This is a genomic window from Streptomyces sp. NPDC058086 (assembly GCF_042885015.1).
Lineage (GTDB): Bacteria > Actinomycetota > Actinomycetes > Streptomycetales > Streptomycetaceae > Streptomyces.
Genome location: NZ_JBHVST010000055.1, coordinates 1 through 57,028, shown reverse-complemented (window position 1 = coordinate 57,028; position 57,028 = coordinate 1). Strand labels below are relative to the sequence as shown.

The window sequence follows — 57,028 nt, the reverse complement described above, 5'->3', positions numbered from 1 at the left end:
CGGGTGAGCGCGTACTCGCCGTCGTACGTCGTGAGCAGGAAGCGCTCCAACTCCCGGAAGAACGCCTCCGCGTCGGGCGTCCCGGGCAGTGTCAGCACGTCCAGCCAGACGGCCGTGTCCCATTCGGGGTGGTCGGCGCGGGGTCGCAGCGCGGACAGCAGTGGCGCGCGGGCGCCCGCCGAGTCGGCGTCGGACGGGTGGTCGAGGCCGGTCACCCGGATTTCCACCTGACCGTTGACGGGGTAGCGGCCCCGGGCGGCGTAGGCGGCGAGCCGCTCGCGGAAGAAGGCCGTGAACTCGGCGACGACGCGCTGCACCTCGGCACGCGAGGTGAGCACCGCGTACCCGTTGGCGGTCACCCGCAGTGTGGTGGGCCTGATGTAGAGCAGCGTGTTCTTCGACGGTCCCCAGATGTCCGCCGACAGGGTGGCGGTCAGTCCCACGGCCGCCGCGGTGAACTGCGCGCTGCCCAGGAGCGGGGCCAGATACCAGGCCGCGTCGGCCATCATGCGCCCGGCGAGATCGGCGACGACGGTGGGGATGTTGTCCGAGAAGGGGTAGTTGTACGGCGACCCCACGCGGCGCGAGGCCGGCGGCCGGGTGGGGGCGACACTCCAGACCTTCAGCCAGGGGTGCTCGGTGAACGCGAACCAGATCGCCTCCGCACGCCCCGACTCGTCCAGGAAGCTCGCGAAGGTGCGTCCGCCCTTGGGGCCGCCCGGCGCCGCGAAGAGTTCGGCGGCGGGGATGTCGGTACGGCTGACGCAGCGCAGATGGGTGTTCGCGCCCACGCGCAACGTCACCTCGGTGACCAGGGCGCGGCCGAGATGCGCGAGGAGCGCCGCACCGTCGGGGTCGTCCCTCCCGTACGTCCGCAGAACGTAGGCGTCACTGCCCGCGTCCCACACCACCGCCGTGAGGGACAGGACGAGATTGCTGAGCGAGCCGTAGGTGTGCCCGGGCAGTCTGCTCTCGCCGTGGGCCGCAACGGCCGTGCCGTGGGCGTCGATGGCCAGGGCGCCGCCGAGCGTCAGGTCGCCGGGCGCGGGCGTCGCCGTGAGGCCGAGGCCATGGTCCTCCAGATGCCCGAGCAGAGCTTCCAGCGTGACGCCGGCACCGGCTCGTACGACGGCGGGGGCGGTGGACTCCAGGGACAGACCGGTGAGATGCCGGGCGGTGTCGACGAGCAGCACGGGAGCGCCCGCCTCGGTCCCCGAGGCGATCGTCAGCGGCGACCAGCCGTGGGAACTGCCCCGGGCGCGCACCGACCAGCCCTGCTTCCAGGCCCAGTTGACCACGGCGACCACCTGGTCCTGGTCGGTCGGAGCGCAGGCCCACAGCCCCGTGGCGGTGATCTCGCCGACCCAGTTGCGGTACGCCGAGCGGTAGACGTCGACGCCCTCGGGGAAACCGGGAAGCTCCTCCGCCGCGGCGGCACGGTCCGGCAGCGCGAGTGGCAGCAGCGCGGTGAGCGAGGCCGCGCTCAGCAGGAACCCCCGACGGGTCCAGGGGGTGCGTCCTTCACTTTCTAAATGGTCGGTCACCTGGTTCACGGTAGGTGACGGTTGACACGCATCACCTGTCCGTCAAAAGGCTTCACCCGTGCGAGTGAATGACGCGCTGTTGCATCCGCCTGGGGGGCGCGGGCGGGCGTGAGCGGGGCGGGCGTCCTGCGCGAGCGGGTGGAGATGTCAGACTGACGGCATGGACGAGCGTGAATTCGGCAGGTCAGGCCAGAAGGCATCGGTCATCGGTCTCGGTACGTGGCAGCTCGGCGCCGACTGGGGCGACGTGAGCGCTGCGGACGCCGAGGCGGTGCTGGAGACGGCGGCGGAGTCGGGGGTGACGTTCTTCGACACCGCGGACGTGTACGGCGACGGGCGCAGTGAGCAGGCGATCGCGTCCTTCCTCAGTGCCCGCCCCGACCTGCACGTGATGGTGGCGACCAAGATGGGCCGCCGGGTCGAGCAGATTCCGCAGAACTACGTCCTCGACAACTTCCGCGCGTGGAACGACCGTTCCCGGCGCAACCTCGGCGTCGACCGCATCGACCTGGTGCAGCTGCACTGCCCGCCGACCCCCGTCTACTCGTCGGACGAGGTGTTCGACGCGCTGGACACGCTGGTCGAGGAGGAGCGGATCGCCGCGTACGGGGTGAGTGTCGAGACCTGTGACGAGGCGCTGACCGCGATCGCCCGGCCGAACGTGGCGAGCGTGCAGATCATCCTGAACCCGTTCCGCATGAAGCCCCTGCGGCAGGTCCTGCCGGCGGCGCGGGAGGCGGGCGTCGCGATCATCGCCCGCGTTCCGCTGGCCTCCGGACTGCTCTCGGGCAAGTACACGAAGGACACGGTGTTCGCGGCGGACGACCACCGGACGTACAACCGTCACGGGGAGTCCTTCGACCAGGGCGAGACCTTCTCCGGCGTCGACTTCGTGACCGGCGTGGAGGCTGCGGCCGAGTTCTCCGCGCTCGCCCCTGAGGGCGTCACCCCGGCGCAGCTGGCGCTGCGCTGGATCATCCAGCAGCCCGGAGTGACCACGGTGATCCCGGGCGCCCGCTCGCCCGAACAGGCCCACGCCAACGCGACCGCCGCGAAGCTGTCGGCGCTGTCGGCGGAGACGCTGGACGCGATCGAGGAACTCTACGACCGACGGATCAAGGAGCAGGTGGAGGGCCGCTGGTAGCACCCCTCCGGGGGCCGGCAGCGCGACGGGTGCCGTCGGTGGCCCCGGCTCGTCGGGTCGGTGGCCCGGCTCGTCGGGCCGGCCTCGGGGGAGTACCGTCCTCGGCCTCGGCTTTCCGGGAGGCCGGAGGGGCGTCGGGCGGTCGCGCTCTCTCCCTGGGTCCTGTTGGCCTCTGCGTGGGCGGAGTCCGGGGCGCGGCTCCCACCGGATCGGGCCCGCGTGAGCCTGGTCCGTAGCCCTCGGCCGCCCGCGCCCACCTCGGTGGCGTGCGGGCGGCAACAGTGAGCAGTGACCGCCTTTCCCCCGGACACCGCGGGACTGCGGTCGGCTGCGAAGGCCGCCGCGCGACGCCGCCGGCCACAAAGCCTCAGGCCCGGCTGCCCGAATCTGATCCCCGGCGGGGCGCCCGCCGCCTGGCCTCCCATGCGGCTGCCTGTCGCCGGTTCTCCAGCGGGCCGGTCTGCCCTCCCGGTCTGCCCTCCGGGCGACAGCCGCGCCTACCCGCTCAGCCCTCCCGCACGCAGAACACCCAGGCCCTAACGGAACGAACATGCTCGCAAAGTACTTGTTCGCAACGAACATGTTCGCTACCTTCGAGGGGTGACAGCGGCCCGCGTCACCCCTTCCGAAGGAGCGACTACCTTGTCCACTCACCACCCCATCGCCGTCGTCGGCGCCGGTCTCGGCGGCCTCACCCTCGCCCGCGTACTGCACCTGAACGGCATCGAGTCCGCCGTCTTCGATCTCGACGCCTCACCCACCGCCCGCACGCAGGGCGGCATGCTGGACATACACGAGGACTCCGGTCAGGCCGCCCTGCGGGCCGCCGGTCTCCACGACGAGTTCCGGGCGGTCATCCACCGCGGCGGTGAGGCCATGCGCATCCTCGACCAGACGACCACCGTCCGGATGGCAGAAGACGGCGAGGGCGGCACACGGCCCGAGGTGGACCGGGGAGTACTGCGGGACCTCCTCCTCGGCTCCCTGCCCGACGGCACCGTCCGCTGGGGCGCCAAAGTCATCGGCGTACGAACGCTCGAGGACAGCCGCCACGAGGTGACGTTCGGCGACGGGCGGACGATCACCGCCGATCTGCTGATCGGTGCCGACGGCGCGTGGTCGAAGGTGCGGCCGCTCGTCTCGGACGCCACCCCTGCCTACCTCGACCTCTCCTTCGTCGAGGCGCACCTCCTCGACGCCGACATCCGGCACCCGGAGAGCGCCGCCGTCGTGGGCAACGGCATGATGTTCGCGCTCGCCGAGGGTCACGGATTTCTCGCCCACCGCACCCCCGACGGCTCGCTGCACGTCTACGCCGCGCTGCGCACGCCCGCCGACTGGGCCACGTCCGGCCCCATCGACTTCACAGACGCCGAAGCGGCCAAGGCGAGTCTCCTGGAGCACTTCGACGGTTGGGACGAGCGGCTGCGGGCGCTGATCGCCGACGCGGACGGGGCGCTCGTCGCCCGCCCGGTCCACGCCCTGCCGGTCGGGCACCGCTGGGACCGTGTTTTGGGCGTCACCCTGCTCGGAGACGCCGCGCACCTGATGTCTCCGTTCGCCGGCGAGGGCGCCAACCTCGCCATGCTCGACGGTGCCGAACTCGCGACGGCCATCGCCGCCCACCCGGACGACATCGAGAAGGCCCTGACCACGTACGAGCAGTCACTCTTCCCGCGCAGCGAGGCCGCGGCGGCCGCATCGGCGCAGAACCTCGACCTCTGCTTCGCCCCGCACGCACCCCAGCCGCTCGTCGACCAGATGGCCTTCTACCGTGCGGCGGCCGAGACGGCGATGGCGAACGCGAACGACTGAGACCCCCCTGCGGGCCCCACACGCCCGAGCTCCGCATCCCCGTCCCGCCCACACCCTTCACCACCCCGTAACCAGCAGTCCGCACACGCCACTTCCGGCTCTCCCGGCCGCCTTCTATCCTCGCGCCCGGACCGGTGCCCGAGGCGGCCAGTCGTCGGGGACAGCCCGGTCCGACCCGTCATCGCACCTCCTCGTCCCACGGAAGGTGACACCACGTATGCGCCCCCAATGGCTGCGCACAGCAAGACGGTTCGGCAGTCGCACCGCGAGCAGGTCCGCCGCCGCGGTCGTGACCACCGCGGTCGTCCTCGCCCTTCCCGCCCCGGTGGACGCGGCCGGCCTCCCGCCCCAGCGGCCGGTCTCCGCCGTGGACCCGCTGATCGGATCGGCGAACGGCGGCAACACCTACCCCGGCGCCACCCTCCCGTACGGGATGATCGCCTGGTCCCCGACCAGCACCACAGGCGATCAGACCAGCACGGGGGCCGCCAACGGCTACCAGTACGACACCACCCGCATCCGGGGTCTGAGCCTCACCCACGTCAACGGCGCCGGCTGCAACCCGGGCGCCGCCGGGGACGTACCGATCATGCCGTTCGTCGGTGACGTGACGTCGTCGCCCTCGGCGGACACCAAGGACGCGGTCTACGCCGCCGACTTCACGCACGCCGAGGAGAAGGCCGTACCCGGGCGATACACCCTCGGTCTCAAGACGGGTGCCACCGCCGACCTGGCCGTCAGTGAGCGTGCCGGAGTCGCCGACTTCGGTTTCCCGAGCGACCGTCCCGCCAACCTGCTCTTCCGCGTCTCCAACTCCCTCAACGGCAGTGAGGACGCGCACGTCGACATCGACGCCGCGCACCGCAAGGTGACCGGCTGGGTCCTCACCGGTGCTTTCTGCGGACGCCGCGCCAACGGCGGCACGAACAACCGCAAGAGCTACTACAAGCTGTACTTCAGCGCCTCCTTCGACCGTGCCTTCTCCGACTTCGGCACGTGGAAGGACGGCGCGCTGTCGCCGGGTTCGACCGCCGCTTCGGGAGGCGAGGGGTACGCCACCGGGGCAGCCCGCGCGGGCCGCGGTTCCGGCGGATACGTCGGATTCGACACCAGCTCTGACAACGATGTCCACATGCGCATCGGGATCTCGTACGTCAGTCTCGGCGGCGCCGAGGCCAACCTCCGCGGAGAGATCCCGTCGCACGCGAGCGTCGCCCAGGTGGCCGACGCGGGTGCCCGCGCCTGGGACCGCGAACTGAGCACCGTACGCGTCGGGGGCGGCACCTCCGCCCAGCGCACCACCTTCTACACCGCGCTCTACCACGCGCTGATGCAACCCGACCTGATCAGCGACGCCGACGGCCGGTACTACGGCATGGACGGCGCGGTGCACCGCCTCGCCCGCGGCCAGCGCGCGCAGTACAGCAACTTCTCGGGCTGGGACCAGTACCGCGCCCAGATACAACTGCTCGCCCTGCTGAAACCGAGGATCGCGGGCGACTTCGCCCAGTCCCTCTACAACTTCGCGCAGCAGAACAACGGCGTCTGGGACCGCTGGGTGCACATCAGCGGCGCCACCCACGTCATGACCGGCGATCCCTCGGCGGCCACCCTGGCCACCTTCTACGCCATGGGCGTCCGCAACTTCGACTACGAAGGCGCCTTCGACTCGCTCGTCCGGCAGGCCACCGTGCCGAACGCCGACGGCCTCTCGGACGCGGGCTGCCCCGGACAGTGCGTGGGCCAACGCCCCAATCTCGCACAGTACTTGAACTCGCACTACGCCGCGCAGGACGTCTGCCACTGCTGGGGTGGTGCCGCCGAGACCCTGGAGGACGCCGTCGCCGACTCCGCGCTCGCGCGGTGGGCGAAGCTGCTCGGCCGTGACCAGGAGGCCGCCGTGTTCGCCGAGCGCGGCGCCTACTGGCGCAATGTCTTCAACCCCGCCGCCACCGCCGACGCAGGCTACATCCAGGCCCGCAGGCTCGACGGCTCCTGGGTGGGCCCGTTCAACCCGGGCAGCGACCTCGGCTTCGCTCAGGGCACCAGCGCCACGTACACCTGGATGGTGCCGCAGGACGTCCAGGGTCTGGCGGCCGCGATGGGCGGCGGGGAGCAGGCCGTCGCCCGCCTCGACGGGTTCTTCCACACGGCGGACGGCTCCTGGTCGGTGCGCGGCGGCGACCCGCTGCGCTACGACCCGACCAACGAACCCGGCATCCACGCACCCTGGCTGTACAACGCCCTCGGACAGCCCTGGAAGACGCAGGCGACGGTACGGCAGATCCTCAACACCGTGTACGGCACCGGTCCTTCGGGGCTGCCCGGGAACGACGACCTGGGCACCATGTCCGCCTGGTACGTCTTCTCCGCCCTCGGTCTGTATCCCCAGACCCCGGGCAGCGCCTCGATGCTGCTGGGCGCCCCGCTCTTCCCGAGCGCGGTCGTGGACCGTCCGGGCAACACCGATCTCACCATCGGCGCGCCCGGCGCGGACGCCGCACACCCCTACATCGACGCCGTACGCGTCAACGGGCGCCCCACGCAACGCTCCTGGACGGATGCCGGCCTGACGACGAAGGGCGGCAGGATCGCCTTCCGGCTCGCCGAACAGCCCAACACCCAGTGGGCGACCGACCCGGCAGGTCTTCCCCGGTGAAACCGGTGGTCTCCCGGGAACGGCCTGTTCCCGGGAGACCACCGGCACGGCTCACTGGCGGGGAGCAGCGCTCCGAAGTGCCGTGATGCAAGAGCCGATCGCCTGCTGGAGCTCCTCCAGGCGCTGCACCATGTCGTCCTCGTAGATGTCGTCGGCGTCGTCGAAGGTCAGTTCCTCGAAGACCTTCGTGGCCTTCTGCAGGCTGCTGTAGAACTTCGTGCGGCGCTCCTGGACGCGCAGTTCGGGGTCCGCCTCGACGGTCTCGACGACGAGGTTCTTCATGGTGTCGTACGCCTCGGTCGCCCACTCGCCGGTGTCTTCGCCCTCGTCCAGCTCGTCGAGGAGGGAGAGGTGGCGCTCGGCCTCGGAGCGCAGTTCGGCCGGGGCGTCGAGGGTCTGTCCGGCCGGTGTCCTGATCTGGCCCTTCTCCGCGATCTGGCGGACATAACCGATCCGGTCGGCCGCCCTGGTCTCGGTGGCGACCGCCTTTTTGAGCTCGTCGGTGCGGGCGATGTCACGGGCCAGCTCGGCCTGCAACGCCGGGTCCTCCTTCACCCGGTCGAGGAGCGCGGCCCGGGCCGCCTGAGCCGTGGAGGGGTCGGCGAGGATCGCCGCCCGCAGCGCGGTGGGGTTCTCGGCGACCTCCAGGGCCTTGGTGGGGCGGATGCCCTCGGCCGCGGCGGCCTCGGTGATGGCGCTGCCGCGCTCGGAGGAGGCGCTGGAGCGGGACACGTAGTACGTCTGCCACGCCTCGGCGTCCGGCAGCTCGATGTCCTGGCCCGGGACGAGGACTTCGAAGTGCGGGACGAGACCGTCGTCGGCGGCCCTGTCCCAGGCCTTGTAATAGCGCATCACCCGTTCGGGGGAACATCCGGCCAGCTCGGCGAACTCCTTCGCGGACACCTTCGGCGTCTCGTCGGCGGACTGCCCACCGGGGCGCACGCTGCGCGCCACCTTCAGGGCGAAGGTCCAGCCGCCGGTTCGCGCATATGCCCCGAAGTCGCGTGCGTCACACGAGATGGGGTCCAACACGCCCTGGATCGGGGCGGATTGGGCACTCGGATCGAGAACTACGGTCACCGGGAACTCTCCTGGGTGAGACGGCGTCTAGATTACAGAGAATGAAGCCTTGGCCGAAGCTTTCGGCCTGGGTCAAGCAGACAACCAAGCACACACACGTGCAATACGGAAACTAGTAAGCCTGAATCGACGCGATGTGATGCCCTTCACCCCGATGTGGCGGAAAGTGATGAATTCCTTACGGGCGTGACACGTAGGGAAGGGTGCAGAACATTGTGAGATGGCGGGAGGATCCTTCGTGCGACCGTTCACCCTCAACTACGCCTTGCCCACAGGGCATTCGGCCGCAATACCCCCGTACCACTTCGACGTGTCCCTGCAACTGAACGTGCTGCCGGACGGCCGTCCGGCCGTCAGTGACCACGCTCTCCTCATGGCCACCGGCACGACCACCTCGACCGCCGGTTCCCAGACGCACTTCGACGACTGACGGCCCCTCACTCACATGACGGTACTCATTCTCACGGCGGAGCAGGACGTCACTGCCGACATGGTCGTGGCCAGGCTGCACGAACAGGGCGTGCCCATGGTGCGCCTGGACCCGGCCGACCTGCCGGGCAAGGCGGTGCTGTCCGCGGACTACGCGCATGGCGACTTCGACGGCTACCTCTCGGTCAACGGCCATGTACTCAGCATGGCCGGTCTGCGTTCCGTGTGGGTACGCCGTCCGGGTGAACCCGCGGCGCACGCGGCGGAGCCCTCGCCGTGGCTCACCGCCGAGACCAAGCAGGCCCTGTTCGGCATGCTCTACTCCGCCTCCACCCGCTGGATGAACCACCCGCGCCGGGCCGAGCAGGCCCGGCACAAACCCTGGCAGCTGCGGGTCGCCCACAGCAGTGGTTTCGCGGTCCCACCGACCGTGATCACCACCGCTCCCCGGGTGGCCCAGCAGTTCGTGGAGGAGTACCGGCAAGTGGTGGTGAAGTCCGCCTCGGGGCCGCCGCCCGGCGAACCCCCGGTGGCCCTGCCGACCACGCTGATCGGCCCCGACGCGGACTTCTCCGGCGTCGCGGCCGGTCCCGCGCTGCTTCAGCAGTACATCCCCAAGCGGGCCGACATCCGGCTCACCTGCATCGGCAACCAACTGTTCGCCGCACGGAAGGTCGCCGAGGCCGGGCAGGTCGACGGGCGCTTCGGCGACACCGGACACGGCTGGGAGCCCACACCGGTGCCCGGCCGCATCTCCCGCTCGGTCCAGGAGTACACCGCGTTCACCGGACTCGCGTACGCCGCCTTCGACTTCGCCGAGGACGAGGACGGCGTCTGGTGGTTCCTGGAAGGCAACCAGGGCGGGCAGTTCGGCTTCATCGAACTCGAAACCGGGCAGCCCATCTCGGAGGCGGTCGCCCTGTGGCTCTCCCAGCGAAGACCGGCCGCCAAGGGCCATTGACGCGCGTCGACCTGGCTTGATTCTTCAGCCTGTGCGGCGGGGCCCGGCCTCGGCCACGGGGCGGGCACCGCTTCGAGGTGGCGCCCCCGCCCCCCGTACGGGACTCAGTCGCGCGCCGGAGGTGTGTAGAAGTCGCCGCTGGAGACCCAGACCCCCTTCTTCACGACCACGCGCTGCACGCTCCGGGTTCCGAGGTGATCGTTCGCGCTGAACCGCATCACGGGCGAGACGCCGGGATCCACCGCGGTGGCCTTCTCGTACGCCTCGGTGATCGCGGCTGAGGTGACGGGTCCCTTGATGGTCTTCACGATCTGCGCGAACACCTTGGCGTTGCTCCACCCCCACAGCGCGAGGAATCCGGCGTCCTGGCCGGGCTCGTACTTGGCCATCGGGGTCCTGAACTCCTGCACGGCGGGTTCGGCGTCGGAGGGACCTTGACCAGCTGTACGGCCTTGAGCCCCTCGGCGGCGTCCTTGGCCAGGGCGATCGTCGACTCCGCCGCCACGGGCGCATAGCCGTACGTGGCCTGTGTCAGCCCCTGGAGCCTGGCCTCCTTGAGGTAGGCCGCCGCCTCGGGCGAGGTGAGGATCAGGATCACCGCGTCCGGCTTCTCGGCCTTCACCTTGCTGACCACCGGCGTGTAGTCCGTGGTCTGGAACTTGACCGCCAGCCGGTCGACCTCCACCGACGGGTCCACCTTCTTCGCGACGGGCTCCACCTGCTTGGCCACGTTGACGAACGCGGCCGGATCACTGTGGACGACGAGGATCTTCTTCGCGCCGTCCTGGACCGCCCAGGCGGCAACCGCAGCCGCCTGGTCCTCGTACAGGGTCTGCGTACCGAAGAGCCCGGGGCGCGGCGGCTCGTACCAGGACTCGGAGCCGCCCTGCTCGTCGACGATCGGCACCTTCGACTGCGTCAGTACGAACGGGAAGGCCGCCTCGGCCTGAGCCGTCCCGTTGGCGTTGACGATGGCCACGACCTTGTCCTGGCCGATCAACTGGCGCGCGATCTGCACGGTCTGCTGCGGGTCGAAGGCGTTGTCCTTGACGGTCCAGTCGATCTTGCGGCCGTTGATCCCGCCCTGGGCGTTGAGCATCTTGAAGTAGGCGTCGGCGCCCGCCTTCGGCGGCACGCCGTAGGCGGCGACGGCCCCCGTGAGCGGTATCCACGCGCCGATCCTGATGGCCGACTGCTTGCCGCTGCCGGCCTCGGCGGAGTCCTGCCCCGCACACGCGCCCGCGGTGAGCGCCACGGCGGCCAGGACGGCGACGGCCCCGGCGGTGCGGCGGAATCTACTGGTTCTCCGGAGCACGGCTCCACCTCATTCTCGACCTGAGTTCGGTTTGGTCACAGCGAACGGAAGCTCCGGCAGCCGTAGCGCAGGCTCCGACAGTTGCGGCGGAAGTTCCGGCAGTTGCTACGTGGCGGTCGCGGCGGTCTCCCGGTCCCCGCTGAAATACGCCGCCTCGGCCAGGAGGGCGAACGACGGGTCGCCGGGCCTTCCCTGGGCGGCTACGACGCCCTCGTGCAGCACGACGACCTCGTGGCACACGGACATCGCCCGGCTGAGCAGTTGTTCCAGCAGCACGACCGTCAGTCCGTCGTGGGCCAGCCGGACCAGCCGGTCGTAGACCTCGTCGACCAGCGCGGGAGCCAGACCGAGCGCCGGTTCGTCCACGATCAGGACGTCCGGCCGGACGATCAGCGCGCGGGCGATGGCGAGCATCTGCTGCTCGCCTCCCGACAGCGCGGCGGCGGAGGTGGACATCCGGTCGCGCAGCCGGGGCGGCAGCCACTCGGTCGTCTGGCGTGAATGGCGCTGTTGCTCCCGGGCTTTGAGATGAGTAAGCGTTCTCTGTCATGGAACGCGACCGGAGTCCAGAAGCCCTCCCCACCTCCCGTCCCTCCCCGCTTTCCCCGCCTTCTTCGCTCCCCCCTCTCTCTCGTCTCTCCCGTCGTCAACTCCTCGCCGCGGCAGGCGTCGCGGGTGTCGTGGGCGTCTCCTCCACCGCCCTGGTCCCCGCTCCGGCCGCGGCGAGCAGCCGCGCCACGCTCTCCCTGTCGTTATCGGCGGCCACCAACGGCGCGGCCACGCTCTCGCCGGCCGGTGACCGGCTGATCGTCGAGATCCAGCATGTGCTGTGGTCGCTCCCGCGCACCGGCGGCCGTGCCGTGCCCCTCACCCCGGCCGGCCTCGAACCCAACCGGCCCACGCACTCCCCGGACGGCAAGCTCATCGCGTTCTGCGCGTACCAGGGCGGCGGCTACCACCTGTGGACCATGCGCCCCGACGGCTCGGACGTACGGCAGCGCACCGACGGCCCCTGGGACGACCGCGCCCCGGCCTGGTCCCCGGACGGCACCCGGATCGCCTTCGCCTCCGAGCGCCGTGGCGACCCGGTCGAGGGCAGCCCGTACCGCATCCACGTCCTGGACGTGGCAAGCGGCGAACTGACCCGCGTCACCGGGCTCACCGGTCAGGACGGCCCACTTCAGGACGGCCCCTGGGAGGACTTCGACCCCACCTGGTCTCCGGACGGCAAGCGCGTCCTCTTCGTCCGCGCGAAGGCCGTCACTCTGCCCACGGGGCCCGGCCTCGAAGCCCGCACCATCGCCGCGGTACCGGCCGGCGCGGTGGGCCCGGTCGTCGTCGAGCACACGGAGACCACGGCCGCGCAGGTCATGACCCCGGCCCTGGCTCCCGACGGCTGCCGCCTCGCGTACCTGCGCGTCACCGCTGCCCCGAACGCCTCCTGCACCCTCGTCGTCGACGGCACGCCCGTCGCGCTCGCCGGAGATCTCGCACCCGTGCCGCCACGCTGGACCGCGGCGGGGGAACTGCTCCTCACCGTGGACGGCCGCTTCACCCTCGTACGACCGGAGAAGCCGTCGCGGACCGAGCCGATCCCCTTCCAGGGCGAACTGCCGGTGGACCGGCCGCGGTACCGGTTCAAGGAGTACGACCTCGGCGAGGCTCGGGTGCGCCCGGTGCGGGGCATCCACCTGCCCGCGCTGTCTCCCGACGGACGGCGGATCGCCTTCGCCGCCCTCAACTCGCTCTGGCTGGCCGGAACGTCGGGCGGGCGCCCGCCCGAGCGACTGCGGAAGTCCGGGCCCACCCGCTATCTGCTCGCACCGGTGTGGGCGCGCGACGGACGATCCCTCCTGTACGCCGACGACCGCGACGGACTGCTCGGCGTGTACCGGCGCGATCTCGCCACCGGCGAGGAGACCGCGCTCGCCACGGGCGGGCGGGTCCATCCCGCGCTCTCGCCCGACGGGAAGCGGCTCGCCTGTCTCGACATGACCGGAAGGCTCGTCCTGCGCGATCTGGGCAGCGGTGAGGAACGCGTCCTGGTGACGCCGCTCGGCGGTGGCGGGCTGCCCGGCCGCCCCAGTTGGTCACCCGACGGCAGATACGTCGCGCTGTGCGACCGTAACCGCCTGAACCTCCGCTTCCGCGAGGGCTACAACGTCATCCGGATCGTCGACACCACCACACGCACCGACCACCTCCACGCCGTCGCGCCCCACGTCTGCATCGCCGACCGCTACGACTCCGGACCCGTCTGGTCGCCCGACGGACGCTGGATGGCGGTCGTCGTCGAGTCCGCGCTGTGCCTGCTGCCCGTCGCCCCCGACGGCGCCCCGACCGGTGCCCCGCGCACCCTCGCCACCGAACCCGCCGACCACCCCTCCTGGTCCGGCGACTCGAAGACCCTCCTGTACCTCTCTTCGGGCCGTCTGCGGCTCATCGGCATCGACGGGGGCGAGAGCCACACCGTCCGGGTCCCGCTCGACCAGCACAGGACCGCCCCCGCCGACACGGTGGTGCACGCCGGGCGCCTGTGGGACGGTACCGGCGAGTCGGTCAGGGACGACGTGGACATCGTCGTACGCGGCGGACGCGTCGCCGAAGTCGCGCCGCACCGGGCCCGCGGCCGTGGCGCCCTCAACAGGATCGACGCCTCGAACCGGACCGTGATCCCCGGGCTGTGGGACACCCACACCCACCCCTGGCAGAGCACCTACGGAGGTCGCCAGACCGTCGGACAACTGACGTACGGGATCACCACGGCCGTCTCCCTGGGCGGATTCTCCTACGAGCAGGCCCGCATCCGCGAGGCGGTGGCCGTCGGCCAGCTCGCCGGACCCCGGCTGCTGACGACCGGCGAACTGCTCGACGGCTCGCGGGTCGCCTACAGCATGGGGCGCGCCCACCGCACGAAGGACGGTCTGCGCAGGTCGCTGGAGCGGGGTGCCGCCCTCGACTGGGACTTCGTCAAGACCTATGTAAGAGCGCCCAGTTGGGTGATGGAAGAGGCCGCGCGGTTCGCGCACGAACGGCTCGGGGTGCGCTCGGGGAGCCATCTCCTGTCACCCGGCGTCCAGAGCGGACAGGATCTGACGACCCATCTGCTGGCCACTCAGCGCGGTGAGTTCGGACACGCCCTGACCGCGACCGGGCGGGCGTACGAGGACGTCGTGGAGATCTACACCGGGCAGGGCGTCAACTTCGCCCTCGTCGCCACGCCGTTCACCTCCGCCCCGCTGCTCGGCGCCGATCCGGGGCTCGCCGACGACCCACGCGTCACCGTCGTCATGCCCCCGTGGGACTCCGCCGCCGTGCGGCAATCCGCGGGTGTGCCGCCCACCGCGGCCCAACTGGTCACCCTGCGCACCGAGACGGACGTCTACCGGCGGGTGCTGGCCGCGGGAGGTCTCGTCGCGCTCGGCACGGACCAGCCCCTCGTACCGGTCGGGCTCTCCCTCCACCTGGGCCTGCGCGCCCTGCACCGCGGCGGACTGTCCCCGGCCGGGGCGCTGCGCACCGCGACCGTCCTGCCGGCCCGCCTCTTCGGTCTCGACGGCGACCTCGGCACCGTACAGCCGGGGAAACTCGCCGATCTCACGGTGGTGGACGGCGATCCCTTCGAGGACTTCGACACCCTCGTCCGCACCGTGTCGGTGCTGAGGGGCGGAACGCCGTACGTGACGGAGGACCTGGTGGCCGCCGTCGAGCCGCCATCGCAGGTCTCGGCATCGGCATCGGAGCGCTGGCGCGCCGTGACCGAGGACGACTGGCTCGAAGCGGGGCGGCTGATGCGTGAGGACGGCTGCTGCGGCACGGGTTCACTGTGATCCGCCCCTGAAGGTCCGCAGGAAGGTGGCCAGGGCCGCCTGGTTGGCGGCGGTGTTCCAGTCGGCGGCCGGGGTCGTCCACCTGAGCGAGAAGCCCTCGTGGTCACCGATGAGGTAGCCGCGCCCGAACGTGCGCTCACGGACTCCGCCGTTCGTCGAAAGCCACTCCATGTCCGCACCCTTGTAGCCCTGGTAGGTGACGGCGCGGATGTCACCCAGTCGTTCGTACGCGATGGAGTCGCCGCGCAGCGAGGTGTCCACCTCGCGCCAGACCGCGACGGGGTCCGAGGTGAGCTGGGTGCTGTAGGTGACGACCAGCGTGCGCGGGTCCCCGCCCGCGCCGAGCGTGACCCGGTAGGAGCCGTCGGCGGAGTTCTCGGTCCGCACCGGCGTCCAGCCCTTGGGCAGCTCGACGGAGAAGCCCTGGGGCGCGGTGTAGCGGAAGAAGTCGGCCGGCGGATCCTCGGCGACGGTGTGGGACGGCGAAGGTGAGGCGGAAGCGGACGAGGAGGAAGGAGGGGAGGGGGACGTCGACGGGGCCTGCTGGGGAACAGAGCTGCTGAGAGAGGCGCTCGGCGTGGGGGACGGTTTGGCGGAAACCGTGGGTGACGGCGCCGGGCCGGACGCGGAGGTGCCGCGCTCGGACAGCCCGCCGGCCGCGGTGAGCCCGGCGAAGCAGACGACCGTCACGGCCAGCGCCCCGCCCAGCAGCACCGGGCGGCTGAGGGGCACCTTGCCCCACACCCGCCCCGTCGGCGGGGCGTCGAGGTCCCGGAATACCGGCAGGGTCTCGGTGGGCATCGAGTCCTCGTCGAGTTCCGCCTTGAGAATGCGCGCGAGCGCCTCCCGCACGACCGACTCGGGCACCCGCTCCACGGGATCCCTGCGCAGGAGCCCCTGAATGGCCGGACTGAGCGGCCCGGCGCTCAACGGGGCCCGGATGGGCAGCCGTTGCACGGCGCGGAACGTCGCTTCGAGCCCTCCCCGGTCCCGGATGGCCGGCCGGCCCTCGACCATCTCGTACATGATCGCGCCCAGCGCCCACAGGTCCGTAGCCGGTCCACCGCCCTCGCCACGGGCCTGTTCGGGGGAGGCGTACGACGGTGCCGTGACGCGCGGGGACGCGCTGGCCCCCATCAGCCCGAAGCCGGCCACCGTGACCCCGCCCCGCTCCGACACCCACACCTGGCCCGGGCTGAGGTCGCCGTGTGTGATCCCTTCCTGATGGGCCGCGCCCAGGATGTCGAGGACGCCGAGCCCGATTTGGGCCGCGCGGACATAGTCCACCGGGCCGTGTCCGAGGAGCGCGCTCAGCGGAACGCCCTCCGGCCGTGCGGTGACCGTCCACAGGAAATCGTGGTCCTCGACGACGTCGACGACGACGGACACCCGCCCGGGGCAGACCAGCCCGAGAGCCTCGGACTCCCGGGTGATCCGGACCGCGGTGCGCAGCTCCGCCTCCTCACGGAGATGGGCCGGGAGCCGGGAGCGGGTCACCGTGACCGGCCGCTCGGACTCGACGTCCTGACCGTGCCAGCCGTCACGCCCTTCCTCGTGGTGGACGACCTCCAGCAGTCGGTATCTTCCGGCGACCAACTCATCCGTGGAGACTTGCACCTTGACCATGGTCATCCCTCGCTGCGCACCGGACTCTCACCTTTCCCGGTTGTACGGCGGGTGTGACGTTGTGTGTTCAAAGGCGGGCGATTCCGGGGCCCCGTTTTCCGGAATTCTTTGCGCGTAGCGCACCCGTGCGAAGAATTCAGGCCTCGCCCCCACCGCGGTTCATGTCACGGTGTCGTCGTGGACACCGGGCCGGTGTGCTTGCCGATGTACGACTCGGCGAACGTCGCCGCCGCGGGTGAGCCGAGGATCCGTCGGAGGCGGGCTCGCGCGGCACCCGCCCGGAACGGATCGCCCGAGGACGGTCCGTGCAGCAACTCCGAGAACCACTGGGAGAATTCCTGGTACTCCCACACCCGCCGCAGACAGGCCGCCGAGTAGCCGCGCAGTCCGTCGGAGTCCCCCCGCAGGTAGTAGGCGACGAGCGCGTCGGCCAGCAACAGGGCGTCGTGCAGCGCGAGGTTCATGCCCTTCGCGGCGATCGGAGCGACGAGGTGCGCGGAGTCGCCGGCCAGGAACAGCCGCCCGTACGTCATCGGCTCCACGACGTAGCTGTGCATGTCGAGGACGCGTTTCTCGATCAGCGGTCCCTCGGTGAGCGGTGGGGCTCCGGCGACCGACAGCCGGGCGCGGAGCTCCGACCAGACGCGGTCGTGCGACCAGTTCTCCGGGTCCTCGCCGGGCGCCACCTCCAGGTAGTAGCGGGTGACTTCGGGGCTGCGAGCCATGTGGGCGCCGAATCCGCGCGGGTGGACACCGAAGACGACGCAGTCGCTGGACGGCGGTGCCTCGGCGAGCAGCGCCAGCCAGCCGACCCCGTAGTCGTACCGGGCCACCGTGTGCCGGTCCGGGGCCACATGGGTGCGGGTCACTCCGCGCGCGCCGTCGCAGCCGGCGACGATGTCGCAGTCGATCCGCCGGCGCTCACCGGTCTCCGGATCGGTGTAGAGCACCGCCGGCCGGTCGCCGTCGATGCCGTGGAGGGCCACGTCACGCACGCCGAAAAGGATCTCGCCGCCCTTCACGTCGGCGTACTCGTGCAGCAGGTCCGTCACCAGCAGCGGCTGGGGATAGACGAAGTGCCGGTCCCCGGTCAGCGCGGCGTACCGGAAGCGGTGGCGCTCGCCGTCGATCCGGAACTCGCACTCGCTGTGCGCCTGCGCCCGCTCCACCAGCCGGTCGGCCAGCCCCCGTTGACGCAGCGCCCGTACCGCCCACTCCTCGATGAAGCCGGCGCGGGGCCGCTGTTCGACGAACTCCCGGCTCTCGGTCTCGAGGACCACGCAGTCGACGGACGCGGCCCGCAGGATGTTGGCGACGGTGAGCCCGGCCGGTCCCGCACCGATGATGACGACGGGGACGCGCGGCGCCGGCGCAGATGTGGGGGAGGGGTTGATCATTCCGGCATTATGGCGGCGATCCGACAAGCCCTCACACCGCCTGCGCAACCCTCTGACACGGCTCGCACAACCCCTCCGCCCCTGCCCGCGCCGATGTGCCGTGGCGTCCCCGGGCGTGACTCAGACGCGCGCCACGAACTCCCAACTCCCGTGCGGTACCGCGTACACGACGAATCCCGGCTCCGAGCGCAGCCACCTCGCACCGTCCGTCGACGCGACGGCCGAGCGGTCGGCTGCCGGCACGTGCACCTCCGCCGTCGCGCCGACCGGCACTTCCACCGACAGCCGGGTCGTCCCGTCCACGACGGACCACGCGGCCGCCGCCCGGCCGCGCACGGTCCGCACCGAGGTACGGGCCCAGTCCACGCCCGTACGGCCGTCCGGGCGGACCGTGAAGGTGCGGTAGCCCGCGTCGCCGGGGCGCAGGCCCGCCACGTTCTCGTAGAGCCACTGCACCACGGTGCCCAGGAAGTAGTGGTCCCGGGAGCGGGAGTCGAGCGGCCACATCTCCCACATGGTGTCGGCACCGTTGTCGAACCAGTACCCCCAACCGGGGTAGGTGCGCTGGGTGGCGAGGGCGTGGGCCACGTCGGGATGCCCCTGGGCCGAGAGCTCGCGCAGCAGCACGCTGGTGCCCAGCGCCCCCGTGTTGAGGTGGTTGCCACGCCGTGCGATGTCGGCCAGGAGCGAGTCGACCACGCTCGCCCGGGCGCCCGGCGGGACGAGCCCGAAGGCCAGCGGGACGCAGTTGCTGGTCTGGCGGTAGTCGGGGTCCTTCGCCGTGCGGTAGTGGCCGTCCGCTCCGAGGAACGCCGTGTTGAACGCCTCCTTGAGCGCGTCGGCCGTCTTGCGGTAGCGGGCCGCCACCTCGGTGTCGCGCAGCAGGTCCCCCAGTTCCGCGGTTCCGGTGAGCGCACGGTGCAGATAGGCGGTGGCGGTCAGCCTGGTGTCCTCGGGCGGGTTGCCGCCGTAGCCCGGCGGCAGCCAGTCGCCGAGGGCGGTCACCGCCAGCCCGTCCTGGAGACGCCCGATCTCCCAGTCCAGGTAGCGGATGAGCGGCGCCCAGTGGTCACGGGCGAGCCGCTCGTCCCCGTACACGCGGTACATCTCCCGCAGCAGGAAGGGGTACACCGTCGTCCACTCCGGAGCGGGGGCCAGATCGTGGTAGCCCCAGCCTCCGCTCGGCACGATCACCGGCAGCTGTCCTTCGGCATTCTGACTGTCCCTCAGGTCACCCAGCCACTTCGTCAGAAAGCGGTGCACACCGAAGGCGTACGCCATCACTGGCGCCCCGAGCTGCGCGTCGCCGGTCCAGCCGTTCTTCTCGTACACGGGTGTGTCCGTCGGAATGCCGTGGAGGTTGTTGAGGACGGTGCGGCGCATCGCCCCGTCCAACTTCTCGTAGAACGGCTCGGAGCAGGAGAACGTGCTCGTCGACGCCACCCGCGTGTGCACGACCCGGCCGAGCACCTGCTCGGGCCCCGGCTTCGCGGGCAGCCCGCTGACCTGGACGTAACGGAAGCCCTTGTACGAGAACCTGGGCTCCCACACCTCGTCTGCGCCGCCGCCCGCACACACGTACTCGTCCGTCTGGCAGCGGCCCGGCACCAGGTCGTTGCGGGCGATCACACTGCCGTCGGAGTTCAGCCGCTCCCCGTGGGCCAGCCGGACGGTCGTCCCCGCCTCGGCGCGCACGGTCAGCCGGGTCCAGCCCGCGAGCGTCCGCCCCATGTCGACGACGTACACGCCCTGGCTCAACTCGCTGATGTCCACCGGGCGTACGGTCTCAGCCACCTCGATCGGGTCGTGCCCTTGAGCGCGCAGGGTGCCCTTGGGCGCGGTCTGCCGCTGGGCCTCCTGCCAGGAGCGGTCGTCGAAGCCGGGGCGTGACCAGCCCCGGGGTGCCTTGCGGGCGTCGTAGGTCTCGCCCGCGTAGAGGGAGTTGGAGAGGGTCGGTCCGTCGGTGATCCGCCAGGTGCCGTCCGTGGCGACGGTGGTGCGCGAGCCGTCCGGATGGTCGATCTCCAGCTGCGCCAGCAGCCGGGGTTCACCGTGCCAGGGCGCTCGGTTCCAGTTCCACGCGGTGGGGGTGGTCAGGCCGAAGAAGCCGCGCCCGAGCGTCACCCCGATCGCGTTGGCACCGCGCCGGACGCGGTCCGTGACGTCGTGCACCGCGTAGAGCGCCGTCTCCTCGTAGTCCGTGAAGCCGGGGTCGAGGACCTGACGGCCGACGCGGACGCCGTTGATCTCGGCCTCGTAGTAGGCGAGTCCGCTGATGTGGAGGCGGGCGCGCACGACGTCCTTCGGGACGGTGAACGTCCGCCGCAGCAGGGGAGCGGGCTGTTCCGGGACGCCGACGGAGACCCCGGTGCCCCAAGGGCCCTGTCCCCAGGGCGCGAGCACGGCGGCCCCGGACCAGCCCGTGTCGTCGAAGTCGGGCCGCTGCCAGCCCTGTTGCTCACTTTCGGCGCAGCGCCAGCCGTCGCCGGTGACGAGTTCGACCGTGTCGCCGGACGTGGTCTCCACGATGAGGCGGAGCAGGAGCCCGCCCGGATTGGCGGACCCGTTGTCACGGTTGGTCGCGACGGCGGCGACCACGATCCGCCCGCCGCTCGCCCCGCGCACCTGATCGGTGACCTCGGCGAGATGCCCGGTGCGCCAGGCGTCCGTCTGCTGGGGCTGATACAGGACCTGCTGTCCGTCGACGTAGAGCGTGAAGTCGTCGTCGGCCGTGGCCACCAGTCTCGCCCTGCGCACCTCACTGCCGGTGGGGAGGGTGGTCGCGGTACGGAACCAACGGGGCCCGACGGGGGCGGAACCGGTGGTCGAGCCGGGCGACCAGATCCAGGACGCCCCGTCGAAGCCGGGCGGTTCGGGAAGGGCCGCCGCCCCGATCCAGAACCCCTGCCAGCCGTCCTTCGGCAACGTTGTCTCCCACCAGCGCGGGGTACTCCACGCCGATGGGCGGCCGTCGCCGTCCCAGACCCTGACCTGCCAGTGGTAGCGGGTACGGGGCCGCAGTGCGGGCCCCGCGTAGGCGATGCCGACGGTACGGTCCGACTCGACGCGCCCCGAGTCCCAGACCAGGGGCCGCCCCTCGCGCAGGTCCTTCTCGGTGAGCGCCACCCGTACCCGGTACGCGGACTGCCGCGCGCCCCGGCCCGGGGCGGTCAACTCCCAGGTGAGTCTGGGGTGTTCGACCTCGGTGCCGAGCAGTGTCTCGGCGTACTCGACGGTGGTGCGGTCGATGCGCAGCCCGCCCTCCCGCGGCGCGTCGGTGCTCGCTCCGGGGGTCGCGGAGGCGGTGTGGGCGCCCCCGGACCCGAGTGCGACGGTGGCGCCCGGTCCGACGACGGAGCTGCGCAGGAAGACGCGGCGGTTCCAATTCTTGGCCATGTGTCGCCCCTCGATGGTGAAGTCGATGGTGAAGCGATGAATTGAAACGTTTCATTCCACTGGTAACGATCCTACGCATCACGTCACTTCAGCCTCAAGGGTCCTGCACGCACCTCGTGGACAGACGGTGTCCGCCGACGGAAAGATGTCAAATGCCCACAGTGCCCCGCTCCATCACCGCCCGAGCCGCCCGGAGGCAGCCTTCATGAGCTCCCGTTCCCTGCCCGCCAGCACCCCCGCCGCCGAGGGGGTGGACGCCGCGGGCATTCATGCCTTCCTCGACGCCGTCGAGGCGGCGCCGGACATCGAACCGCACAGCCTGATGATCCTGCGCCACGGGCACCTCGTGGCCTCCGGCTGGTGGGCGCCGTACACACCTGAGCGTCGCCACCTGCTGTACTCGCTCAGCAAGAGCTTCACGTCCACGGCCGCCGGATTCGCCGTCGCCGAAGGCCTGTTGCGCCTGGACGACCCCGTGATCTCGTACTTCCCCGAGTTCGAGGCCGACATCACGGATCCGCGCAGCCGCGCCATGCTCGTACGCCATGTGGCCGCCATGGCCAGCGGCCACCTCGAAGAGACCTACGCGACCTCGATCCGACGCGACCGCGACGAGATCGTACGGGGGTTCCTGCTCTTTCCGCCGGACCGGGACCCCGGGAGCGTCTTCGCCTACAACCAGCCCTGCACATACACACTCGCCGCGATCATCCAGCGCCTGACCGGCCAGTCGTTGACGGAGTATCTGCGGCCACGGCTGTTCGACCCGCTGGGCATCGGCGAGACGGCCTGGCTCCAGCGGCCGCCCGGGCGTGACATCGGCTTCAGCGGTCTGCACGCCACGACGGACGCGATCGCCCGGCTCGGCCAGTTCTATTTGCAGGACGGTGTCTGGGAGGGGCGGCGGCTGCTTCCGTCCTCATGGATCGAGGAAGCGACCCGCGCGCACATCTCCACCGCGGACGGTACGCAGGAGGGCGCGCTGTCGGACTGGCAGCAGGGGTACGGCTACCAGTTCTGGAGGAGCAGGCACGGGTACCGCGGCGACGGCGCGTACGGGCAGTTCTGTCTCGTCCTGCCCGAGCACGACGCCGTGATCGCGACGACCGCGGCGGCCGAGGACACGCAGGGTCTGCTGAACCTGGTGTGGCGCCACCTCCTCCCGGCGTTCGGTGCCGAACCGCTCCCGGGCACGGCGGACGAGGGCGTGCGCCGCCGCCTCGCGGAGCTGGCTCTGCCCCCGGTCGAGGCGAGCCCCGAGCCTCCCGCGCGGGGCGATGACTGGAGGAGCGCGGTGTTCGCGCCGGAGGACGGTGAGTGCCCGCAGCAGCGGACCTTGACGGGCGTCACGGTCACGGCCGACGCGGACGGGAAGGGCTGGGGCGTGTCGCTCGCGGAGGACGACGAGCTCATCGAGTTGCGGCTCGACGCGACCGGTTGGACCCCCGACGCGGGCGACCCGCCCACGGCGGTCAGCGGAGGCTGGACGGACCAGGACACCCTGCGCCTCGACGTGCTGTTCCTGGAGACCCCGCACCGACTGACCGTGACCTGTTCGCTGCCGGAGGGGACCTTTACCGTGCGCTGGCACACGACACCGATCCATGGCGGTCGGCTGCGCTCGCTCCGCGCGCCCGTGGGGGATCGGGTGTGACAGCCGAGACGGCTGGGTTTCCGCCCGGGGCGGGCAGTCGGGCGCCCTTGTCCGGCAGGTCGTGGGCGGTGGGGTGACGGGCGGTCGAGGGGGTGGTGTGCCGCTCGCCTCGGCGCCGAGGAGGGGGCGTTTCGGCAGCGGGCGTCACGGGACGCCGTGGCTGCGGTGCGCCGTGAACGCGCGGCTCGCGAGTGGCGGCCTGCACTGGGGCCCGTCCGGCGGATCATGGCGGAGACGCGGGGTCCGGCACGCCCATCTGCGCTCAAGAGGCTCCGTTACGTCTCTCCGGCCTGATCCGCCGGACAGGCCCCGACCGAGGACGTCTCCAACGTGCTTCGCGGCCGCTCCACCGGCACCGCCGGCCCGCTCGTCCCGGTGGCGCCGCCGCCGCGCTCGCGGTGGACGGCGAACTCGCCGAGCGTCCCGCTGTGACCTGAAGTAGCGTGAGGTTACCCGCGCCCGTCCGTCCGTGGCCTGCCGAGGCTCGGCAGGCGGATCCCGCCCGGCCGTCGGCCGACACCGCCACCGCCACCGGAGCGGAGCAAGCCGGTCGGGTTCGTGTGTCTTCCGCGTGCGGCCCGCGCGCCTGTCACCGGCCCCGTGACCACCTGCGGGCGGAGCGCTTCGAGATCAGACCGACTCTCCAAGGCAGGGATCCGGATGACTACCTACCACGTCGCGCAGGTGACCGCCCCCGGCGGTTCGTTCGAGGTCGTCGAGCGTGAGGTGCCGCGGCCGGGCCCCGGACACGTACGGGTCACCGTCGACGCCTGCGGGGTGTGCCACAGCGACACCCTCTTCGTGAACGCCGGCGTGCCCGGCGTGACGTTCCCGGTGGTCCCCGGGCACGAGGTCGCCGGGCGGGTCGCGGAGCTCGGCGAGGGAACGCAGGACTGGGGCTGGCAGGTGGGTGACCGGGTGGCGGTGGGCTGGTTCGGTGGCGCGTGCGGCCACTGCACACCCTGTCGGCAGGGCGACTTCATCGTGTGCGAGAACCTGCGGGTCCCCGGATGGGCGTACGACGGTGGCTACGCCGAGACGGTGGTCGTGCCCGTGGACGCGCTGGCCCGGATCCCCGACGGGCTGGGGGCCACCGACGCGGGGCCCCTGGCCTGCGCGGGCGTGACCGTGTACAACGGCATGCGGCGCAGCTCGGCGCGGCCGGGTGACCTGGTCGCCGTTCTCGGCATCGGCGGCCTGGGACACCTGGGCGTGAAGTACGCGACCGCGATGGGTTTCGAGACCGTGGCCATCGCCCGGGGTGCCGACAAGGCCGACTTCGCCAAACAGCTCGGCGCGCACCACTACATCGACAGCACGGCCGGCACTCCGGTCGCCGAGGCGCTTCAGTCCCTCGGGGGTGCGCAGGTCGTCCTGGCCACCGCGTCGAACTCCGCCGCGATCACCGCGACCGTGGACGGTCTGCGTGCCCGCGGTGAGCTGGTGGTCGTCGGCGTGGACATGGAGCCGCTCGGCATCAGCCCGGTCCAGCTGCTGATGGCGGGCAAGGCCGTCAGCGGCCACCCCAGCGGCACCTCGCAGGACATCCAGGACACCATGGAGTTCAGCGCCCTGCACGGCATCCGTCCGATGACCGAGGTCGTGACGCTGGGCGAGACCGACGAGGCGTACCAGAAGATGCTCTCCGGTGCCGCCCGCTTCCGGATGGTGCTCACCATGAGCTGACACGGCGGCTCGGCAGCCCGGGTGGCGTTCGGCGAAGTGGTCCAGGTCGCCCGGGGAGTGCCGCGGCAGGCCGTCCCGTACGGCGAGGGCGGTGGCCTCGGCGAGGGCGGGCATGACCGGGGTCGGCAGATGAGGTCGGCAGGTGTCGGGCCTCGGGTTCGTACGCGTCGGCGTGTTCCGTCTTCACCGCCTCGGCGAGTGACGACAACGCGGCAGATGCGCGTGCCAAGCCCCGCGTCTGCGGCATGATCCGCCGGACAGGCCCTAGCCGACAGTCGTCATGTTCGTCAACTCCCCTTGCCTGGCTGGCAATTAATCGACCGCGCATTGGTCCCGTCGTCGCGCGTGGCCTAGCATCGGGCTCATCCAATACCCCTGGGGGTATATTCCGAGGATTGCGAGGAGCCCGCCATGCCCTCCACCCACTCCGTCTCCGGCGCCGCCCGCGACCACTTCCAGGTGTTGATCATCGGAGGTGGAACCGCGGGCATCACCGTCGCGGCCCGCCTGCGGCGCGCCGGCGTCTCCGACGTCGCGGTGCTCGAACCGGCCGACGTCCACTGGTACCAGCCGCTGTGGACCCTGGTGGGCGGCGGCCGGGCCCCACTCGGTGTCACCCACCGCCCCGAAGCCTCCGTCATGCCCAGGCAGGTGCACTGGATCCGCGAGGCCGCCACCGCCGTCGACCCCGAGGCGCGGACCGCCACCACCGCCGCGCACCGCACCATCGGCTACGACCATCTCGTGATGGCCCCCGGTCTCCAACTGGACTGGGACGCGGTCCCCGGCCTCGATGCCGCCGTCGGGCACGGTGCCGTATCCAGCAACTACGCTTTCGAGCACGCCCCGTACACCTGGGAACTCATCCGTGGCCTGCGCTCGGGCACCGCGGTCTTCACGCAGCCGAGCGGCCCGGTCAAATGCGGTGGCGCCCCGCAGAAGATCGCCTATCTGGCCGCCGATCACTGGCGCCGACAGGGGGTCCTGGACCGTATCCGGGTGATCCTTGTGCTGCCCGCCGACTCCATGTTCGGCGTACCGGTCTGGCGCCGTGCCCTGGAGCGCGTCGCCGAGCGTTACGGCATCGAGGTCCGGCTCAACTCGGAGATGACCGCCGTCGACGGCGCGGCCCGTCGGCTGACCGTGGCCGACCACTCCACCGGCGCCGAGGAAAGCCTCGCGTTCGACCTGCTCCACGCCGTACCGCCGCAGAGCGCCCCCGACTGGGTCGAGCGCGGCCCGCTGGCCGATCCCGCGAGCCCCTACGGCTATGTCGAAGTGGACAAGCACACCCTGCAACACCCGCGGTACCGCGATGTCTTCGCCCTCGGCGATGTCGCCAACCTGCCCACCTCCAAGACCGGCGCCGCCGTCCGCAAGCAGGCCCCCGTCCTGGTGGCTAACCTGCTGGCCGAGATCAACGGCGAGCACCGTGAGCGGCGCCGCTACGACGGATATACGTCCTGCCCGTTGGTCACGGCCCGCGACAAGGTGCTGCTCGCCGAGTTCGACTACGACCAGCGCCCCGCCCCCAGCATCCCCCTGCTGGACACCACCAAGGAGCGCCGCGACATGTGGCTGCTCAAGAGGTACGGCCTGCCGGCCCTGTACTGGCGCGGCATGCTCAAGGGCCTCGTTTAGGTCGCCCTCGGCGTCACTCGCGGTCGTCCGTCGCCCGTCGTCCGTTGCTCGTCACCGGCCGGTGGCCGCATCTGAATCACCTCCGTGCACATCTCTCTGGATACCCCCCCGGGTATATCTGTTACGGTAGATGCCAGATACCCCCCGGGGTACTTTCATCCGGAAGGAGCCGAACCCGTGTTCTTCGTCGAAACCCTGGAGTTCGAGGGCCTGGGCAACCGCAGCTACCTGGCCGGCGGCCCTGGCGAGGCGGTCGTGGTCGATCCCCCGCGGGACATCGATCAGGTCATCGCCGCGGCCGCCCGGCGAGGCGTGCGGATCGCGTACGTGGCCGAGACGCACCTGCACAACGACTACGTGAGCGGCGGGCTCGAACTGGCCCGGGTCACCGGTGCCCGCTATCTGGTCCCGGCCGGGGCTTCGGTGGCCTTCGCCCGCACCCCGGTCGCCGACGGCGACGCCGTCACGGTCGACCGGGGTCTGGTCCTGCGGGCACTGGCCACCCCGGGCCACACCCCGCACCACACGTCCTACGTTCTGGAAGAGGACGGGCGCGGGGTGGCCGCCTTCACCGGCGGATCACTGCTGATCGGTACGGTGGGGCGGCCGGACCTGGTCGAACCGCGGCTGACCGAGCAGCTGGCCCGTGCCCAGCACGCCTCCGCCCACCGTCTGGCCGAGGAGCTGGACGACGAGGTGCCGGTGTTGCCCACGCACGGTTTCGGCAGTTTCTGCTCCGGATCCCAGGCCGAGGGGGACTCCTCCACGATCGGGCGGGAACGCAAGACCAACGAGGCCCTCACCCGCGACGTGGACAGCTTCGTCGCCGACCTGCTCGCCGGTCTGGAGGACGTCCCGGCGTACTACGCGCACATGGGCCCGGCCAACGCCGCCGGCCCCGCTCCCGTCGACCTCACCCCGCCACGTCCCGCCGACGCCGCACAGATCGCCCAGCGGCTGGCGGCCGGTGAATGGGTGGTCGACCTGCGCAACCGTGTCGCGTTCGCCCAGGGGCACGTGGCCGGCTCCTTCAACTTCGAGGGCGACGGCAAGCCGGCCACCTACCTGGCCTGGCTGATTCCGTGGGGCAAGCCCGTCACGCTGCTCGCCGACCTACCCGAACAGATCGCCGCGGCACAGCGGGAACTGGCCCGGGTCGGCATCGACCGGCCGGTCGCGGCCGCCACCGGCGGCCCGCGCGACTGGGTGTCCGGGGGAGTGGAGCCGCGTTCCTTCCCGCGCGCCACCTTCGCCGACCTCGCCGCCCGCCGCGGCCGCGGCGAGGACGTGGTGGTGCTGGACGTGCGGCGCGACTCCGAGCGCGCGCACGGCTTCGTGGCGGGCTCGGTGCACATCCCCATCCATGAGCTGCCCGGTCGTCTCGGGGAGGTGCCCGCGGGGGAGGTGTGGGTGCACTGCGCGGGCGGGATGCGCGCGGCGATCGCCGCCTCCTTCCTGGACGCCACGGGACGCGGCGTGGTCGCCGTCGACGACAGCTTCGCCGCCGCCGTCGAGGCCGGACTGACTCTCACCTGGTCCAGCACGGGCTGACCCGCACCCGTTCCGATCGCATCCGTCCCGATCGCATCCGTCCCGACCGCACCCGGCCCCGTACCGACTGCCCCTCAGCCAGCCCCCGCACGGACCGCCTCCGCCGCACCACCCCTTCGGAGTGATGAACCCATGTTCTTCCGCAGCCGTAGCCGCGCCTCCCGTCGCCTCGGCCCTGTCCAGGCCCACCAGCGGGTCGCCCACGGCCACGCCGTTCTGCTCGACGTCCGTGAAACCGCCGAGTGGGAGGCGGGGCACGCACCGGACGCGCTGCACCTGCCCCTGTCCCGGCTGGTGGCGGGGGAAGCCCTGCCGCCCGCCGCTCAGGGCAGGCCCATCCTGGCGATCTGCCGCTCCGGCCGGCGTTCCCGGCAGGCCGTCGAGATCCTGACCGGCCAAGGGGTGGAGGCCGCCGATGTCACCGGCGGCATGGTCGCCTGGGCACGGGACGGGCTGCCGGTGGCCGGCCCGGACGGAGACGACGGTGCCATAGCGTGAGCGCGTTCGTTCTTGCGCTCGTCGCGGGGGCCCTGGTCGGTCTCGCGCTGGGCGCGCTGGGCGGCGGAGGCAGCGTCCTCGCCGTGCCCGCCCTGATCTACCTGCTCGGATTCACCCCGGCCGCGGCCACCACCGCGAGCCTCCTGATCGTCACCGCCACCTCGCTCACGGCCCTGTTCGGCCACGCCCGCAGCGGCCATGTGCGGTGGCGGGCCGGCGCCCTGTTCGCGGCCGCCGGCATCCTCCCGGCCGTCGCGGCCGGAGCGGCGTCGGCCCGGTTGCCGCAGTCGCTGCTGATCGCCGCGTTCGCCGCCGTCGCCGCCCTGGCCGCCACCCGTATGCTGCGCCCCTCCCGGGCAACGTCCCTCACGGAGCCCGGCGCGGTTCGGCCGGTCAAGGCCCTCGGCACCGGAGCGGGGCTGGGCGCGCTGACCGGACTGCTGGGGGTGGGTGGCGGGTTCCTCGCCGTGCCGGCCCTGGTCACCGTCCTGGCCTTCGAGATGCAGGCCGCCATCGGCACCAGCCTGCTGATCATCTCGGTCAACTCGCTGGCCTCGCTGCTCACCCGCGGTGGCACGACGTCGGGCCTGGACTGGACGTTGATCGCGCCCTTCACCGGGACCGCGATCCTGGGCGCCTGGGACGGCAAGCGCCTGGCCGGCAAAGCCTCGGGCCCCCTCCTTCAGCGCACCTTCGCCGTGGTCCTGCTGGCGGTGGCCGCGTTCATGCTCGTCGACGCCCTGACCTGACCCCGGCCGGTCCCGGCGGACTCACGCCAGGGACAGGAACAGTTTCTCCAAACGGGCCCGCATCCGCTCACGGTCACCGTCGGCGGCCAGATCGGCATCGGTCAGACAGTGCTGCAGACCGGTCGCGATGATGGCGAACCCGGCCTTGTCCAGCGCCCGGGAGGCCGCGGCGAGCTGGGTGACCACGTCCTCGCAGTCCCGCCCCTCCTCGATCATCTTGATCACTCCGGCGATCTGACCCTGCGCCCGGCGCAGCCGGTTGATCACCGTCTTCAGTTCCTCGGCTGCCATCGCCAGTTCCACAAGCACTCCCTCGATATACCCCCGCGGGTATCCTGTCCGTGGGGTGAAGCACCAGAAAGAGAAGGAAATTCCCGTGGCCCCCACTTCCCTCGCCCCCGACCGGGCCCACGCCCGGCTCCACGAGCTGACCGTCATCGATGTGCGGACCCATGGCGAGTACGCCTCGGGCCACATAGCAGGCGCCCACAACATCCCCCTGGACCATCTGGACGCGGCCGTGCCCGTCCTGAAGTCCGCCGCCGAGCGCGGTGACCTCGTCATGGTGTGTGCCTCCGGCGCCCGCTCCGCGCAGGCCTGCGCCACCCTCACCGCACACAACATCCCCGCCGCCACCCTCACCGGCGGCACCATCGCCTGGAGCCGGCACGGACACGACCTGCACCGCCCCACCGACGCCCGCGGCGTCTGGCCCATGGACCGTCAGGTCCGCTTCGTCGCCGGGTCCCTGGTCCTCGCCGGACTCGCGGTCGGACAACGCCGGGCGGCGGCCCGCTGGTTGTCCGTCGGCGTCGCCGGAGGCCTGGTCTACTCGGGCATCAGCGGCAGCTGCGCCATGGCCCGTGTTCTGGCCAAGCTCCCGCTCAACCAGCCGCGTGCCATCGACCTCGACGCCACCCTCGCCGCACTGGCCGCAATGGGGCAGTAGTAGTCGGAAAACGATGCCGTCACGCTCATCTCCGATCGCTGGAGATCAGCCTCGGAGATACTCCTGTAGGCGCCTCGGTCGTCCGCATACGGTGCGGTCACGCGGCGGCGGGACGGGCATCGCCGATCCCGCCGCACAGCCGACAACCAAGGGGAGGCGCTATGGCGAGTGTGGAAGTGTCGCTGAAGGAAATGATGACCGCGGCCGAGGGGGCGTTGGGGGCGGCCGTCGTCGACTACACCAGCGGCATGGCGCTGGGCACACTGGGAGGGGGCAAGGACCTCGACCTCACGATCGCGGCCGCCGGAAACACGGATGTCGTCCGCGCGAAGGTGCGGACCATGGAGCAACTGGGTCTCAAGAGCCGGATCGAGGACATCCTGATCACTCTCGAAAGGCAGTACCACCTCATCCGGCCGGTCACCGGACGCAACGGCAACGGTCTGTTCCTCTACCTCGTGCTCGACAAGGCGCGTTCGAACCTGGCGATGGCCCGCCATCAACTCAAGCGCGTCGAGGAGCAGTTGGAAGTCTAGGTCGACCGGATCCCCGGCCCGACGTGCGCCCACGATGTGAAGACTTCTTCAAGTCACCACATCAGCATCGTCCCAACAAGTGGATGCGCATGGCCGTGAGCGAGAAGGATCGACAGTGACGGACACATGGTGCGGCGGCGCCTTCCGGGTGTCGCCGCACCAGGTGGCGACCATCCCCACGCGGCAGGGAGCGAGCACCGATGCGGGTCCCCCTCTACCAGGCCAAGGCGGAGTTCTTCCGCATGCTGGGACACCCCGTGCGCATCAGGGTCCTCGAGCTGCTGCAACACGGCCCCGTCCCGGTGCGGGACCTGCTCGCCGACCTCGACATCGAGCCCTCCAGCCTGTCGCAGCAGCTGGCCGTCCTGCGTCGTTCCGGCATCGTGGTGTCCATCCGTGAGGGCTCCACCGTCAGCTACGCGCTGGCCGGCGGTGACGTCGCGGAGCTCCTGCGCGCGGCCCGCCGCATCCTCACGGAGCTGCTGGCCGGGCAGAACGAACTGCTGGTCGAACTCCGACAGAACGACACGTCCCTGCCGCCGGTGTCCTCCGGCGGCTGACCCTGTGCGGGGCTGTGGGCCGCGCCGCTTGGTCACCCCTTCGCGGGTGGCACACCGACCAGTGGCCACCGCGCTCGCCGCGGCCAACGCCTCCGCCCCGTTCGCCGGTGCGGCCCGCACGGCGGCCCAGAAGATCATGGTCTCGCTGACCGGTCCCGCGTCGGCAGCGGCTCAGGAAGTCGCCACACGAATCGTCGCGCTGCCGTCGCGAGCCGACTCCGGGGTCCGCACCGCAGTGGAACAGACGCTCACCACAAACACGGTGCTGCGGCTGTCCTACGTCGATGTGGCAGGACGCGAAAGCGACCGCGTCGTGGAACCGGCCGGACTGCTCACCGCCGACGGCCGGTGGTATCTCATCGCCTGGTGCCGCACACGGCGGGCCGGCCGGGGCTTCCGTCTGGACCGGATCGCAGCGGCGGCTCCAACCGGTGAGCAGGCGCAGCCCCATGACCTGACCGAACTGCTGCTCGGCTCGGCCGCCGCCGGTGCCATGCGGCCCATGGCGCCGGCTTCACTCACACCCCCACCATGAGGATCCGAAGACACCACCAACCCGGCGAACCTAATCCCAACGCGCCAGCCGGCCAAAGAAAACGGCACCTGACGAGACTTGTGCAGGGTCGGCACGCGCGGTCAGAACCAGTGCAGGCAGTGCGGGGAGCGCTCGGTGCGGAAGAGGGCGTCGGCGAGGGTGGCCGCGCCCGGGCGGTGAGCCCGGATGTGTCCGGCACGCACGAGCGTGCTCGGGGCGGTGCCGCCGAGGTAGACCGAGCCCAGGTCGCTCACGTCCAGGGACAGGTCGGGCTCCCGGTCCGTCGGGACGCAGTCGGCCTTGCTGTCCCGGACGGTCAGCAGGTAGCGGCCGTGCTCGCCGAGGAACGGGTCGTCGACGTCGAGGACGAGCTCGCCGTCCATGAACCAGCCGCGCGCGGTCAGCGCACGCGGGACGTCCAGCAGCCGCACCCAGAGCCAGTCGGTGTCGCCGCTCACCTGACCAGCACGGAAGTCCGCAAACTGCCAGCGCAGCGGGTGCGCGGGCGGGAAGTGCTTGAACACGACCTGAGCGACCAGGTCGTGTCCGAGCACGAATCGGGCCAGGGCCGTGAAGACCGCGTCGTCGGTGGCGATGGTCTCATCGACCGTCAAGGTTTCGGGCTCGCCGACCGAATAGCTGGCGTACCCGTCCGGGACGCCGTCGGCGTCACGGTGGACGGCGACGTAGCGCGGCGCCGGAGAGACCGGGGGCTGCCCCGCGCCCAAGGCCCACCAGCGATGCGGCCGGGACAACGCGCCGGGCTGTGCGCGGCGGTACCGGTCGTAGACCTCTTCCAGGATCTCGCCGCACTCGGCTCGCCGCAGCAGCTCGATCGTGCCGGTGCCCGAGCCGGTGGCTGGGGCGTCGGCCGTTCCGCGCGCCCGGGGGAGAGCGAGGGCGGCCTGGTGGCGCGGCACCGTCAGCCGCTGCGTGTAGGTCGCCGGTCCGTAGCCGAACCTGCGGTAGATCAGGGCCTCGGAGGCCAGCAGTACGGAGAGGAACTCCCCTCGGGCCCGCAGCTCGGTGAGCTGATGGCGCATCATCGCGCTGAGCACGCCCTGGCGTCGGTGCGAGGGCAGGACGCCGACGAAGCTCACCCCGGCGGCCGGGACGAGGATCTCACCGGGCAGGGTGAGCTCGAAGGAGTACGCACCGGCGGTGCCGACGGCCTGCCCGTCCGCCGTCGTGGCGAGCAGGTTGCGGTCCATTTCGAGTGCCGACCACCAGACCCCGCCGCCGCCCTCGGTCGGGGTTTCCGGGAAGCGCCCGAACGCGGCATGGAGTGTGTCGACGAAGACGTCAAGGTCTTGGTCGGTTGTGGGACGGATCTCCATTGCTGCCAGTGCCTCCCCGGGATAGCGGCACCACGATGCGTGGTGTCCCGCAACAGTGCAGCGTTGACCCGTGCCCAGGTCAAGGGGATTACGGGCCGGGTCCGCGGCCGGTCACAGCACAGCCCGTTCTCAGCGCGGCCCCGGGGGAGTTTCGGTGGTCGGGCTCGGCGGCGGTGATCCTCGCCGCCGTCCGCACGGGAGGCCTTTCTGGACTCGGGAGCTGGCAGAGTCATGCGTAATGCCCTGATCGTCGAGCGCGTCGTCGAGAAGGAGACCGGCGATTGGTATGTGCACGTACTGATGCGGGAGGACAACACCTTCCAGTTGGAGTACCGGGACGGGGTTCCCACCGAGCACTTCCAGACCCGGACGATCTCGCGCGAGAACGTGGTCGCAGCCGTGTTCGGCCGGGTGAAGGGGGAGCCTGACTGGAAGGACCCATTCGTCTGGCAGAACATCGTGTCCTGCTTCGAAGACGGTCCTGGAAGCCAAGAGGCTGCGCGGACAGGCACGATGGACGCCTCGGCAGCAACGCAGGCGCAGGTATTGCCGATCAGGAGGTCGGCAACCTCACCCCGCCCGCGGGAGTCACGCGTCCGCTGTGCCTTGTTCGATGTGGCGGGACGTCAGACGGGCTTCAGCCGCGTGCGCAAGAGACAGAACTCGTTGCCCTCGGGGTCCGCCAGGACATGCCAGCTCTCTTCTCCGGTCTGGCCGATGTCGACAGGCACGGCGCCCAGTGCGAGCAACCTGGTCAGCTCGGCGTCCTGGTCGCGGTCGGTGGCGCTGACATCGATGTGCAGCGGGAGCTTCCCGAGCCGGGGGTCGCGGCCCGCATTGAGGACGAGGGTTGGCTGCGCGCCGCCGAATCCGACGCCGGCCGGGCCGATTTCGATGCTGCCGTCATCTTCTCGGGCCAGCTCTACGTAGCCGAGGACATCGCACCAAAATGCGGCCAGTCGGTCAGGGTCTTCCGCGTCGATCACGAGTTCGCTGATTCGGCATGCCATGCACCGAGGATAGGTGCGCCGGCCCGGCGCCGACCGGGCGCAGGTGCCGCCGCCCCGCCGTGCGCGCTCAACGCCCCGACCGGCCCCAGGTCAGGGCAGGGATTGCGGGGTGATCCGGCTCCGGGAGTGGAGAGCAACGACCGTGGCGCCGTGGCTCAGGGCGTCGTCTTCGAGAGCCAGTTGCCGGATCGCCACTGTCGTGCCCCGTCGTCTCGTCGCACTGTGGCAGGGACGCGAACCAGCGGGCCGCGCCGGGCGCTTCTCAGACGACGCCCGGGGCGGCAGGCGGGATGCGCGGGTGCCTGGGAAAGAGGCGGCGTACGCCGCGCCCGGACAGGTCGAGGGCGAGTTCACAGAACATGGCATTGGCCCAGCCGAACCAGTCCCGGGTGAACCGGCTGGGGTCGTCGGCATGGAAACTCTCGTGCATCAGCCCGGTGCCGGCGGTGGTGGCCGCCAGTGTGATGCTTCCCTGCGACCTGATCCGGCGGACAGACCCTAGGTGTCCGCCTTCGGTTCGCCTCGCTCGCGGTCGGCGGGCAGCTTGCCCGCCGACCGGGCCGTACGGCGAGACCGGAAACGTATCCTGAGGGCGTTCGCCCGGTCAGACCCGCGCGGCACCCTCTCAGGCGGCCGCGACACGTAAGGAAAGTTGGTCTCCGCCCCACGTGAGCAGTCGTCTCCCGCAGCGCCAGAACACCAGGCCGACCATGCGCGATGTCGCAGAGCGGGCCGGAGTCGCCCTTGTCACCGTGTCCCGCGTCGTCAACGGCATCGGGACGGTCCGCGAGGAGACGGCCGACCGTGTGAACGCGGCGATCAGCGAGATCGGGTACCAGCGCAACGAGATCGCGCGTTCCCTGCGCCCCGGGCAGAACTCGATGACCATCGGCCTGCTGCTCGGCGACCTGACCAACCCTTTCTACGCGTCCTTGGCGAAGGCGGCCGTCGAGGTGGCGGCCCAAGCCGGATATGCCGTTCTCCTCAGCACCGCCGACGAGGACCCGAAGGTCGAACGCCGTGCCGTGGGCGAGCTGATCGGGCGACGAGTGGCTGGGCTGATCATCGTGCCCGACCAGGGCGATCACGCCTTTCTGCAGGAGGTCAACGGTCACGACCAGGTGCCCATCGTCTTCGTGGACCGGCCCGCCACCGGAGCCGAAGCAGATGTCGTCCTCGTCGACAACGAGGGCGGGGGACGCATGGCGACGCAGCACCTCATCGACCACGGCCACCGCCGGATCGCGATCCTCGTCGCCCCCTCGTACTACACCACAGGTCGTCGGCTGCGCGGATACCGCAAGGCCCTGCGGCAGAGCGGCATCGACGCCGACGAAGCACTGGTGGTCACCCTGCGGCGCGGCACCACGGAGGAGGCCACCGCCGCCACCCACGCCCTGCTCACCTCGCCGCAGCCGCCGACGGCGATCTTCTCGACGACGGGCTTCCTCACCGAGGGCGTCCTGCGGGCGAGCCAGCAACTGCACGCCCCTATCGCCGTCGTGGGCTTCGACGACTTCAAGCTCGCCGATATGCTCCCCACCCCGGTCACGGTGGTGACCTCGGACATCGAGGAACTCGGCCGCCGCGCCGCCCATCTGCTGATCGACCGCATCAACGGCGAGGACGCCCCCTTCCACCGGACCGTACTGCCGGCGCAGTTGATCGCCCGTGGCACGGGGGAGACGGCTGCCCGGTAGAGGCTCAGTAGAGCGTCGGCCACAGCTCGCGCGGCCACGCGAGCACGGCGTAGAGCTGCGCGAAGGCCGCCTGCTGGATCGCCTCGGTGCCGCCGGACGAGTCGAAGTGCACCAGCCCCGTGCCGGGATCGCGCATCGTGGACCAGAGCTCGTCCGCGTAGTCGGCCATCGCCCGGTGGTACGTGCCGTCCCCGGTCACCGACTCCAGGAGCAGCAGGTTCTTGAAGAAGATCGAGTTGAAGTACACCGGCTGGGTGAACAGCCTTCCCTGCGTGACGTAGTAGGCGTAGGCCGCCTGGGCGATCCGCTCGGCCCGGCGCAGATACGTGCGGTCGTGGGTCGCCTTGTAGAGGAGGACGTTGACGCCGACCGGCACTCCCTGGTTGTACGACCAGATGGTCTTCTCGACCGTCCCCTTCAGGTCGAGATGGTCCCAGTACAGACCGCCGGGACTCTGCAGATAGGTGTTCGTCCAGTCGTAGAACCGTCTTGCCCAGTCCAGGTAGCCGTCTTCACCGGTGATCTGGTGCAGACGGAGGGCGAGTTGGGCGCCCGGCATGTTCGAGACGGTGTTGCGGTCCTGACTCCAGTTCGCCTGGGTCCAGAAGACACCGCCGGGAGCGGCGTGGGTGGAGTCGGTGTCCCAGCCCGACCTGACGAGGTCGAAGATCTCCTCGGCCCGGACCAGTGCCGCCGAGTCCCCTGTCTGCAGGTGGAGTTGGACTTTTGCCAGGCCCACCCATTCGTTGTCGTCGTAGAACATGTCGCCGCCGGAGCCGTAGGGGGCGCGAGGGTAGGAGTCGTACCCGGGCAGCTCGGTCGTGCCGCCGCCGGCGTTCCAGTAGTGCTCCTGTGTCTTCGCCCGCTCGGCCACCTCCGCCGCGTACCGGGCATCGACCGCCGCGAGGTCGAGGGCCGCGATGTGCACCTGGGAGAAGGGCCATTCGTACGAGTACGCGTTGTCTCCGGAGGCCGCCGGATACTGCTCGCGGACCAGACCTGAGCCGTCCTTGCTCGCCAGGTGTCTCTCCAGCGCGGCGTAGGCGGCAATGCCGCGTGACAACGCCCTGGATCGGTTCGGGTGTTGAGGCCCGCTCGAGTCTGCTGCGGCGGACGGTCCGTAGGCCGCGGTCAACGTGGCCATTGCCGCAATGCCGCCGCCGACCAGCGCCCGGCGAGAGGGATTCAAGCGCATCGACACGCCTCCATTCAGAGCGCCGCTGCCTGCACGGGTCGTACAGGCGTCCGGTGAATGGAAACGTTGCCACTGTCACATGGGGTCGTCAACGGACCGCGCGGTCACGGCAGTTATCCGAAGTTCTCAGCAACAGCCTTTGTGGTACGGACCATTGACGTCCGATCGGGGTAGTGAGATCTTCGCGATGGTTACGTTTCCATAGCTCCGGACATCTGGATACGTCCGGCCCCCACGGCGAAATGGGAGACGCAGACATGACCGCCCTGTCAAGACCACGGAGACCCCTGAGGGCAGTGCTCGCGCTGCTGCTGTTGGTGCTCTCCCCGCCCCTGCTTCTGCTGAGCTCGGCCCCGCGCGTCCACGCTCTCGACAACGGCCTGGCCCGGACGCCCCCATGGGCTGGAACGACTGGAACGCCTTCGGCTGCAACGTCAGCGAGACGCTGGTCGAGCAGACCGCCGACTATCTCGTCTCCTCCGGTCTGAAGGACGCGGGGTACCAGTACGTCAACATCGACGACTGCTGGATGACCTCCGCCCGGAACTCCGCCGGTCAACTGGTGCCCGACCCCGCCAAGTTCCCCGACGGCATCAGCGGCACCGCCGACTACGTCCACTCCAAGGGACTCAAGCTCGGCATCTACGAGAGCGCCGGCACCGCCACCTGCCAGGGATTCCCGGGCAGCCTCGGCCATGAGCAGACGGATGCCAACAGCTTCGCCTCCTGGGGCGTCGACTACCTGAAGTACGACAACTGCAACCACCAGAACGTGCCCGACCAGCAGCGTTACACCGCCATGCGCGACGCCTTGGCGAACACCGGCCGCCCCATCGTCTACAGCCTCTGCAACTGGGGCCTCGCCGACGTGTGGACCTGGGGTGCGGGGGTCGGCAACAGCTGGCGCACCACCGGCGACATCAACGTGAACTTCTCCACGGTGGTGTCGATCTACAAGGCCAACGTCCAGCTCGCCCAGTACGCCAAGCCCGGCGCCTGGAACGACCCGGACATGCTCGAAGTCGGCAACGGCATGTCGTTCACCGAGGACCGTTCCCACTTCAGCCTGTGGGCGGAGATGGCCGCGCCACTGATCGCGGGAACCGACCTGCGCAAAGCCTCCGCCGCCACCCTCTCCCTCTACGGCAACAAGGACGTCATCGCCGTGGACCAGGACTCCCTGGGCAAGCAGGGCACCGAGATCTCCTCGTCGGGTGGTCTGCACGTCCTGACCAAACCCCTCGCCAACGGTGATGTGTCGGTGGTCCTGTTCAACGAGAACTCGAGTGCGGCCACGATCACCACCTCGGCCTCCGCGGTGGGCCTCCCGGCAGCGTCCTCGTACCGGGTGAACAACCTCTGGTCGCACGTGATCAGCAGTACGAGCGGCAGCATCGCGGCCAACGTCCCGGGGCACGGCTCGGTCATGTTCCGGGTGACCGTCGGCAGCGGAACCAGCGTCGGGACGACGCACCCGCTGATCGGAGCCTCTTCCAACCGCTGCCTCGACGCGTACGACGGCCAGACCACCCCCGGCACCAAGATCGAGATCTGGGACTGCGGCGGGGGCGCCAACCAGGCTGTGACCCTCACCGCCGCCGGTGAACTGCGGCTCTACGGCGGCACACAGTGCCTGGACGCCAACGGCAACGGCACGTCGTCCGGCACCAAAGTCCAGCTCTGGACCTGTAACGGCGGCACCAACCAGCAGTGGCGCACCAACCCGGACGGCACCATCACCGGCGTTCAGTCGGGGCTCTGCCTCGATGTCACCGGAGGCGACAAGCCCGCCGGGAACGTCAACGGCACCCAGGTCGAGCTGTGGACCTGCAACGGCGGTGCCAACCAGCAGTGGCGTCTGGGCTGACGCTCTCACCCCCCACGTCCACGGAGCTGACATGAACTCAATGGCGAGCCGCGTCCTGAGAATTGGGACCGGTCTGATCGCGACGCTGACCCTCCTGATCCCGGTCACGGGCGGCGTCGCGACCGCCGCCCCCGAGGCGACGATCTGCAACAAGTACTGCGACGGCCGCGACCCGGCCCTGTCCCCGCAGGACCGGCAGCCGGTCACCGCCACCGTCTACTCCCGTACCCTCGCCCTGCACTTCGACGACACCGACGCGATGGGCTGGGCGTCGATCACCAACGGCAGCCCGGCTGACGAGGTCTGGCTCGACCGCTCGTTCGACGGCGGCCGCACCTGGAGTTCGGGCAGCAAGCTCGGCGACACCACCATCCCCTCAGGGCAGGGGGGTTGGCGCACGCTGATGTACAACGTCGACGACTGGAACAACGACGGCGTCGGCGCGCTGCGGGCCTGCGGCAAGGCGGGGGACCGGGCCGAGATCGCCTGCACGGCATGGGCCCGTACCACCTGGAACGCGTACAGCCGCCCCACTGCGGCGGCCACCGCGCTGATGCAGTCGTACAGCAACTCCACCGGCCTGTTCGACACCACCGGCTGGTGGAACTCCGCCAACGCCCTGACCGCGATCATCAACAACATCCGCGTCACCGGAATGCCCAGTTACAAGTACGCCATCGCGAACACCTACGACCGTCAACTCGGGGCACAGGGCGGCCAGTTCCGCAACGACTACATCGACGACACCGGCTGGTGGGGGCTCGCCTGGGTCGCCGCGTACGACCTGACCGGTGACAGCCGCTATCTGGACACCGCCCGTGCCGACGCGGACTACATGGCGCAGTACTGGGACTCGACGTGCGGGGGTGGGGTGTGGTGGAGCACGGCGAAGACGTACAAGAACGCGATCGCCAACTCCCTCTACCTGGAGCTGAACGCCGCCCTGCACAACCGCATCGGCGGCGACACGGTCCATCTCGGCCGGGCGAACGCCGAGTGGTCGTGGTTCAAAGGCACCGGCGTGATCAACAGTTCGCACCTCGTCAACGACGGTATCGACCTGTCGACCTGCCGCAACAACGGGGCCACGGCATGGTCGTACAACCAGGGCGTACTCCTCGGCGGACTGGCCGAGCTGTACCGCGCGACGGGGGACTCGGCCCTGCTGACCACGGGTCGCCAGATCGGTGACGCCTCGACCACCTCCACGGCGCTGAACTCCGGTGGAATTCTGCGCGAGCCGTGCGAGACGAACGGCTGCGGGGCCGACGGGCCGACCTTCAAGGGCGCCTACGTCCGCGGGCTGAGCGCCTTCAACGCCCAACTGTCCGACCGCCCCTACACCTCGTACCTCACGCGGCAGGCCGACTCCGCCTACGCCCACGACCGCAACGCCCTCGACGCGTACGGATTGCACTGGGCCGGGCCGATCGACTCCACGGACGCCGCCCGCCAGCAGAGCGCACTCGACGTGATGAACGCGGCGTCCTGACCGGTCAACGCCGACCGACACCGCCGTGCCCAGGAGACTGGAGCGACCCCCACCAGGACCGCCGTGAAGACTGATGGCCAGGGAATTCCCCTGGTCACCGAGCCCGCACCGGCCAACACCCGCGACCCCACGCTGCTGCCTGCCGAAACGGGTCGAGTTCGATGACCTGCTGGTGGATGCCCTGTCCACGCTGCTAAGATGTTCGTCGTCACATGAGCCTTCTCGGTGCGGATTCCGATCCGCCGGGGAGGCTTTTTTCGTGCCCGGTCCAGCCTGCCCCGGCACTGGTGGAACCGCCTCGAAGGTACTCATCAACCGAGCCACCTGAATGCGCCACACCGCCCATTGGTTCCGTGTTCCCAGCCCGCGAGAGGAGATCCATGTCATGAGCCCACGGACGAACACCGCGGCAGCCACAAGTACTTGGCAACTCGGTGACCTGACCGTCAACCGCGTCGGGTTCGGCGCGATGCGCCTGACCGGTACCGCGCCCTTCGACCGCGGCGCGCCGCGCGACCGCGAACGGTCGATCGGCGTGCTCCGGCGGGCGGTCGAGCTCGGCGTGAACCACATCGACACCGCCGCGTTCTACTTCTCGGCGACACGCTCCGCCAACGAGCTGATCAACCGGGCGCTGGCGCCGTACCCGGAGGATCTGGTCATCACCACCAAGGTCTGGCCGGGCCGCGATCCCTCGGGCGCGTGGTGGTGGGCCACACCGGCGCAGTTGCGCGGCCAGGTCGATGAGAACCTGCGCCAACTCGCCCGCGATCACCTGGACGTGGTGAACCTGCGCGTGCCGCCGAGTCGGCGGACCGGCTCGATCGCTGAGCACTTCGGCGCGTTGGCCGAACTGCGCGATGCCGGACTGATCCGCCACCTTGGTATCTCCAACGTCACGTCCGAGCAACTGGCCGAGGCACGGGCCATCGCCCCGGTCGTGTGCGTGCAGAACCCGTACGGGATAGGCGAGTTGAGCGAGGGCCGGGCTCTCCTGCGGCTCTGCGGTGAACTCGGCCTCGCCTTCGTCGCGTTCTTCGCGATCGCCGGTTCCGGGCGCGAGGCGGGTCCGGCTGCCCGCGACAGCGAGGCGGTGTACGCCGTCGCCCGCGCACACGGTGTGTCCGTCGCGCAGGTCCGCCTGGCGTGGACCTTGCAGCAGGGGCCGCACGTGCTGGCGATCCCGGGCACCGGCGATCCGGACCACCTCGCGCAGAACATGGCGGCCGGCGCGCTGCGGCTCTCGGAGGAGGAGATGGCGGGCCTCACCTCGCTGCGGCCGGCCGCGCCCAGCAGGCCGTTGCATGGGGGGACCTGACGGGTCCGATTCCTGTCAGCAGGGGCAAGTACGGCTCATGGATCCACCTGATCACCGAGCGGGACGGCGCTTGATCAGACCGCGCGGCTCAGGCCTGATCAAGCGGCTCAGCCCTGATCAAAACAACTGGCCCTAGGCCTGGTAGGCCGCGGAGATCTGGCCGACCAGGACGGCGAACGGCATGTCGAGGGCGGCGTAGACGGCGCCGGACTCGGGGGCGGCGTTGTCGGCCAGTGCCTCGACCATGAGGGTGGCGTAGTCGCTGACGACGACGCCAGCCTGCTGGATGCGCAGCAGTCCGGCCTCCCGCTTGGCCTGGCTGAAGGTGCCGGAGGCGTCCACGGCGACGTACGCGTCGTACCCGGCGGCCGTCGCGGAGATCGCGGGCAGTGCCGCGCACACCTCGAGCGACACGCCGGCGAAGATCAGCTTCTGCCGGCCGGTGGCCTCGATGGCCTCGCGGACCCGGTCGTCGTGCCAGGCGTTGACCGTGCTGCGGTCGATGATCTTCTGTCCGGCCGGCAGCGCCTCGACCAGTTCGGGGGCGGTCGGCCCCCACATGCTCTCGGCCGCGGTGGTGGTGACGACCAGCGGGATGTCCAACACGGTCGCTGCCCGTGCCAGAGCCACCACGTTGTGCTTCAGCTCGCCGACCGGGATGTCCCGGACGCCGGACAGGAGGCCTACCTGGTGGTCGACCAGCACCACGGCGGCGTTCTCCCGGGTGATCGATTCCAAGAACTTGCTGCGCTCGCTCATTTTCCGCTCCTTGAGGGTTGAGCCACAGCGTCATTGGTCACTAAACTTGATAGTCAGTTTTAGTGACAATTCGAAGCTATACCTCGGCCCCCCGGAGTGCAAGCACCGGTCGGGGCGGGGCGCCCGGGTCGGGGCGACGATGTCCGGGCCCATCGGGCGTGCGACTGAATTCGCTGGTCACACAGCACAGTGGCGGACGACCGCCAAGACGGGAGAGGCGTTGACCGGGCACCGGACCGCGCAACCGGACCTCGGCGTGCTCGCCGCCCAGGTCCTCTTCTCCGTTCAGCGTGAGCTGTTCACGGTGCTCGGCGAGCAGGGCTTCGACGACATCCAGCCCCGCGCCGGCGCCGTTCTCGCCCACCTGCGTGCCGACGGCATCCGTGCCAGCGAACTCGCCCGCGTCTCCGGACAGCACAAGCAGGTCATCGGCTCCCTCGTCGACGACCTCGAACGCCTGGGTTACGTCGAACGCAAACCCGATCCCGGGGACCGCCGGGCCAAACTGATCTGCCCCACCGAGCGTGGGCTGCTCCAGATGGAGGCCGCCGCCTCCATCATGCGCACGATCGAGGAACGCCACGCGAAGGCACTGGGCAAGCAGGAGTACACCGCCTTCAAGACGGCTCTCCATCGCGTGGCCGATCTCCAACGCAAGGTCCAGCACGACAGCCGAGGCGGGCGGGACGCGGTCAGGGCAACCGAGTGACCAGTGGCGCCGGTTCAGCCTTGGCGCCCCGGCGGCCGCGACAGAGCCCCCGCTCGACCGAGGACACCGTGACCGCCACCGACCGTGGCCCACGTGCGGCCGCGAGGTCTAGAGTGGCAACAAAGTGGTTGAATGGCGGACGGAGTTTCCCATGAGTGCGCTGGAGCCCCTGGATGTCGCGGCGATCGAGGCGGAGCGTACGCGCATCCGCGACACGCATCTGGCCTCGGACCGGCCGGCGAGTTCCGCGCGCGGAGTGCACCACGTGGCGCTGCTCTCCGCGGACGTCGAGCGGACCGTCCGCTTCTACCAGGGCATCCTGGAGTTCCCGCTCACCGAGGTGATCGAGAACCGCGACTACAAGGGTTCCACCCACTTCTTCTTCGACGTCGGCAATGGCAACCTGCTGGCCTTCTTCGACTTCCCCGGCCTCGACCTCGGCCCCTACGCCGAGGTGCTCGGCGGACTGCACCACCTGGCCATCTCCGTCGACCCCACCACCTGGCAGCGGCTGCGCGAGCGGCTCGACGCCGCCGGGGTCGACTACGAGGAGGAGAGCGGCAGTTCGCTCTACTTCCGCGACCCCGACGGCGCCCGTGTCGAACTCCTCGCCGAGCCCTTGGGCGAGATGTACGGCCACTCAGTGCGCTGACGTCCACTGAAGGCTCGGGGCTGAAGGTACGGGCCGGCAGGTCAGCCCAGCGTGCTCGCCCAGTTCGCCGGCACTCGCCCCGCGGGACCCGGTGTCGGCTGGTCCTCGGGGTGGCTCACCGGGGGAGCGAGGTCCGGGCCGGACTCGTACAGCTCGGACGTGTCGAAGTTCCAGAACCAGGCCTCGCCGGGTTCGAAGCTGCGGATGATGGGATGGCCGGTGCTCTTCGCGTGCGCCGTGGCGTGCTTGGCGGGCGAGTCGTCGCAACAGCCGATGTGGCCGCACTGCGCACAGCGGCGCAGGTGGAACCACCAGCCGCCGGCGGCGTCGCAGTCCCCGCACCCCGGACCGCTTGGCGGGACACTCGGATCGATTCCGGCGGGCAGGCTCATGAAGACTCCTCGGGTGTTTCGGTGTCCGCGACGGTCAGGGGAAGGCGTACCTGGAAACGGGTGTCGCCCGGGACGGACTGCACGTGAATACTCCCGTGGTGCTTGTTGACAACAATCCGAAACGAGATGTCCAGACCGAGCCCCGTCCCCTCACCGACCGGCTTGGTGGTGAAGAACGGGTCGAAGATGCGGTCGCGGATCTCGGCCGGTACCCCGGGACCGGTGTCGCGGAACTCGACGAGCAGATCGTCGTGGTCGAGTGCGGTGCGCACGGTCAGGGTCCCCTCGCCGTCCATCGCCGAGACGGCGTTGTCGATGAGGTTCGTCCACACCTGGTTCAACTCGCCCGGATACGCGGGGATCTTCGGCAGCGTACGGTCGAAGTCCTTGACGACCTTGACGCCGGAGCCGATCTTCCCGGAGAGCATCATCAGCGTGCTGTCCAGGAGGTCGTGGACGTCGACGACCTGATAGGGCGCGCGGTCGAGCTGCGAGTACTGCTTGGCCGCGTCCACGAGGTGCGTGATACGGGTCGTGGAGTCCTCGATCTCGTTCATGAGGAGCTCGGTCTCCACGGTGTAGTTCAGCCAGTGGACCGCGCCCTGGAGCGTCTCCTCGTCCACGGCCGCCGCGACCTGGTCCAGCCAGTCCGTGTCGAGCCCTGCCTGCACGAACGTCGGCGCGAGCTGCCAGCCGCCCGCGATGTCGTGGTCGTCCAGCCAGTCGGCGAGCGCGTCCTCCCGGTCGGAGGTCTCCAGCGGGCTCAGCGGCGTGGCCTTGGCGACCCGCTCGGCGGTGCGCTCCTGGATCTCGACCAGGATTTCCAGAGTGTGTCGCTTGTAGGGGCCCGCGGCGATCACGCCGAGCTTCTGCCGCATCTTCGCGACCCGCTCCCGCAGCGCGGAGGTGGCCCGGACCGCCGCCGCGGCCGGATTGTTGAGCTCGTGCGTCAGCCCGGCCGACAGCGAACCGAGCGCCAGCAGTCGTTCGCGCTGCCCAATGGTCCGCTGGGCGTTCTGGGTGCCGTAGAAGAGCCCTTCCAACAGGTGTACGGCCATGGGGAACCAGTCCCGCATGATCGAGGAGAAGGTCTCGGCGGGCAGGATGAAGAACCGGGAGGGCACGGTGACGCGGAGGGAGCCCCTGTAGTTCGCCTGGTCCGGCCCGCTCACATAAGCCTGCGTGGCCCCCGCGTACACCCCGCGCTGGGAGCTGCGGGTGGTCTCCACGTCGTCGGCCCCGACCCGGCGCGACATCACCAGGGTGCCTTCGAGGAGCACGAAGAAGCAGGTGGCCGGATCGCCCTCGATGTAGACGGGACCCGGGTCGAACTCCTCCACCCGGCCTTCCCGGCACAGCCGCCCCAGCTGGTCCGCGTCCAGCTTCTCGAACAGGAACAGCGTGCTCAGTTCCGCCATGTCGCACGGCATCGGCCGCCCGCTCATGACTGCTCCAGATAACGGTGGACGAGCATGACGGCCATGGCTCCCTCTCCGACCGCGGAAGCGACCCGCTTCGCGGACTCGGCACGCGCGTCCCCGGCCACGAACACGCCGGGAATGTTGGTCTCCAGGTGGTACGGCGGCCGGTCCAGCTCCCAGCCCTTGGGCGGCTGCCCGTCGATGGTCATGTCGGGACCCGCCGGGATGAATCCGCGCCCGTCCCGCAGCACGGTTCCCTCCAGCCAGTCGGTGAGCGGGGCCGCGCCGATGAACACGAACATCCACTGCGCGTCGACGAGTTCGGTGTGCCCGCTCGTCACGTCCCGCAGGGTGAGCTGCTCCAGATGGTCCGTGCCGTGAGCCGCGTCGACGACCGTGCAGGTGCGCACCGTGATGTTGGGCGCCTCCTCGATCTGCTGGATCAGATAGTGCGACATCGAGGCGGACAACGACGTTCCCCGTACGAGGAGGGTGACCGACTTCGCGCCGCGCGACAGGTACATGGCGGCCTGCCCGGCCGAGTTCGCCCCGCCCACGATGTACACGTCGTGGCCCTGGCAGGCGGCCGCCTCGGTCAGCGCCGAACCGTAGAAGACGCCGCATCCGGTGAGGTCGGCCAGACCGGGCGCCTGCAACTGCCGGTACGAGACGCCGGTCGCGAGGATCACCGCGTGCGCGGAGATCGCCGAGCCGTCCGAGAAACGGATGGTTCGGGACGCTCCGGTGACCTCGAGGCCGGTCACTTCGCGCGCGGTGAGGATCTCGGCGCCGAACTTCGCCGCCTGCCGCCGCGCCCGGTCGGTGAGCTGGCCCCCGGACACCCCGTCCGGGAAGCCGAGGTAGTTCTCGATGCGCGAGCTCTGCCCGGCCTGCCCGCCGGTCGCCGAGCGCTCCACGAGCACGGTCCGCAGCCCCTCGGACGCGCCGTACACGGCGGCTCCGAGTCCGGCCGGACCGCCGCCGATGACGACGAGGTCGTAGAACTCCGACGTCGGCGTCGTGGCCAGGCCGACCCGCGCCGCGAGATCCGGGTCGTCGGGCTCGACCAGCGGCGTACCGTCCGGCGTGATCACCAGCGGCAGCCGCTCCCCGTCCTGACCGGCCGCGGACAGCAGCCGCTGCCCCTCCGGCGTGTCGGACGAGTACCAGCGGTACGGCACCTGGTTGCGGGCCAGGAACTCCCGTACGTCCGAGGAGCGCGCCGACCACCGGTGCCCGACCACTTTGCAGGTCGCCACGGGCCGGTAGTCGCTGGTCCGCCAGGCGTCCAGGAGATCGTCGAGGACCGGATAGAGCTTCTCCTCCGGCGGATCCCACGGCTTGAGCAGATAGTGGTCCAGGTCGATCACGTTGATCGCGTCGATCGCCGCGTTCGTGTCCGCGTACGCGGTCAGCAGCACCCGGCGTGCGCCGGGGTACACGTCGAGCGCCTGCTCCAGGAACTCGATGCCGTTCATCTGCGGCATCCGGTAGTCGGCGAGGATCACCGCCACCTGGTCGCCCCGCAACTTCAGCTCCTTGAGCGCGTCCAGCGCGGCCTCCCCGGACTCCGCGCGCACGATCCGGTGCGACTCGCCGTAGCGGCGCCTGAGGTCGCGCGCCACGGCGCGCGACACCCCGGGATCGTCATCCACGGTCAGAATGACGGTCCGCGCTGTAGCGGCGGCCTGTGCCATACGTCTCCCACCCCGAGCAGGACAGTGTCGTTCTCAATCGTATGTACGAACGGTCGCCTTCGCTCTGGAACCGCTTCACGCGGGCCCTGCGGGGGCATCCGCCGGTGGCAGCAGGGACTCCCGCATCTTGGGGAGGATGTTGGTGACGTAGTCCTCCACGGCGGTGTCCAGGCCGATGTCGTGCTGGGCCTGCTCGGACAGGTACCAGCGATGTTCGAGCAGCTCGTGGTAGATCTCCGCCGGGTCCATGGAGCCGCGCAGGTCCAGTGGCACGGCCCGGACGGTCGGCCGGAACACGTCCCGCACCCAGCGGTGGGCGAGGACCTCCGGGCGGGCGGTCAGGGGGTCGCCGGGCGTGTAGTCGTCCTGGGTGGCCATCCAGCTCTCCAGGTCGTTCAGGAGCCGTCGCGCCTGGTTCTCCTCGGCGTCGAGCCCGGTCAGCCGCAGCAGCTGGCGCTGGTGGTGGCCGGCGTCGACGACCTTGGGCACGAAGGTCACCGTGTCCCCGTTCGAGGAGTGCGCTATCTGCATCTCGGCGACGTCGAAACCGAGGTCGTTCAGGCGCCGGATCCGGCGGTCGATGTAGTGGTGCTTGCCCGCCGGGTAGACGGACGTACGGGTCAGCTCCTCCCACAGGCTCTGGTAGCGCGCGCAGATCTCCATGCCGAACTCGATCGGGTCGACGGAGGGGTGCAGGGCCCCGGCCGCCTCCAGGTCCAGCAGCTCCCCACTGATGTTGACACGGGCGAGATCGAGGTCGTACTCCCGTTGCCCATTGCTCAGTTGAGGGTGCAGCTCCCCGGTCTCGGCGTCCACGAGATACGCCGCGTACGCTCCGGCGTCGCGCCGGAACAGCGTGTTCGACAGCGAGCAGTCGCCCCACGCGAACCCCGCCAGATGCAGCCGCACCAGCAGCACAGCGAGCGCGTCCATCAGGCGGTGCATCGTGGCGGGCCGCATGGTCGTCTCGAACATCGACCGGTACGGCATCGAGCTGCCCAGGTGCCGGGTGATGAGGACGGGCTCCAGCGGACCGCCCTCGCCGTCGGTGCGCCCGGTGACCACGGCGAGCGGGTCCACGGCGGGGATGGAGAGCCGGTCCAGGCTGCGCAGCAGCTCGTACTCGCGCAGGGCGGGCCGCTCGGCGAGCTCCTTGACGGCGACGACCTCGGTCCCGGCGCGCGCGTAGCGCACCACGTGCCGCGAGATGCCGCGCGGCAGCGGGACCAGGTAGTGCTCCGGCCACTCTTCCAGCGGCAGCTGCCAGGGCAGTTCGAGCAGGAGCGCGGGGTGCTCAGGGTTGGTGGCGCTGATCTGCAAAGCCATCGACGGGCTGCCCTCACCTCGGGGTCGAACGTGTACCTTGCCCCAGCATCTACGAATGATCCCCGAGGCGGAAGACGCGGCGGGCATTGCCCGACAGGAACAACTCGGTGGTCTCCTCGTCGAGACGCAGGTCGGAAAGGTGCTCCAGGGCCTGACTCGGCGTGATCATGGGGTAGTTGGAGCCGAAGAGGACCTTGCGCCGTCCCCGGCCGCGCAGATAGTCGACCAGTTCGGCCGGGTAGCGGCGTGCGGTGTAGGCGCTGGTGTCGATGTGAACGTTGGGGTGCTTGTCGGCCACCGAGATCATCTCCGTGGTCCACGGGTAGCCGATGTGCCCGCAGACGATGGTCAGTTCGGGGAAGTCCAGCGCGACCTGGTCGATGTACGGGATCGGCCGGCCGGTCTCGGAGGGACGCAGCGGTCCGGTGTGTCCGACCTGGGTGCAGAAGGGGATGCCCAGCTCGACGCAGGCGGTGTACAGCGGGTAGTAGAGCCGGTCGGTGGGCGGCAGCTGCCACAGCCACGGCACGATCCTGAGGGCCACGAAACCCAGCTCCTGGACGGCTCGCCGCAGCTCCCGCACGGCCGCGACGGGCTTGGCCAGGTCCACGCCCGCGACCCCGCGCAGCCGCCCTTCGGACCGGGCGACGAACTCGGCGACCTCGTCGTTGTCGATGAGGGGCCCCTGTGGCCCGTACCAGGCCGCGGACAGCCCGATCTCCACGTCGGCAGCCGCCAGCGCGGCCACCGTGACCTTCACCGGAAGCGGCTCCTCCAGCAGCCCCATGCCGGTCCAGCGGCGCAGCGACTCGAACATCTCGTGGTTGGAGTGGCGCGGTGTGGGGTGCTGCATCCACGCGTCGACGACCGGCATGATCCCGTGCCCTCCCCGGGCTCGTGGCTGAGCGATTGCTCATCCCGACCCTAGAGGGATCCGCGCGCGGAGTCAGCACTTCACGGGAACCATGGGTGAGGACCGAGGACCGAGAGGACTCCGCCATGCCGACACGGGCACAGACGCAGGAACCGCAGACCGATCTGGACGCGCGCTACAGCTCCCCTGGGGCCACCGCCACCCCCTGGGCGGAGGCCGCGTCCCGCCTGGAGAAGGCCGAGATCTTCTGGCTGTCGACGGTGCGTCCGGACGGCCGACCCCACGTGACCCCACTGCTGTCGGTGTGGCTGAACGGGGCGCTCCACTTCGCCACCGGCGCGCAGGAGCGCAAGGGGCTCAACCTCGCCGCCAACCCGCATGTCGTTCTCACCACCGGCACCAACGCCTACGGCGAGGGCCCCGACCTGGTGGTCGAGGGCGACGCGGTCCGTATCACCGACGAGAAGCGGCTGGCCGGGCTGGCGGCGGCGTGGGAGGCGAAGTACGGGCCGGAGTGGCACTTCGAGGTGCGCAACGGGGCCTTCGACTCCGCCACGGCGGCTGCGGCGCCGCCGTCGACTGAGGAAAGCAGGGACGCGGGCCTCGCCCTGGTCTTCGAGGTGGCGCCGCACACCGTCTTCGGGTTCGGCAGGGGCAAGCGTTTCAGTCAGACCTGTTGGCGTTTCACTCGCTGACCATGGCGTCGACGAGAGCCGTCAGCGCCGAGGCGAGCCGTGAGAACCCCGGGCCCGTGGGGCCTCCCGGTTCGGTCATGTACGTGTCCCGCCGGATCTCCACCATCAGGGCGGTGACCCGCGGCTCCCGCTCGTAGAAGCGCAGCGGGACGTACGCGCCGGAGAACGGGCTGTCGATCCCGACACCGCTCAGGCCCGCGAACGCCTTCTCCGCGAGGGTGACCAGCTCGGGCGGCGTGTGAAAGGAGTCGGTCCCCAGACAGATCTGCGGTCGCGGACCGTCGCCGTGCAGCTCGTACGGCAGCCTGGCCGTCGGATACGAGTGGACGTCGACGATCACCGCCCGCCCGGTGACGGCGAGTCGGTCGGCCACCGCCGCGGTCATGGCCGCCGCGTACGGGTGGAAGTAGCGCTCGAGCAGTGGCCGTGGGTCGACGTCGGCTGCCCGCAACGGTGTGCGACGGGTCGTGCGTGTGTAGACCGCGCCCATTCCGACGGACAGCATCTCCTCCCGTTCGTCGGGAAAGCGTTCGGGATCGACCACCAGCCGGGACAGCCGGTTCACGAACCTCCACGGCGTGACCCCGGACGCCCGCGCCGCGGCCGCGGCCAGCTCCGCGGTGTGCGCGTCCGTGATGTGGTCCAACTCCCGCTCCAGCGCGGCGTCGTCGAGCGCGATGCCGGCGCGCACCGGCGCCGGAATGTGCCGCGAGGAGTGCGGGACGTGCAGGATGACGGGGGAGTCGGGGGCACCGGGCAGGAGCTCGAAGGACGTCTCGTTGCGGTCAGGAGTCTGGTTCACGTGAGATTCCTATCGCAGCCCGGCCCTCTGCCGCTCACCTCAGCGCACGCTGCCGCCGCCGTGGCGCGCGTAGTGTTCGATCAGGGCCGCCCGGGTCGTCTCCAGCCGGTGCGCGAGGATCGCGGCGATCGTCCGGGTCAGCGACAGTTCCAGGGCCGGATCCTGGTCGCAGAGCGTGCGCACCTTCGCGGCATCGAACTCGTACGCGCGTACGGGACTGAACGCCTCGGCGCCGAAGTCCCAGTGGTGCGGCGGGAACAGCCACGACCAGCCGAGCAGATCGCCGGGCCCCAGTGTCGCCACGGAGATGCGTCGCTCTCCGACGACCCGCTGGTACAGGGAGACCGTTCCGGAGCGGATCACCCAGAAACGGTCCGCGGTTCCCCCTGCCTCGAAGATCTTTCCGTCCGCCGGGAAGGAGACCTCCCGGGCCAGGGACATCAGCCGTTCCCGATGGTCGGGCGAGAGGGCGGGCAGCAGCCGGAGAGCAGTGGGCATCGCGGACCTCCAGTGCACCGCCGCGGGGCCCCATGGACGCGACGGCACATGTCGTACCGGTGTATCCCGTCACCTCCATTGGACCGGCAACCACGGAATTCGTCGCGCCGGGGGACCGGATCGAGACCGTGAACCCTTCCGCGAGCCGCTCAGGGCAGCGGTTGTTCGGCCCAGATGACCTTCCCGGCCGGGGTGTAGCGCGTGCCCCAGCGTTCGGCGAGCTGGGCGACGAGGAACAGGCCGCGTCCGCCCTCGTCCGTGATGGCCGCGTACCGCAGGCGGGGTGAGGTGCTGCTGTTGTCCGAGACCTCGCAGATCAGGCTGCGGTCCCGCAGCACGCGGACCTGGATGGTGCCACTGCCGTAGCGGATGGCGTTCGTGACCAGTTCGCTCAGGATCAACTCGGTGGTGAACGCCATGTCGTCGAGGCCCCACTCCGCGAGCTGCCGGGTGACCGAGGCGCGTACCTCCCCCACCGCCGCCGGTTCGGACGGCACCTGCCACTCGGCGATGTGCTCGGCGCCGAGCGCGCGGGTGCCCGCGACGATCAGGGCGATGTCGTCGCTCGGGCGTGCCGGGAGCAGGGCGTCCAGGACCGCCTGACAGGTGTCCTCCGGTGACCGGTCGACCCCCGTGAGGGCGGCGCGCAGCAGCTCGAGCCCCTCGTCGATGTCCCGTTCCCGGTCCTCGACCAGCCCGTCCGTGTAGAGCACCAGGCGGCTGCCCTCCTCCAGCTTGAGCTCGGCCGTCTCGAACGGCAGACCCCCGAGCCCCAGCGGAGGACCGGCGGGCACTTCGGGGAACTCCACGCTGCCGTCGGGACGGACCAGCGCCGGGGGCGGATGGCCGGCCCGGGCGACGGTGCAGAGCCGGGAGGTCGGGTCGTAGACGGCGTACAGGCAGGTGGCGCCGGTGATCGCGGCGCTGCTGTCCGCCGCCGCCTCGTCCTGGTCGATGCGGCCGACCAGCTCGTCGAGGAGCCCGATGATCTCGTCCGGCGGCAGGTCCAGGGCGGAGAAGTTGTGGACGGCGGTCCGCAGGCGTCCCATCGTGGCCGCCGCGTGCAGTCCGTGGCCGACGACATCGCCCACGACGACGGCGACCCGGGCGCCGGACAGCGGCAGCACGTCGAACCAGTCCCCGCCCACCCCCGCCTGCGCGGGAAGATAGCGGTAGGCGATGTCCAGGGCGCTCTGCTCGGGCAGGTTGCGCGGCAGCAGACTGCGCTGCAGGGTCACGGCCATGGTGTGCTCGCGCGTGTAGCGGCGCGCGTTGTCGATGGAGACGGCGGCACGGGCGACCAGTTCCTCGGCGAGGGCCAGCTCCTCCTCGTCGAAGGGCTCGGGCTTCCGTGAGCGCCAGAAGTTGACGACGCCCATCACCAGGGGGCCCACCCGCAGGGGCACCGTGATCAGTGAGTGGATGCCGTACTCCACCACCTGCGTCGTGCGTTCCAGGTCCTGGGCGAGCCAGCCGGGGGCACCTTCGAGGTCGGGCTCGACGACGGCCTCGCCCGTGCGCAGGCTTCGGGCCTGGGGAGTGGAGGCGACGAAGCGGATCTTCTCGCCGACCGGGTAGAGCGGGGCGTCCTTGCTGATGCCGCTGCACGCGGTACGGCGCAGTTCGGTGGCCCCGTCCGGCTCCTCCCCGTTCAGTACGGCGTCCGCCAGGTCCACGGTGGCGAAGTCCGCGAACCGCGGAACGGCCACCTCGGCCAGCGTCTCGGCGGTGCGGGTCACGTCCAGACTGGTGCCGACGCCCACCCCGATGTCGTACAGGAGCTTGAGGCGCTCGCGCGCCAACTCGGCCCGGCCGGACAGCGCGCGCAGCTCGGTCGAGTCGCGCAGGGTGGCCACACTGCCGGGCGGGCCGCCCTGGAGGTCCGTGGGCCGCTGGTTGATGGCCAGCAGCCGGTCCCCGACCAGGTGCACCTCGTCCGTGGCGACCCGTCCCGAGGCCAGCAGGTCGGCGGTGTCCGCCTCGAGGCCCAGTTCCAGGACATGTCGCCCCTCGGCGTCGGCTGGCAGGTCGAGCAGGCGCTGTGCCTCGTCGTTGGCGAGCAGCAGTCGTCCCTCGCCGCCGGCGATGATCACCCCCTCCCGGACGGCGTGCAGCACCGCGTCGTGGTGCTCGTACATCCGGGTCATCTCGTACGGGCCCAGGCCGTGTGTCTGGCGCAGCAGGCGCCGGCTCACGAGCGCCGTACCCCCGGTGGCCAGGGCGAGCGCGGCGGCCGCGGCGCCCAGCAGGAGGGGCAGCTGCCGGTCCGCGGCTCCGCCCACTTTGGCGGTCGTGATACCGGCCGACACCATGCCCACGACCTTGCCGTCGGGCGCCTTGACGGGAACCGTGGCCTGCACCAGCGGCCCGATGGTGCCGTTGATCTCCTCGGTGATGGACTGGCCGGCCAGCACGGGGGCGGTGTTCCCGACGAACTTCTTTCCGATCCGGTCCGGTTTGGGGTGGGTGTAGCGGATCCCGTCGGTGTTCATCACGACGATGAAGTCCACGTGGGAGTGCTTGCGGGCGGCCTCGGCCCGCGGCTGCAGCACGAGCGTGGGGTGGGGGCTGCTCAGCGCCTCACGGGTGCCGGGCGCGTTGGCGAACGTCTCGGCGACGGCCAGCGAACGGTTGCGGGCCTCCTGCGTGCTGTCGTGCCGTACCTGCAGCACCAGCGCCACCACCGCGGAGACGATCAGCAGCAGCACGATCACCACTTGCAGCACGAACACCTGGCCGGCGACGCTGCGTCCGCCCAGCGCGGACCGCGGTCCCGACGCGGGTCTGCGCCGCGCGCGCGGACCGCCTGGGCGAGGGGTCGACCGAGTCCGGGATCGACCCAAGAGCCGGACCATGGCCTATGTCTACACTGCCGGGCGCCCTGAGGCGAGGGGCAGCACGTGGTGTGACAGGGCCCGGTCCGGGCCCCGTGGCACCGGCTGTTCGGCGAGTGCTGCTGTCGGGCTGTTCTGGCCGCATCATGGAGGAGGGCCGATTTGCCCGCATATGTAGCTCTGGCTCGTCTCGGGTACGGGAGGTCGTCATGCACACTCCGGACCGCTACCGGTTGCTCTTCACCCATCAGGAATCAGGCGTCGGCGTCATCACCGACGAGGTGGTCGTCGAACGGACCGCCGCCCTTGGCCCGGGCGGGAACCCGGTGTACTCCGACCCCACCGGCATCCTCCGCGCCGAGATCAGCACGGCGGGAGAAGTAAGGATGCTGGCCAGCGGCGGCTACCAGTCGCCGATGGTGCCCACCGCCGAACCACTGTCCTGACCGTCGGGCCTGGCCCGCGACCAGCCGGTCGCGGGCCAGGTCAGGGCGGCCAGGGCGCCGAGAGTGAGCACTCCGCCGGCCAGGAACGTCCCGCGCACCCCGGCGGCGTGGAGCAGGGCGCCGCCGGTCAGCGCGCCCGCCGCGACGCCCGCGTTGAAGGCGGCCGAGTTCGCCGCCAGGGCGAGCTCCGTGCGGCCGGGCGCGACGTGGAGGACCTGACTCTGCGTGGCCATGAAGACGGGGCCCACCGACGCGCCCAGGATCATCAGCAGGGCGACGGTCGCCACCTGGCTGCGCCCGCCGCCGAGGTACAGCCCGAGCAACGCCACCGCCTGGGTCGTCACCGGGACCGTCAGCGTCGCGCGCGGAAAGCGGTCGAGGAGCGGGCCGGCCGCCGAGACACCCGCGATGCCCGCCACCCCGAACGCCAGCAGCACGGCGCTCACCGAATCCTTGGAGAAACCGCCCACCTCGTAGAGGAAGGCGACGACGTACGTGAATCCCGCGAAGGCGCCGGTGACCGACAGCGCGGTGGTCGCCAGCACCACGGCGAACCGGCGGACGTCGGGAGCCGCTCCGTACGCCGCGTGCCCCTCGTCCGGGCGTGAGGTCGGCAGCAGGACGGCGACGGCGACGAGCGCGACGAGGCCGAGCGCGCCGAGCACCACGAAGGGCGCCCGCCAGCCGCTGTGCCCGCCCAGCCAGGTACCCGCCGGAACCCCGAGCACCGTGGCGAGTGAGCCCCCGACGGACAGCAGCCCGATCACCCGCCCGCGCCGCTCGGGCGGGAACAACCCCACGGCGACCGGACCCATCACCGCCCAGAACAGCGCCTGGGCCAGCGCGGTCGCGATCCGTGCCGCGAGCAGGAAGCCGTACGAGACACCGCCCAGTGCCGACATCCAGCTGGCCACCACGAGCAGTCCCAGCAGGCCCGACAGCACCTGGCGGCGCGGGATCGACCGGGTCAGGTGCGCGACGGGCAGCGAGACGACGGCCACGGTCAGGCCGTACCCGGTGACCAGCAGCCCGACGGAGGAGAGCGACACACGCAGGTCGTCCGCGATGAGCGGCAGCAGTCCGACGGGGAGATTCTCCGTGGTGTTGAAGGTGAACGCGGCCAGCATGAGCGCGGCGACGACGGTGGCCCTGCGCCAGGCGGTGAGACGTACGCTCGCCATCCACGAGCCTTTCTGCGAGGGGGTGTTGAGGGGGTATGGGAGGGGGCAGGCGGCCGAACGCGGCCACGGGCCAGCGTGCGGGGCCCTCGCGCGGCCCACTACTCTTTCGGCTGGAGCCGAATCGCTCATCCCGACCCAGTGAGCTCGGCTGAAGACCCGTCGGAGACTGTTTTGCCGCTGACCCTGCACCTCGGTACCGACGATCTGACGCGCTGCCGGTTCGCGGTGTCCCCGCTCTGCCAGACGCACGAGGCGCTGCGCATGCTGCGGCGTCCGGACCGGCACGCCTTCCACCGGGACTGGCTGCGCCGCGTGCGCGACATCGTGGCGGGCCTGGAACTGACGGAGCTGTGGCTGTTCATCCCGCGCAAGGGCGGTTACACCCCGGACTTCCTGGGACCGCCGCCGCGGACGCCGAACGCCTCCTTCGACGAGGAGCTGGCCCTGATGCGCGCCACCGACCCCGCCATGGCCCGTACCGAGCTGGCGCGTTCGCTCGCCTGCACACCCGGCGCCGCCGCATCGCCGTACGGGCGGGCGGCGTTGGAGGACCCGGCGGGCACCGTGCGACGCCTCGCCGACCTCACGGAGCGGGCCTGGCACGCGTTGCTCGCGCCGGACTGGCCTCGCCACCAGGCTCTCCTGGAGGCCGATATCGCCTACCGCTCACGGCAGTTGGCGGACGGCGGCCTCGAAGCGCTCTTCGGTGACCTGCACCCGGAGATCGAATGGGCGGACGACACCCTCACCCTGCGCATGTACGCCGACCTGAAGGAGGCGCAGGGGCCCGACGGGCGGGGTGTGCTGCTGATGCCCAGTGTCTTCGTACGGCCGGACGTGGTGAGCGGCTTCGCCCGGCCCTGGCAGCCGACGGTGATCTATCCGGCCCGGGGCGCAGGCGGCCCGCCCACCGGGGCCGCCCTCACCGAGGCGCCCGCCGCGCTGGCCCGGCTGCTCGGACCCCACCGCGCCGCCGTCCTCGTCGGCCTCGACGGTCCCGCCTCGACCACGACCCTGGCGAACCGCCACGGTCTGGCTCCCTCGTCCGTCTCGTCCCACCTCTCGGTGCTGCGCGAGGCCGGACTGCTGGTGTCGCACCGGCAGGGGCAGTACGTCCTCTACGAGCGCACGGCGCTGGGGGACGCGCTGGCAGCCGGGGCCCGACGAGCTACCCGGCGCCCTTGGAGGTGACGGTGAAGTGCGCTCCGTCGGGGTCGGTCAGGATGGCCTCGGTCGAGCCGACGCCCTGCTGGTGGGCCGTGCCACCG

Annotated in this window: 47 protein-coding genes and 2 pseudogenes (1 of these 49 cut by a window edge); 26 read left to right on the top strand and 23 right to left on the bottom strand. The window is 70.7% G+C overall.

The window, feature by feature from the left end; genetic code table 11:
* Nucleotides 1-1,544, bottom strand: partial view of a cholesterol oxidase substrate-binding domain-containing protein gene (locus ACFVWD_RS34175; protein WP_389601763.1) — the 5' portion only. Its footprint begins 193 nt before the window's first position; only the first 1,544 of its 1,737 coding nucleotides appear in the window; it begins with the start codon at nucleotides 1,542-1,544; its stop codon lies beyond the left edge, outside the window.
* A gap of 160 nt (nucleotides 1,545-1,704) precedes the next feature.
* Between ACFVWD_RS34175 and ACFVWD_RS34170 the strand changes: the two genes are divergently transcribed.
* The 3 genes from ACFVWD_RS34170 (at nucleotide 1,705) to ACFVWD_RS34160 (ending at nucleotide 7,162) form a co-directional block, all read left to right on the top strand.
* A complete protein-coding gene (locus ACFVWD_RS34170) occupies nucleotides 1,705-2,688 on the top strand; it encodes an aldo/keto reductase (RefSeq protein ID WP_389601762.1) in 984 nt (327 codons plus the stop codon).
* Nucleotides 2,689-3,330: 642 nt separating this feature from the next.
* Complete coding sequence (locus ACFVWD_RS34165) at nucleotides 3,331-4,503, top strand: FAD-dependent oxidoreductase (RefSeq protein WP_389601760.1); 1,173 nt, start codon at nucleotides 3,331-3,333, stop codon at nucleotides 4,501-4,503.
* 217 nt (nucleotides 4,504-4,720) lie between these two features.
* Nucleotides 4,721-7,162 carry a GH92 family glycosyl hydrolase gene (locus ACFVWD_RS34160; RefSeq protein ID WP_389601758.1) on the top strand — a complete coding sequence of 814 codons (2,442 nt, stop codon included), beginning with the start codon at nucleotides 4,721-4,723 and terminating at the stop codon, nucleotides 7,160-7,162.
* Nucleotides 7,163-7,213: 51 nt separating this feature from the next.
* Here the strand turns inward: ACFVWD_RS34160 and ACFVWD_RS34155 are convergent, their stop codons facing one another.
* Nucleotides 7,214-8,242, bottom strand: coding sequence for a hypothetical protein (locus ACFVWD_RS34155; protein ID WP_389601756.1), 1,029 nt, complete (start codon nucleotides 8,240-8,242; stop codon nucleotides 7,214-7,216).
* 238 nt (nucleotides 8,243-8,480) lie between these two features.
* Here ACFVWD_RS34155 and tgmA point away from each other — a divergent pair, with 238 nt between their 5' ends.
* Together tgmA and tgmB are read left to right on the top strand one after the other, a co-directional pair.
* Complete coding sequence (tgmA, locus tag ACFVWD_RS34150) at nucleotides 8,481-8,672, top strand: putative ATP-grasp-modified RiPP (RefSeq protein WP_060896220.1); 192 nt, start codon at nucleotides 8,481-8,483, stop codon at nucleotides 8,670-8,672.
* A gap of 15 nt (nucleotides 8,673-8,687) precedes the next feature.
* Nucleotides 8,688-9,632, top strand: coding sequence for an ATP-grasp ribosomal peptide maturase (gene tgmB / locus ACFVWD_RS34145; RefSeq protein WP_389601754.1), 945 nt, complete (start codon nucleotides 8,688-8,690; stop codon nucleotides 9,630-9,632).
* 104 nt (nucleotides 9,633-9,736) lie between these two features.
* Here the strand turns inward: tgmB and ACFVWD_RS34140 are convergent, their stop codons facing one another.
* From ACFVWD_RS34140 to ACFVWD_RS34130, 3 genes are all read right to left on the bottom strand, one after another.
* Entirely contained in the window at nucleotides 9,737-9,940 is a 204-nt protein-coding gene (locus tag ACFVWD_RS34140) for a hypothetical protein (protein ID WP_389601752.1), read from the bottom strand.
* On the bottom strand, nucleotides 9,937-10,947 hold the full coding sequence (locus tag ACFVWD_RS34135) for an ABC transporter substrate-binding protein (RefSeq protein ID WP_389601750.1): 1,011 nt from the start codon (nucleotides 10,945-10,947) through the stop codon (nucleotides 9,937-9,939). The genes ACFVWD_RS34140 and ACFVWD_RS34135 overlap by 4 nt, the downstream gene beginning before the upstream one ends.
* Nucleotides 10,948-11,052: 105 nt before the next feature.
* Nucleotides 11,053-11,403, bottom strand: coding sequence for an ATP-binding cassette domain-containing protein (locus tag ACFVWD_RS34130; RefSeq protein WP_389601748.1), 351 nt, complete (start codon nucleotides 11,401-11,403; stop codon nucleotides 11,053-11,055).
* A 92-nt stretch (nucleotides 11,404-11,495) separates the two neighbouring features.
* On the opposite strand from ACFVWD_RS34130, the gene ACFVWD_RS34125 reads away from it, so the two are divergent.
* Nucleotides 11,496-14,777, top strand: coding sequence for an amidohydrolase family protein (locus ACFVWD_RS34125; protein ID WP_389601746.1), 3,282 nt, complete (start codon nucleotides 11,496-11,498; stop codon nucleotides 14,775-14,777).
* On the opposite strand, the gene ACFVWD_RS34120 is transcribed toward ACFVWD_RS34125, so the two are convergent.
* From ACFVWD_RS34120 to ACFVWD_RS34110, 3 genes are all read right to left on the bottom strand, one after another.
* Nucleotides 14,769-16,403, bottom strand: coding sequence for a serine/threonine protein kinase (locus ACFVWD_RS34120; protein ID WP_389601744.1), 1,635 nt, complete (start codon nucleotides 16,401-16,403; stop codon nucleotides 14,769-14,771). The genes ACFVWD_RS34125 and ACFVWD_RS34120 overlap by 9 nt on opposite strands.
* 164 nt (nucleotides 16,404-16,567) lie before the next feature.
* The gene (locus tag ACFVWD_RS34115) at nucleotides 16,568-17,800 is read right to left on the bottom strand and encodes a 4-hydroxybenzoate 3-monooxygenase (RefSeq protein ID WP_389601743.1); all 1,233 of its coding nucleotides are present in this window, start codon (nucleotides 17,798-17,800) and stop codon (nucleotides 16,568-16,570) included.
* A gap of 120 nt (nucleotides 17,801-17,920) precedes the next feature.
* Nucleotides 17,921-21,196, bottom strand: coding sequence for a family 78 glycoside hydrolase catalytic domain (locus ACFVWD_RS34110; RefSeq protein ID WP_389601741.1), 3,276 nt, complete (start codon nucleotides 21,194-21,196; stop codon nucleotides 17,921-17,923).
* Nucleotides 21,197-21,401: 205 nt separating this feature from the next.
* Between ACFVWD_RS34110 and ACFVWD_RS34105 the strand changes: the two genes are divergently transcribed.
* From ACFVWD_RS34105 to ACFVWD_RS34080, 6 genes are all read left to right on the top strand, one after another.
* Complete coding sequence (locus tag ACFVWD_RS34105) at nucleotides 21,402-22,850, top strand: serine hydrolase domain-containing protein (protein ID WP_389601739.1); 1,449 nt, start codon at nucleotides 21,402-21,404, stop codon at nucleotides 22,848-22,850.
* Between the two features lie 660 nt (nucleotides 22,851-23,510).
* On the top strand, nucleotides 23,511-24,536 hold the full coding sequence (locus tag ACFVWD_RS34100; RefSeq protein WP_389601737.1) for an alcohol dehydrogenase: 1,026 nt from the start codon (nucleotides 23,511-23,513) through the stop codon (nucleotides 24,534-24,536).
* Between the two features lie 411 nt (nucleotides 24,537-24,947).
* Entirely contained in the window at nucleotides 24,948-26,177 is a 1,230-nt protein-coding gene (locus ACFVWD_RS34095) for an FAD-dependent oxidoreductase (protein WP_389601735.1), read from the top strand.
* A 177-nt stretch (nucleotides 26,178-26,354) separates the two neighbouring features.
* A complete protein-coding gene (locus ACFVWD_RS34090) occupies nucleotides 26,355-27,728 on the top strand; it encodes a rhodanese-like domain-containing protein (protein WP_389601733.1) in 1,374 nt (457 codons plus the stop codon).
* Between the two features lie 132 nt (nucleotides 27,729-27,860).
* A complete protein-coding gene (locus tag ACFVWD_RS34085; RefSeq protein ID WP_389601732.1) occupies nucleotides 27,861-28,226 on the top strand; it encodes a rhodanese-like domain-containing protein in 366 nt (121 codons plus the stop codon).
* Nucleotides 28,223-28,975, top strand: a complete 753-nt coding sequence (locus ACFVWD_RS34080) for a sulfite exporter TauE/SafE family protein (protein WP_389601730.1) — start codon at nucleotides 28,223-28,225, stop codon at nucleotides 28,973-28,975. The genes ACFVWD_RS34085 and ACFVWD_RS34080 overlap by 4 nt, the downstream gene beginning before the upstream one ends.
* Before the next feature lie 21 nt (nucleotides 28,976-28,996).
* Here the strand turns inward: ACFVWD_RS34080 and ACFVWD_RS34075 are convergent, their stop codons facing one another.
* Entirely contained in the window at nucleotides 28,997-29,278 is a 282-nt protein-coding gene (locus ACFVWD_RS34075; protein ID WP_097288054.1) for a metal-sensitive transcriptional regulator, read from the bottom strand.
* Between the two features lie 73 nt (nucleotides 29,279-29,351).
* Here ACFVWD_RS34075 and ACFVWD_RS34070 point away from each other — a divergent pair, with 73 nt between their 5' ends.
* From ACFVWD_RS34070 to ACFVWD_RS34055, 4 genes are all read left to right on the top strand, one after another.
* The gene (locus tag ACFVWD_RS34070; protein WP_389601729.1) at nucleotides 29,352-29,924 is read left to right on the top strand and encodes a rhodanese-like domain-containing protein; all 573 of its coding nucleotides are present in this window, start codon (nucleotides 29,352-29,354) and stop codon (nucleotides 29,922-29,924) included.
* 161 nt (nucleotides 29,925-30,085) lie between these two features.
* Nucleotides 30,086-30,460, top strand: coding sequence for a hypothetical protein (locus ACFVWD_RS34065; protein WP_095850580.1), 375 nt, complete (start codon nucleotides 30,086-30,088; stop codon nucleotides 30,458-30,460).
* Between the two features lie 200 nt (nucleotides 30,461-30,660).
* Nucleotides 30,661-31,020, top strand: a complete 360-nt coding sequence (locus tag ACFVWD_RS34060; RefSeq protein WP_060900065.1) for a helix-turn-helix transcriptional regulator — start codon at nucleotides 30,661-30,663, stop codon at nucleotides 31,018-31,020.
* A gap of 46 nt (nucleotides 31,021-31,066) precedes the next feature.
* Nucleotides 31,067-31,555, top strand: coding sequence for a helix-turn-helix transcriptional regulator (locus ACFVWD_RS34055; protein WP_389601728.1), 489 nt, complete (start codon nucleotides 31,067-31,069; stop codon nucleotides 31,553-31,555).
* A 101-nt stretch (nucleotides 31,556-31,656) separates the two neighbouring features.
* On the opposite strand, the gene ACFVWD_RS34050 is transcribed toward ACFVWD_RS34055, so the two are convergent.
* From ACFVWD_RS34050 to ACFVWD_RS34040, 3 genes are all read right to left on the bottom strand, one after another.
* Nucleotides 31,657-32,892 (bottom strand): GNAT family N-acetyltransferase, encoded by a 1,236-nt coding sequence (locus ACFVWD_RS34050; protein ID WP_389601726.1) that lies wholly within the window; start codon nucleotides 32,890-32,892, stop codon nucleotides 31,657-31,659.
* 626 nt (nucleotides 32,893-33,518) lie between these two features.
* On the bottom strand, nucleotides 33,519-33,902 hold the full coding sequence (locus ACFVWD_RS34045) for a VOC family protein (RefSeq protein ID WP_389601724.1): 384 nt from the start codon (nucleotides 33,900-33,902) through the stop codon (nucleotides 33,519-33,521).
* Nucleotides 33,903-34,164: 262 nt separating this feature from the next.
* Nucleotides 34,165-34,362: a glycoside hydrolase family 125 protein gene (locus ACFVWD_RS34040; protein ID WP_389601790.1), complete on the bottom strand. Its 198-nt coding sequence runs from the start codon at nucleotides 34,360-34,362 to the stop codon at nucleotides 34,165-34,167.
* Nucleotides 34,363-34,612: 250 nt separating this feature from the next.
* On the opposite strand from ACFVWD_RS34040, the gene ACFVWD_RS34035 reads away from it, so the two are divergent.
* Entirely contained in the window at nucleotides 34,613-35,602 is a 990-nt protein-coding gene (locus ACFVWD_RS34035; protein WP_389601722.1) for a LacI family DNA-binding transcriptional regulator, read from the top strand.
* 4 nt (nucleotides 35,603-35,606) lie between these two features.
* On the opposite strand, the gene ACFVWD_RS34030 is transcribed toward ACFVWD_RS34035, so the two are convergent.
* Nucleotides 35,607-36,665, bottom strand: a complete 1,059-nt coding sequence (locus ACFVWD_RS34030; RefSeq protein ID WP_389601720.1) for a glycoside hydrolase family 76 protein — start codon at nucleotides 36,663-36,665, stop codon at nucleotides 35,607-35,609.
* A gap of 389 nt (nucleotides 36,666-37,054) precedes the next feature.
* Here ACFVWD_RS34030 and ACFVWD_RS34025 point away from each other — a divergent pair.
* From ACFVWD_RS34025 to ACFVWD_RS34010, 4 genes and pseudogenes are all read left to right on the top strand, one after another.
* Nucleotides 37,055-38,664: pseudogene (locus tag ACFVWD_RS34025) on the top strand (glycoside hydrolase family 27 protein).
* Nucleotides 38,665-38,695: 31 nt separating this feature from the next.
* Entirely contained in the window at nucleotides 38,696-40,156 is a 1,461-nt protein-coding gene (locus ACFVWD_RS34020; protein WP_389601719.1) for a glycoside hydrolase family 76 protein, read from the top strand.
* Between the two features lie 69 nt (nucleotides 40,157-40,225).
* Nucleotides 40,226-40,312 (top strand): annotated as a pseudogene (locus tag ACFVWD_RS34015) (IS5/IS1182 family transposase); the annotation flags it as partial.
* Nucleotides 40,313-40,541: 229 nt separating this feature from the next.
* Nucleotides 40,542-41,474: an aldo/keto reductase gene (locus tag ACFVWD_RS34010; protein ID WP_389601718.1), complete on the top strand. Its 933-nt coding sequence runs from the start codon at nucleotides 40,542-40,544 to the stop codon at nucleotides 41,472-41,474.
* A 132-nt stretch (nucleotides 41,475-41,606) separates the two neighbouring features.
* Here ACFVWD_RS34010 and ACFVWD_RS34005 read toward each other — a convergent pair whose 3' ends face one another.
* A complete protein-coding gene (locus ACFVWD_RS34005; RefSeq protein ID WP_389601716.1) occupies nucleotides 41,607-42,233 on the bottom strand; it encodes an isochorismatase family protein in 627 nt (208 codons plus the stop codon).
* Between the two features lie 220 nt (nucleotides 42,234-42,453).
* On the opposite strand from ACFVWD_RS34005, the gene ACFVWD_RS34000 reads away from it, so the two are divergent.
* Nucleotides 42,454-42,942 carry a MarR family winged helix-turn-helix transcriptional regulator gene (locus ACFVWD_RS34000; RefSeq protein WP_389601714.1) on the top strand — a complete coding sequence of 163 codons (489 nt, stop codon included), beginning with the start codon at nucleotides 42,454-42,456 and terminating at the stop codon, nucleotides 42,940-42,942.
* A 151-nt stretch (nucleotides 42,943-43,093) separates the two neighbouring features.
* Nucleotides 43,094-43,594, top strand: a complete 501-nt coding sequence (locus tag ACFVWD_RS33995) for a VOC family protein (RefSeq protein WP_389601712.1) — start codon at nucleotides 43,094-43,096, stop codon at nucleotides 43,592-43,594.
* Nucleotides 43,595-43,635: 41 nt separating this feature from the next.
* Here ACFVWD_RS33995 and ACFVWD_RS33990 read toward each other — a convergent pair whose 3' ends face one another.
* The 5 genes from ACFVWD_RS33990 to ACFVWD_RS33970 form a co-directional block, all read right to left on the bottom strand.
* The gene (locus ACFVWD_RS33990) at nucleotides 43,636-43,986 is read right to left on the bottom strand and encodes a UBP-type zinc finger domain-containing protein (RefSeq protein ID WP_389601711.1); all 351 of its coding nucleotides are present in this window, start codon (nucleotides 43,984-43,986) and stop codon (nucleotides 43,636-43,638) included.
* Nucleotides 43,983-45,431: an ATP-binding protein gene (locus ACFVWD_RS33985; protein WP_389601710.1), complete on the bottom strand. Its 1,449-nt coding sequence runs from the start codon at nucleotides 45,429-45,431 to the stop codon at nucleotides 43,983-43,985. Before ACFVWD_RS33985 ends, ACFVWD_RS33990 begins: the two co-directional genes overlap by 4 nt.
* Entirely contained in the window at nucleotides 45,428-47,104 is a 1,677-nt protein-coding gene (locus tag ACFVWD_RS33980) for an FAD-dependent oxidoreductase (protein ID WP_389601708.1), read from the bottom strand. Before ACFVWD_RS33980 ends, ACFVWD_RS33985 begins: the two co-directional genes overlap by 4 nt.
* 75 nt (nucleotides 47,105-47,179) lie before the next feature.
* Nucleotides 47,180-48,430 (bottom strand): DUF4032 domain-containing protein, encoded by a 1,251-nt coding sequence (locus tag ACFVWD_RS33975; protein WP_389601707.1) that lies wholly within the window; start codon nucleotides 48,428-48,430, stop codon nucleotides 47,180-47,182.
* A gap of 49 nt (nucleotides 48,431-48,479) precedes the next feature.
* The gene (locus ACFVWD_RS33970; protein WP_389601705.1) at nucleotides 48,480-49,304 is read right to left on the bottom strand and encodes an amidohydrolase family protein; all 825 of its coding nucleotides are present in this window, start codon (nucleotides 49,302-49,304) and stop codon (nucleotides 48,480-48,482) included.
* A 125-nt stretch (nucleotides 49,305-49,429) separates the two neighbouring features.
* Between ACFVWD_RS33970 and ACFVWD_RS33965 the strand changes: the two genes are divergently transcribed.
* Nucleotides 49,430-49,999 carry a pyridoxamine 5'-phosphate oxidase family protein gene (locus ACFVWD_RS33965; RefSeq protein ID WP_389601704.1) on the top strand — a complete coding sequence of 190 codons (570 nt, stop codon included), beginning with the start codon at nucleotides 49,430-49,432 and terminating at the stop codon, nucleotides 49,997-49,999.
* On the opposite strand, the gene ACFVWD_RS33960 is transcribed toward ACFVWD_RS33965, so the two are convergent.
* The 3 genes from ACFVWD_RS33960 to ACFVWD_RS33950 all read right to left on the bottom strand — a co-directional run bounded on the left by ACFVWD_RS33960 (nucleotide 49,989) and on the right by ACFVWD_RS33950 (nucleotide 54,154).
* Nucleotides 49,989-50,801, bottom strand: coding sequence for an N-formylglutamate amidohydrolase (locus ACFVWD_RS33960; protein WP_389601702.1), 813 nt, complete (start codon nucleotides 50,799-50,801; stop codon nucleotides 49,989-49,991). The genes ACFVWD_RS33965 and ACFVWD_RS33960 overlap by 11 nt on opposite strands.
* A 39-nt stretch (nucleotides 50,802-50,840) precedes the next feature.
* A complete protein-coding gene (locus ACFVWD_RS33955; protein ID WP_389601700.1) occupies nucleotides 50,841-51,299 on the bottom strand; it encodes a cyclic nucleotide-binding domain-containing protein in 459 nt (152 codons plus the stop codon).
* A 149-nt stretch (nucleotides 51,300-51,448) separates the two neighbouring features.
* A complete protein-coding gene (locus ACFVWD_RS33950) occupies nucleotides 51,449-54,154 on the bottom strand; it encodes a SpoIIE family protein phosphatase (RefSeq protein ID WP_389601699.1) in 2,706 nt (901 codons plus the stop codon).
* 188 nt (nucleotides 54,155-54,342) lie between these two features.
* Here ACFVWD_RS33950 and ACFVWD_RS33945 point away from each other — a divergent pair, with 188 nt between their 5' ends.
* Complete coding sequence (locus tag ACFVWD_RS33945; RefSeq protein WP_168514759.1) at nucleotides 54,343-54,579, top strand: DUF6296 family protein; 237 nt, start codon at nucleotides 54,343-54,345, stop codon at nucleotides 54,577-54,579.
* On the opposite strand, the gene ACFVWD_RS33940 is transcribed toward ACFVWD_RS33945, so the two are convergent.
* The gene (locus tag ACFVWD_RS33940; RefSeq protein WP_389601697.1) at nucleotides 54,537-55,760 is read right to left on the bottom strand and encodes an MFS transporter; all 1,224 of its coding nucleotides are present in this window, start codon (nucleotides 55,758-55,760) and stop codon (nucleotides 54,537-54,539) included. The two genes, ACFVWD_RS33945 and ACFVWD_RS33940, sit on opposite strands and share 43 nt — an antisense overlap.
* Before the next feature lie 171 nt (nucleotides 55,761-55,931).
* On the opposite strand from ACFVWD_RS33940, the gene ACFVWD_RS33935 reads away from it, so the two are divergent.
* Nucleotides 55,932-56,951, top strand: a complete 1,020-nt coding sequence (locus tag ACFVWD_RS33935; protein ID WP_389601789.1) for a DUF5937 family protein — start codon at nucleotides 55,932-55,934, stop codon at nucleotides 56,949-56,951.
* The last annotated feature ends 77 nt before the right edge of the window (nucleotides 56,952-57,028 follow it).

What these genes read in the sequence shown, in the direction of transcription:
- ACFVWD_RS33985 (WP_389601710.1), bottom strand. Translation starts at nt 45,431, where the DNA reads ATGAGCGGGCGGCCGATGCCGTGCGACATGGCGGAACTGAGCACGCTG.
- ACFVWD_RS34160 (WP_389601758.1), top strand. Translation starts at nt 4,721, where the DNA reads ATGCGCCCCCAATGGCTGCGCACAGCAAGACGGTTCGGCAGTCGCACC.
- ACFVWD_RS34050 (WP_389601726.1), bottom strand. Translation starts at nt 32,892, where the DNA reads ATGGAGATCCGTCCCACAACCGACCAAGACCTTGACGTCTTCGTCGAC.
- ACFVWD_RS34115 (WP_389601743.1), bottom strand. Translation starts at nt 17,800, where the DNA reads ATGATCAACCCCTCCCCCACATCTGCGCCGGCGCCGCGCGTCCCCGTC.
- ACFVWD_RS33980 (WP_389601708.1), bottom strand. Translation starts at nt 47,104, where the DNA reads ATGGCACAGGCCGCCGCTACAGCGCGGACCGTCATTCTGACCGTGGAT.
- ACFVWD_RS33955 (WP_389601700.1), bottom strand. Translation starts at nt 51,299, where the DNA reads ATGCCCACTGCTCTCCGGCTGCTGCCCGCCCTCTCGCCCGACCATCGG.
- ACFVWD_RS34125 (WP_389601746.1), top strand. Translation starts at nt 11,496, where the DNA reads ATGGAACGCGACCGGAGTCCAGAAGCCCTCCCCACCTCCCGTCCCTCC.
- ACFVWD_RS34100 (WP_389601737.1), top strand. Translation starts at nt 23,511, where the DNA reads ATGACTACCTACCACGTCGCGCAGGTGACCGCCCCCGGCGGTTCGTTC.
- ACFVWD_RS34095 (WP_389601735.1), top strand. Translation starts at nt 24,948, where the DNA reads ATGCCCTCCACCCACTCCGTCTCCGGCGCCGCCCGCGACCACTTCCAG.
- ACFVWD_RS33945 (WP_168514759.1), top strand. Translation starts at nt 54,343, where the DNA reads ATGCACACTCCGGACCGCTACCGGTTGCTCTTCACCCATCAGGAATCA.
- ACFVWD_RS33940 (WP_389601697.1), bottom strand. Translation starts at nt 55,760, where the DNA reads ATGGCGAGCGTACGTCTCACCGCCTGGCGCAGGGCCACCGTCGTCGCC.
- ACFVWD_RS34085 (WP_389601732.1), top strand. Translation starts at nt 27,861, where the DNA reads ATGTTCTTCCGCAGCCGTAGCCGCGCCTCCCGTCGCCTCGGCCCTGTC.
- ACFVWD_RS34035 (WP_389601722.1), top strand. Translation starts at nt 34,613, where the DNA reads ATGCGCGATGTCGCAGAGCGGGCCGGAGTCGCCCTTGTCACCGTGTCC.
- ACFVWD_RS33975 (WP_389601707.1), bottom strand. Translation starts at nt 48,430, where the DNA reads ATGGCTTTGCAGATCAGCGCCACCAACCCTGAGCACCCCGCGCTCCTG.
- ACFVWD_RS33970 (WP_389601705.1), bottom strand. Translation starts at nt 49,304, where the DNA reads ATGCCGGTCGTCGACGCGTGGATGCAGCACCCCACACCGCGCCACTCC.
- ACFVWD_RS33990 (WP_389601711.1), bottom strand. Translation starts at nt 43,986, where the DNA reads ATGAGCCTGCCCGCCGGAATCGATCCGAGTGTCCCGCCAAGCGGTCCG.
- ACFVWD_RS34005 (WP_389601716.1), bottom strand. Translation starts at nt 42,233, where the DNA reads ATGAGCGAGCGCAGCAAGTTCTTGGAATCGATCACCCGGGAGAACGCC.
- ACFVWD_RS34105 (WP_389601739.1), top strand. Translation starts at nt 21,402, where the DNA reads ATGAGCTCCCGTTCCCTGCCCGCCAGCACCCCCGCCGCCGAGGGGGTG.
- ACFVWD_RS33995 (WP_389601712.1), top strand. Translation starts at nt 43,094, where the DNA reads ATGAGTGCGCTGGAGCCCCTGGATGTCGCGGCGATCGAGGCGGAGCGT.
- ACFVWD_RS34060 (WP_060900065.1), top strand. Translation starts at nt 30,661, where the DNA reads ATGCGGGTCCCCCTCTACCAGGCCAAGGCGGAGTTCTTCCGCATGCTG.
- ACFVWD_RS34020 (WP_389601719.1), top strand. Translation starts at nt 38,696, where the DNA reads ATGAACTCAATGGCGAGCCGCGTCCTGAGAATTGGGACCGGTCTGATC.
- ACFVWD_RS34110 (WP_389601741.1), bottom strand. Translation starts at nt 21,196, where the DNA reads ATGGCCAAGAATTGGAACCGCCGCGTCTTCCTGCGCAGCTCCGTCGTC.
- ACFVWD_RS34120 (WP_389601744.1), bottom strand. Translation starts at nt 16,403, where the DNA reads ATGGTCAAGGTGCAAGTCTCCACGGATGAGTTGGTCGCCGGAAGATAC.
- ACFVWD_RS34130 (WP_389601748.1), bottom strand. Translation starts at nt 11,403, where the DNA reads ATGTCCACCTCCGCCGCCGCGCTGTCGGGAGGCGAGCAGCAGATGCTC.
- ACFVWD_RS33950 (WP_389601699.1), bottom strand. Translation starts at nt 54,154, where the DNA reads ATGGTCCGGCTCTTGGGTCGATCCCGGACTCGGTCGACCCCTCGCCCA.
- ACFVWD_RS34045 (WP_389601724.1), bottom strand. Translation starts at nt 33,902, where the DNA reads ATGGCATGCCGAATCAGCGAACTCGTGATCGACGCGGAAGACCCTGAC.
- ACFVWD_RS33965 (WP_389601704.1), top strand. Translation starts at nt 49,430, where the DNA reads ATGCCGACACGGGCACAGACGCAGGAACCGCAGACCGATCTGGACGCG.
- ACFVWD_RS34010 (WP_389601718.1), top strand. Translation starts at nt 40,542, where the DNA reads ATGAGCCCACGGACGAACACCGCGGCAGCCACAAGTACTTGGCAACTC.
- ACFVWD_RS34170 (WP_389601762.1), top strand. Translation starts at nt 1,705, where the DNA reads ATGGACGAGCGTGAATTCGGCAGGTCAGGCCAGAAGGCATCGGTCATC.
- tgmB (WP_389601754.1), top strand. Translation starts at nt 8,688, where the DNA reads ATGACGGTACTCATTCTCACGGCGGAGCAGGACGTCACTGCCGACATG.
- ACFVWD_RS34065 (WP_095850580.1), top strand. Translation starts at nt 30,086, where the DNA reads ATGGCGAGTGTGGAAGTGTCGCTGAAGGAAATGATGACCGCGGCCGAG.